At 37.6% G+C, this 57,671-nt stretch carries 53 protein-coding genes, 1 riboswitch and 3 other annotated features (1 of these 57 only partly in view); of the genes, 38 read left to right on the forward strand and 15 right to left on the reverse strand.

Annotated elements, in window-relative coordinates; translation table 11 throughout:
• The first annotated feature begins 18 nt into the window (after window positions 1-18).
• From IGM13_RS03325 to IGM13_RS03350, 6 genes are all read left to right on the forward strand, one after another.
• The gene (locus IGM13_RS03325) at window positions 19-1,896 is read left to right on the forward strand and encodes an acyltransferase family protein (RefSeq protein WP_002373449.1); all 1,878 of its coding nucleotides are present in this window, start codon (window positions 19-21) and stop codon (window positions 1,894-1,896) included.
• Between the two features lie 125 nt (window positions 1,897-2,021).
• Complete coding sequence (locus IGM13_RS03330; protein ID WP_002420078.1) at window positions 2,022-2,717, forward strand: ABC transporter ATP-binding protein; 696 nt, start codon at window positions 2,022-2,024, stop codon at window positions 2,715-2,717.
• Complete coding sequence (locus IGM13_RS03335) at window positions 2,710-3,402, forward strand: hypothetical protein (RefSeq protein WP_002420079.1); 693 nt, start codon at window positions 2,710-2,712, stop codon at window positions 3,400-3,402. Before IGM13_RS03330 ends, IGM13_RS03335 begins: the two co-directional genes overlap by 8 nt.
• A gap of 75 nt (window positions 3,403-3,477) precedes the next feature.
• A riboswitch (SMK box riboswitch) is annotated at window positions 3,478-3,573 on the forward strand.
• Complete coding sequence (gene metK / locus IGM13_RS03340; protein ID WP_002355656.1) at window positions 3,571-4,755, forward strand: methionine adenosyltransferase; 1,185 nt, start codon at window positions 3,571-3,573, stop codon at window positions 4,753-4,755. (Overlaps the previous riboswitch by 3 nt.)
• Window positions 4,756-4,922: 167 nt before the next feature.
• Window positions 4,923-6,389, forward strand: a complete 1,467-nt coding sequence (locus tag IGM13_RS03345) for an MDR family MFS transporter (protein ID WP_002420080.1) — start codon at window positions 4,923-4,925, stop codon at window positions 6,387-6,389.
• Window positions 6,390-6,427: 38 nt separating this feature from the next.
• The gene (locus tag IGM13_RS03350) at window positions 6,428-7,219 is read left to right on the forward strand and encodes an alpha/beta hydrolase (RefSeq protein WP_002420081.1); all 792 of its coding nucleotides are present in this window, start codon (window positions 6,428-6,430) and stop codon (window positions 7,217-7,219) included.
• 80 nt (window positions 7,220-7,299) lie between these two features.
• Here IGM13_RS03350 and IGM13_RS03355 read toward each other — a convergent pair whose 3' ends face one another.
• On the reverse strand, window positions 7,300-7,962 hold the full coding sequence (locus tag IGM13_RS03355; protein ID WP_002383043.1) for a TetR/AcrR family transcriptional regulator: 663 nt from the start codon (window positions 7,960-7,962) through the stop codon (window positions 7,300-7,302).
• Between the two features lie 253 nt (window positions 7,963-8,215).
• Between IGM13_RS03355 and erfC the strand changes: the two genes are divergently transcribed.
• From erfC to IGM13_RS03380, 5 genes are all read left to right on the forward strand, one after another.
• Window positions 8,216-9,931 (forward strand): multidrug ABC transporter ATP-binding protein/permease ErfC, encoded by a 1,716-nt coding sequence (erfC, locus tag IGM13_RS03360; RefSeq protein WP_002355662.1) that lies wholly within the window; start codon window positions 8,216-8,218, stop codon window positions 9,929-9,931.
• Window positions 9,931-11,700 (forward strand): multidrug ABC transporter ATP-binding protein/permease ErfD, encoded by a 1,770-nt coding sequence (gene erfD, locus IGM13_RS03365; protein WP_002358756.1) that lies wholly within the window; start codon window positions 9,931-9,933, stop codon window positions 11,698-11,700. Before erfC ends, erfD begins: the two co-directional genes overlap by 1 nt.
• 545 nt (window positions 11,701-12,245) lie before the next feature.
• A complete protein-coding gene (locus IGM13_RS03370; protein WP_002355664.1) occupies window positions 12,246-12,851 on the forward strand; it encodes a TetR/AcrR family transcriptional regulator in 606 nt (201 codons plus the stop codon).
• Window positions 12,852-12,989: 138 nt separating this feature from the next.
• Window positions 12,990-14,069 (forward strand): ABC transporter permease, encoded by a 1,080-nt coding sequence (locus tag IGM13_RS03375; RefSeq protein WP_002355665.1) that lies wholly within the window; start codon window positions 12,990-12,992, stop codon window positions 14,067-14,069.
• Window positions 14,070-14,073: 4 nt separating this feature from the next.
• Window positions 14,074-14,742: an ABC transporter ATP-binding protein gene (locus tag IGM13_RS03380; RefSeq protein WP_002363221.1), complete on the forward strand. Its 669-nt coding sequence runs from the start codon at window positions 14,074-14,076 to the stop codon at window positions 14,740-14,742.
• A gap of 57 nt (window positions 14,743-14,799) precedes the next feature.
• On the opposite strand, the gene IGM13_RS03385 is transcribed toward IGM13_RS03380, so the two are convergent.
• The 5 genes from IGM13_RS03385 to IGM13_RS03405 form a co-directional block, all read right to left on the reverse strand.
• On the reverse strand, window positions 14,800-15,363 hold the full coding sequence (locus tag IGM13_RS03385; RefSeq protein ID WP_002368069.1) for a class I SAM-dependent methyltransferase: 564 nt from the start codon (window positions 15,361-15,363) through the stop codon (window positions 14,800-14,802).
• Window positions 15,363-16,331 carry a TIGR01212 family radical SAM protein gene (locus IGM13_RS03390; protein ID WP_002355668.1) on the reverse strand — a complete coding sequence of 323 codons (969 nt, stop codon included), beginning with the start codon at window positions 16,329-16,331 and terminating at the stop codon, window positions 15,363-15,365. Before IGM13_RS03390 ends, IGM13_RS03385 begins: the two co-directional genes overlap by 1 nt.
• 15 nt (window positions 16,332-16,346) lie before the next feature.
• Entirely contained in the window at window positions 16,347-16,997 is a 651-nt protein-coding gene (locus IGM13_RS03395; RefSeq protein WP_002394236.1) for a phosphatase PAP2 family protein, read from the reverse strand.
• Between the two features lie 167 nt (window positions 16,998-17,164).
• The gene (locus IGM13_RS03400; protein WP_002420084.1) at window positions 17,165-18,190 is read right to left on the reverse strand and encodes a DUF4097 family beta strand repeat-containing protein; all 1,026 of its coding nucleotides are present in this window, start codon (window positions 18,188-18,190) and stop codon (window positions 17,165-17,167) included.
• Entirely contained in the window at window positions 18,190-18,849 is a 660-nt protein-coding gene (locus tag IGM13_RS03405) for a DUF1700 domain-containing protein (protein WP_080005018.1), read from the reverse strand. The genes IGM13_RS03400 and IGM13_RS03405 overlap by 1 nt, the downstream gene beginning before the upstream one ends.
• A gap of 315 nt (window positions 18,850-19,164) precedes the next feature.
• Here IGM13_RS03405 and IGM13_RS03410 point away from each other — a divergent pair, with 315 nt between their 5' ends.
• On the forward strand, window positions 19,165-21,378 hold the full coding sequence (locus IGM13_RS03410; RefSeq protein WP_002416814.1) for an autolysin: 2,214 nt from the start codon (window positions 19,165-19,167) through the stop codon (window positions 21,376-21,378).
• Between the two features lie 50 nt (window positions 21,379-21,428).
• Window positions 21,429-21,661 (forward strand) — a binding site (T-box leader).
• Between the two features lie 121 nt (window positions 21,662-21,782).
• Entirely contained in the window at window positions 21,783-24,197 is a 2,415-nt protein-coding gene (gene leuS, locus IGM13_RS03415) for a leucine--tRNA ligase (RefSeq protein WP_010713856.1), read from the forward strand.
• Between the two features lie 55 nt (window positions 24,198-24,252).
• Here the strand turns inward: leuS and IGM13_RS03420 are convergent, their stop codons facing one another.
• The 5 genes from IGM13_RS03420 to IGM13_RS03440 form a co-directional block, all read right to left on the reverse strand.
• Window positions 24,253-24,477 (reverse strand): DUF3955 domain-containing protein, encoded by a 225-nt coding sequence (locus IGM13_RS03420; RefSeq protein WP_002383054.1) that lies wholly within the window; start codon window positions 24,475-24,477, stop codon window positions 24,253-24,255.
• Between the two features lie 96 nt (window positions 24,478-24,573).
• Complete coding sequence (locus IGM13_RS03425; protein WP_002355676.1) at window positions 24,574-25,017, reverse strand: hypothetical protein; 444 nt, start codon at window positions 25,015-25,017, stop codon at window positions 24,574-24,576.
• Between the two features lie 176 nt (window positions 25,018-25,193).
• Window positions 25,194-26,027 carry an amino acid ABC transporter substrate-binding protein gene (locus tag IGM13_RS03430; protein ID WP_002383056.1) on the reverse strand — a complete coding sequence of 278 codons (834 nt, stop codon included), beginning with the start codon at window positions 26,025-26,027 and terminating at the stop codon, window positions 25,194-25,196.
• Window positions 26,028-26,037: 10 nt separating this feature from the next.
• The gene (locus IGM13_RS03435) at window positions 26,038-26,673 is read right to left on the reverse strand and encodes an amino acid ABC transporter ATP-binding protein (RefSeq protein WP_002355681.1); all 636 of its coding nucleotides are present in this window, start codon (window positions 26,671-26,673) and stop codon (window positions 26,038-26,040) included.
• 12 nt (window positions 26,674-26,685) lie between these two features.
• Window positions 26,686-27,330: an amino acid ABC transporter permease gene (locus IGM13_RS03440; RefSeq protein WP_002420086.1), complete on the reverse strand. Its 645-nt coding sequence runs from the start codon at window positions 27,328-27,330 to the stop codon at window positions 26,686-26,688.
• Window positions 27,331-27,383: 53 nt separating this feature from the next.
• Window positions 27,384-27,626: a binding site (T-box leader), on the reverse strand.
• 154 nt (window positions 27,627-27,780) lie between these two features.
• Window positions 27,781-28,013: a binding site (T-box leader), on the reverse strand.
• A gap of 147 nt (window positions 28,014-28,160) precedes the next feature.
• On the opposite strand from IGM13_RS03440, the gene IGM13_RS03445 reads away from it, so the two are divergent.
• The 6 genes from IGM13_RS03445 (at window position 28,161) to IGM13_RS03470 (ending at window position 36,320) form a co-directional block, all read left to right on the forward strand.
• Entirely contained in the window at window positions 28,161-29,792 is a 1,632-nt protein-coding gene (locus tag IGM13_RS03445; RefSeq protein WP_002420087.1) for a peptide ABC transporter substrate-binding protein, read from the forward strand.
• Window positions 29,793-29,898: 106 nt separating this feature from the next.
• On the forward strand, window positions 29,899-30,147 hold the full coding sequence (locus tag IGM13_RS03450; protein ID WP_002355684.1) for a GlsB/YeaQ/YmgE family stress response membrane protein: 249 nt from the start codon (window positions 29,899-29,901) through the stop codon (window positions 30,145-30,147).
• 376 nt (window positions 30,148-30,523) lie between these two features.
• Window positions 30,524-32,263, forward strand: a complete 1,740-nt coding sequence (locus tag IGM13_RS03455; RefSeq protein ID WP_002420088.1) for a DUF2264 domain-containing protein — start codon at window positions 30,524-30,526, stop codon at window positions 32,261-32,263.
• A gap of 3 nt (window positions 32,264-32,266) precedes the next feature.
• Entirely contained in the window at window positions 32,267-33,094 is an 828-nt protein-coding gene (locus IGM13_RS03460; protein WP_002391333.1) for a hypothetical protein, read from the forward strand.
• 271 nt (window positions 33,095-33,365) lie between these two features.
• A complete protein-coding gene (locus IGM13_RS03465) occupies window positions 33,366-34,529 on the forward strand; it encodes a glycoside hydrolase family 88 protein (protein ID WP_002420090.1) in 1,164 nt (387 codons plus the stop codon).
• Between the two features lie 12 nt (window positions 34,530-34,541).
• Window positions 34,542-36,320, forward strand: a complete 1,779-nt coding sequence (locus IGM13_RS03470; protein ID WP_033591657.1) for a glycoside hydrolase family 35 protein — start codon at window positions 34,542-34,544, stop codon at window positions 36,318-36,320.
• A 24-nt stretch (window positions 36,321-36,344) separates the two neighbouring features.
• Here IGM13_RS03470 and IGM13_RS03475 read toward each other — a convergent pair whose 3' ends face one another.
• Window positions 36,345-37,052 carry a GntR family transcriptional regulator gene (locus IGM13_RS03475; RefSeq protein ID WP_002366233.1) on the reverse strand — a complete coding sequence of 236 codons (708 nt, stop codon included), beginning with the start codon at window positions 37,050-37,052 and terminating at the stop codon, window positions 36,345-36,347.
• A 260-nt stretch (window positions 37,053-37,312) separates the two neighbouring features.
• On the opposite strand from IGM13_RS03475, the gene IGM13_RS03480 reads away from it, so the two are divergent.
• From IGM13_RS03480 to IGM13_RS03495, 4 genes are all read left to right on the forward strand, one after another.
• Entirely contained in the window at window positions 37,313-38,206 is an 894-nt protein-coding gene (locus IGM13_RS03480) for a PTS mannose/fructose/sorbose transporter subunit IIAB (RefSeq protein ID WP_002383065.1), read from the forward strand.
• A 48-nt stretch (window positions 38,207-38,254) separates the two neighbouring features.
• Window positions 38,255-39,046 carry a PTS mannose/fructose/sorbose/N-acetylgalactosamine transporter subunit IIC gene (locus IGM13_RS03485; protein ID WP_002358771.1) on the forward strand — a complete coding sequence of 264 codons (792 nt, stop codon included), beginning with the start codon at window positions 38,255-38,257 and terminating at the stop codon, window positions 39,044-39,046.
• Window positions 39,039-39,839 carry a PTS system mannose/fructose/sorbose family transporter subunit IID gene (locus tag IGM13_RS03490; RefSeq protein ID WP_002383066.1) on the forward strand — a complete coding sequence of 267 codons (801 nt, stop codon included), beginning with the start codon at window positions 39,039-39,041 and terminating at the stop codon, window positions 39,837-39,839. The genes IGM13_RS03485 and IGM13_RS03490 overlap by 8 nt, the downstream gene beginning before the upstream one ends.
• 114 nt (window positions 39,840-39,953) lie before the next feature.
• Window positions 39,954-42,968, forward strand: a complete 3,015-nt coding sequence (locus IGM13_RS03495; RefSeq protein ID WP_048945244.1) for a polysaccharide lyase 8 family protein — start codon at window positions 39,954-39,956, stop codon at window positions 42,966-42,968.
• Between the two features lie 68 nt (window positions 42,969-43,036).
• Here the strand turns inward: IGM13_RS03495 and IGM13_RS03500 are convergent, their stop codons facing one another.
• Both IGM13_RS03500 and IGM13_RS03505 read right to left on the reverse strand, forming a co-directional pair.
• Window positions 43,037-43,360 carry a DUF960 domain-containing protein gene (locus tag IGM13_RS03500; RefSeq protein WP_002355697.1) on the reverse strand — a complete coding sequence of 108 codons (324 nt, stop codon included), beginning with the start codon at window positions 43,358-43,360 and terminating at the stop codon, window positions 43,037-43,039.
• Between the two features lie 251 nt (window positions 43,361-43,611).
• Entirely contained in the window at window positions 43,612-44,217 is a 606-nt protein-coding gene (locus tag IGM13_RS03505; protein WP_002420095.1) for a 50S ribosomal protein L25/general stress protein Ctc, read from the reverse strand.
• Window positions 44,218-44,547: 330 nt separating this feature from the next.
• On the opposite strand from IGM13_RS03505, the gene IGM13_RS03510 reads away from it, so the two are divergent.
• Both IGM13_RS03510 and IGM13_RS03515 read left to right on the forward strand, forming a co-directional pair.
• Window positions 44,548-45,330: a 16S rRNA pseudouridine(516) synthase gene (locus tag IGM13_RS03510; RefSeq protein WP_002358774.1), complete on the forward strand. Its 783-nt coding sequence runs from the start codon at window positions 44,548-44,550 to the stop codon at window positions 45,328-45,330.
• A complete protein-coding gene (locus IGM13_RS03515) occupies window positions 45,327-46,007 on the forward strand; it encodes a YjjG family noncanonical pyrimidine nucleotidase (RefSeq protein ID WP_002378056.1) in 681 nt (226 codons plus the stop codon). The genes IGM13_RS03510 and IGM13_RS03515 overlap by 4 nt, the downstream gene beginning before the upstream one ends.
• 34 nt (window positions 46,008-46,041) lie before the next feature.
• Here IGM13_RS03515 and IGM13_RS03520 read toward each other — a convergent pair whose 3' ends face one another.
• Window positions 46,042-46,497, reverse strand: a complete 456-nt coding sequence (locus tag IGM13_RS03520; protein ID WP_002383069.1) for a GNAT family N-acetyltransferase — start codon at window positions 46,495-46,497, stop codon at window positions 46,042-46,044.
• Between the two features lie 174 nt (window positions 46,498-46,671).
• On the opposite strand from IGM13_RS03520, the gene udk reads away from it, so the two are divergent.
• The 13 genes from udk to IGM13_RS03585 all read left to right on the forward strand — a co-directional run.
• Window positions 46,672-47,301, forward strand: coding sequence for a uridine kinase (gene udk, locus IGM13_RS03525; RefSeq protein WP_002355702.1), 630 nt, complete (start codon window positions 46,672-46,674; stop codon window positions 47,299-47,301).
• Window positions 47,302-47,469: 168 nt separating this feature from the next.
• The gene (locus IGM13_RS03530; protein ID WP_002355703.1) at window positions 47,470-47,811 is read left to right on the forward strand and encodes a type II toxin-antitoxin system PemK/MazF family toxin; all 342 of its coding nucleotides are present in this window, start codon (window positions 47,470-47,472) and stop codon (window positions 47,809-47,811) included.
• Between the two features lie 102 nt (window positions 47,812-47,913).
• Window positions 47,914-48,879, forward strand: coding sequence for a Gfo/Idh/MocA family protein (locus tag IGM13_RS03535; RefSeq protein ID WP_010816352.1), 966 nt, complete (start codon window positions 47,914-47,916; stop codon window positions 48,877-48,879).
• 369 nt (window positions 48,880-49,248) lie between these two features.
• Window positions 49,249-51,168 (forward strand): BglG family transcription antiterminator, encoded by a 1,920-nt coding sequence (locus IGM13_RS03540; protein WP_002420097.1) that lies wholly within the window; start codon window positions 49,249-49,251, stop codon window positions 51,166-51,168.
• Window positions 51,134-51,457, forward strand: coding sequence for a PRD domain-containing protein (locus tag IGM13_RS03545; protein ID WP_002393661.1), 324 nt, complete (start codon window positions 51,134-51,136; stop codon window positions 51,455-51,457). Before IGM13_RS03540 ends, IGM13_RS03545 begins: the two co-directional genes overlap by 35 nt.
• 14 nt (window positions 51,458-51,471) lie before the next feature.
• Window positions 51,472-51,828 (forward strand): glycine-rich SFCGS family protein, encoded by a 357-nt coding sequence (locus IGM13_RS03550; protein ID WP_002355707.1) that lies wholly within the window; start codon window positions 51,472-51,474, stop codon window positions 51,826-51,828.
• A 30-nt stretch (window positions 51,829-51,858) separates the two neighbouring features.
• The gene (locus IGM13_RS03555; RefSeq protein ID WP_002383076.1) at window positions 51,859-52,215 is read left to right on the forward strand and encodes a DUF4312 family protein; all 357 of its coding nucleotides are present in this window, start codon (window positions 51,859-51,861) and stop codon (window positions 52,213-52,215) included.
• Window positions 52,216-52,230: 15 nt separating this feature from the next.
• Complete coding sequence (locus IGM13_RS03560; RefSeq protein WP_002355709.1) at window positions 52,231-53,010, forward strand: DUF4311 domain-containing protein; 780 nt, start codon at window positions 52,231-52,233, stop codon at window positions 53,008-53,010.
• A 19-nt stretch (window positions 53,011-53,029) separates the two neighbouring features.
• Window positions 53,030-53,725 carry a DUF4310 family protein gene (locus IGM13_RS03565; RefSeq protein ID WP_002361314.1) on the forward strand — a complete coding sequence of 232 codons (696 nt, stop codon included), beginning with the start codon at window positions 53,030-53,032 and terminating at the stop codon, window positions 53,723-53,725.
• A gap of 130 nt (window positions 53,726-53,855) precedes the next feature.
• Entirely contained in the window at window positions 53,856-55,169 is a 1,314-nt protein-coding gene (locus IGM13_RS03570; RefSeq protein WP_002383077.1) for a PTS sugar transporter subunit IIC, read from the forward strand.
• A 25-nt stretch (window positions 55,170-55,194) separates the two neighbouring features.
• Complete coding sequence (locus tag IGM13_RS03575; protein ID WP_002383078.1) at window positions 55,195-55,494, forward strand: hypothetical protein; 300 nt, start codon at window positions 55,195-55,197, stop codon at window positions 55,492-55,494.
• Between the two features lie 8 nt (window positions 55,495-55,502).
• The gene (locus tag IGM13_RS03580; RefSeq protein WP_002420098.1) at window positions 55,503-56,591 is read left to right on the forward strand and encodes a DUF871 domain-containing protein; all 1,089 of its coding nucleotides are present in this window, start codon (window positions 55,503-55,505) and stop codon (window positions 56,589-56,591) included.
• A gap of 8 nt (window positions 56,592-56,599) precedes the next feature.
• Window positions 56,600-57,671 carry the 5' portion of an amidohydrolase/deacetylase family metallohydrolase gene (locus tag IGM13_RS03585; RefSeq protein ID WP_002420099.1) on the forward strand. The gene runs 38 nt beyond the window's last position, so 1,072 of the gene's 1,110 nt are visible here — the first part of the coding sequence; it begins with the start codon at window positions 56,600-56,602; the stop codon falls past the right edge of the window.

Below are 57,671 nucleotides of genomic sequence, written 5' to 3' on the forward strand. Positions count from 1 at the left end.
AAAAGTTGGAAAGCACAAATGAATCAGACAGCAAATAGCAAGAAAAAACGCTATATTACAGGTTTTGATGGCATTCGGACGATCGCTGTAATTGGCGTGATTTTGTATCACCTTTTTCCCCAAGTCATGCGAGGTGGCTACTTAGGTGTTCCGATTTTCTTTGTTGTTTCAGGTTATCTTATTAACGACTTGTTGCGGCAAGAATGGGCAGAAAATCAGACCATTGATTTAAAAGGATTTTATGTGCGAAGGATGAAACGGCTGTATCCAGCATTAATTGTGATGCTTTTAAGTGCAGTTAGTTATATTACACTCTTTCAGCAGGATTTATTAAACAATATTCGCAGCGTTGTCGCTAGTAGTGTTTTTTATTACAACAACTGGTGGCAAATTTTTAAAGGGTTTTCTTATTTTGATGGATTTGCGACACAATCGCCATTTGTACATATTTGGTCATTGGCAGTTGAAGCGCAAAATTATTTAATTTGGCCATTACTTTTTATTCTTCTGGAACGCTTTGTTCGTAAGCGCGGTCGAATTTTCAGTTTAGTTTTAATCGGCGCCTTAATTTCGGTGACGCTGATGGCCGTTTTATATGTTCCTGGCGCAGATCCTACACGTGTCTATTATGGAACAGACACACGTGTTTTTTCTATTTTACTAGGTAGTGCATTGGCGTATGTTTGGCCAAGCACACGTTTGAAAGAAGAAATTCCAGAAGCCTCTAAAAAAATCTTAAATGGCGCTGGGTTAAGTGCCTTAGTTCTTTTAGTATTAGCCTTTTTAACATTATCAGATCATACAAATTTTGTTTATTATGGCGGCATGTTTTTAATTAGTTTGGCAGCCACTGTCTTAGTGGCCGTCACTGCACATCCAGGGGCAGATATGAATCGTTGGTTAACGAATCCAGTCTTTACGTGGATAGGTAAACGGAGTTATGGCATTTACTTGTATCAATTCCCCATCATGATTTTTTATGAGGCCAAAATTAAGACCTTATCGGACCATGTTTTTCTACATTCATTGGTTGAAATAGCATTAATTTTAGTCGTGAGCGAATTGTCTTATCGTTTTATCGAACATCCACTGACACGATTGTCTTATAAGGATGTCTGGACTCAATTCACTGAGTTCTTACGGAAACCGTGGGACCTTCGTGAAAAAGGGACAATGGCCTTTATGACAGTGATTAGCGTGATTGCAGTATTCGGTTTAATTGTGGCCCCAGCAAACGCTAAAAGTGCGCAACAAGAGCAACTAGAAAAAAATATTGCGAAAAATCAGCAAAAAATTGAAGAACGTAAAAAAGAAGTCCAAGAAAGTGGCACGAAAAATAGTAGCACGTCCACAGAAAGTAGTACAAAACCGAGTGAAAGCCAAGATGTTCTACCCACACAACTCACACCAGAGCAAGTAAAAAAAGCGCAGAATTTAGAAATCACAACTATTGGTGATTCTGTTATTCTAGATGGTGCTAGCGGGTTACAAGATATTTTTCCTAAAATGATTATCGATGGGGAAGTGGGCCGTCAATTGTATAGTAGCATTTCACTAATTGGTGAACTAGACAAAAAGAAAATGCTCAAAGATACTGTTTTAGTGAGTTTAGGTACGAATGGTCCTTTTACAGAGGCACAATTTGATGAATTTATGAAAGCGTTAGGTAATCGAAAAGTTTATTGGATTAATGTTCGCGTTCCAACTAGAAGATGGCAAAATCAAGTGAATAGTTTACTTAGTCAAATGGACAAAAAATACGATAACTTAACGGTCATTGACTGGTTTAATTATAGTAACGCCCATGATGATTGGTTTTATGATGACCGAGTTCATCCAAATGTGGCAGGTGGCGAGCAATATACACACTTTATCGCGGAGAAAATTTTACAGTAGCAAGAAACTTCCAGCTCAGATGAAAGGGGCTGGGAGTTTTTTGTTGCAGATAAAGAAATCGTTTACAAAATATGGTGTTTACGTTACGATAAATAAATAATAATCTTTTTTATAGGAGGTAGATAATGAGAGAAAATCGGAGTGAGAACAGCGAAATTTATGCTGAAGATATTAGTTTTTTCTACAAAAAAAATTATTTTGTTTTGGAAGATATTAATTGGAAAATCGAAAAAGGACAATGTTGGGGGATTCTCGGACACAACGGTGCGGGAAAAACAACACTAAGTTATTTGGTTTTAGGTTTGCTGAAGCCGAGCAAAGGTGTAGTACATAATTATATAAAAAAAGTAGAATATCTTCCGGAAATGGGTGGTTTCTATGAACGACTGACAGTCAGAGAAAATATACTTTTTAAATTGGAGCTGTCGGGGGAAAAACAAAAGTCAAAAAAATTGACACAAGTGTTAAAAGAATTTGGATTAATAGACTATCAGTTTAAACGTGTAGATAAATTGTCACAGGGATTAAAAAAAAGAGTTGCTTTGGCAATGCTTTTTTTAAGAGAGAGTGAAGCTTATTATTTTGACGAACCTACGAATGCTTTAGATCCAGAAATGAAAAAGAAGTTACGACAATTAATTATTCATTTAAAAGAAGCAGGGAAAATCATTTTAATTAATAGTCATGATTTAGCTTTCGTTGAAGAAATATGTACTAATTTTTTAATATTAAATAATGGAAAAGTCTGCTTCAATGAGCCAAATATAGGAGTCAATTTAGAAGAAATCTATTTGGAAAAAGTAGGTGAACACCATGAATAAAGAATTTTTTTATGAAATTCAAGTAGTGATTAAACGTGAGTTTCTGGAATTAAAAAGTCATCTTTGGAAATATTTCGGTTTAATGCTTTATTTGATTTTTTTTACAGTTTTCATTAGTAAAAGCGGCGGTTCAGAAGGAATTGTTTTGCCAAATGAAGCTAACTTATTTTCCAGCTTTACTTTGGCCGGTAGCTTTGCTGCTATGTTTATCATGAGTACAATGCTTCAAGAAAAAAAGCAAATGACTTTACCTTTATTACTTCTGTCTTCTGTCAGTATAACTAGGGTAGTTATTGGAAAAATAGTGGTTGCTGTAATGATTAGTGTACCTTTTCAAGTGTTTCAACTACTTATTAGTTTTGTTATTTTAAATAACCAACAGAGTCCATATCTTTATCTATTGGCACCACAGAACGTAGTTACTTTACCTTTTATTACTTACCTGTTAGGAAGTTTAGTTCTATTGCTTTCGGTAATTATCAAAGATAAAAAGGTGGCAGAGTATCTTTCTGTTTTTTGTTCGCTGACTTTAGGTGGCATTCTCGCAAGTGCCTATATTTTATTCAATGTACAGTTTTCTTTAGTGAAGATTTTACTTTATTTTCTTTTTTTAATAAGTTGTAGTATTTTGCTGACTATGGCAACAAGTAAGATAGTTAAAAATTCGCTATTCTTTATTGAATAGTGTGATAGAAATTTATAATAGGTTAATGATTTTCTTGAAAACCTAAGCTTTTTTTTTAGATATCTGGTATACTGTTTTTGTTACAAGTTCCCGAAAGGATTTAGCAAGTAATTGTCGTTACTTACTAAAGATGCCTTGTAACCGAAACTATTTAGGGGGAATAACATTATGACAGAAAGACATTTATTTACATCAGAATCCGTTTCAGAAGGACATCCAGATAAGGTAGCTGACCAAGTCAGTGATGCAATTTTAGATGCGATTTTGGAAAAAGATCCGATGGCCCGCGTGGCATGTGAAACATCCGTAACAACTGGTTTAGTCCTAGTATTTGGAGAAATTTCTACAACAGCTTATGTAGATATCCAAAAAATTGTTCGTCAAACTGTGAAAGATATTGGTTATACACGAGCAAAATATGGATTTGATGGAGAGACTGTCGCAGTTCTTGTAGCAATCGATGAGCAATCACCTGATATCGCTCAAGGGGTTGACGCAGCCTTAGAAGTGCGTGATCAAGATGAAAAAGACGATATTGGCGCTGGTGACCAAGGCTTAATGTTTGGTTTTGCCGTTGACGAAACACCAGAATTAATGCCATTACCGATCGCGTTAAGCCATCGTTTGGTTCGCCGTTTAGCAGAATTGCGGAAGGAAAAAGTCTTACCTTACTTACGTCCTGATGCAAAATCTCAAGTAACAGTGGAATATGATGATCAAGGTCAACCACAACGTGTGGATACGATTGTCATCAGTACACAACATGATGATGAAACAACCTTAGAACAAATCGAAAAAGACATTAAAGAACAAGTAATCAATGAGGTGATCCCTCATGAACTTTTAGATGATGAAACAAAATACTTTATCAACCCAACTGGTCGCTTTGTAATCGGTGGCCCTCAAGGAGATGCCGGCTTAACTGGTCGTAAAATTATCGTTGATACTTATGGCGGTTATGCTCGTCATGGCGGCGGCGCTTTTTCTGGAAAAGATGCAACCAAAGTTGACCGCTCTGCTAGTTATGCTGCGCGTTATATCGCGAAAAACATTGTTGCTGCTGGTTTGGCGAAAAAAGTAGAAGTCCAATTAGCTTATGCAATTGGTGTGGCGCAACCAGTGTCTATTTCTATTAATACGTTTGGTACGAGTGATCTTCCAGAAAGTAAATTAATCGAAGCAGTTCGTAAAAACTTTGATTTACGTCCAGCAGGTATTATTGAAATGCTAGATTTACGTCGCCCAATTTATAAACAAACTGCGGCTTATGGTCATTTTGGTCGAACAGATATTGATTTACCTTGGGAACAAACAGATAAAGTTGAAGCGTTAAAAGCTAGTTTAGCTGAATAATTAAATAAAAAAACAAGAAGTCAGCCAATACTTGGCTGACTTCTTGTTTTTTTACAATAATTTTTTTATGAAAAAGCATTTTTTTAAGACATTTTGTTCTTTTTTGTATAGAATAGCTATGGAGCAATTTAGAAAATTGACAATTGAATAGAAAAGGATGTGAACAAATGGCAAAAGAAACAAATGTTAAGTTAGTCACGGTGAGTGTTTTTGTGGCAACATTTATGACAGCCATTGAAGGGACCATTGTGTCTACTGCGATGCCAACGATTGTCGGCTCGTTACATGGCATGGAAATTATGAACTGGGTATTTTCAATTTATTTATTAACGAATGCGATGTTAACACCGATTTATGGGAAACTTGCGGATAAAATTGGTCGTAAACCTGTCTTCATGATTGGCATTATCATTTTTATTTTGGGCTCCTCGTTGTGTGGCTTTGCTCAAGATATGTTGACCTTAATTATTGCCCGCGCAATTCAAGGTGTGGGGGCAGGCGCAATTTTACCAGTTGCGTTAACGATTATTGCCGATATGTATTCATTGGACAAGCGAGCGAAAATTTTAGGTTTAAACAGTGCCGCCTGGGGAATTGCTAGTATTTTTGGTCCGTTAGCAGGTGGTTTTATTGTAGATACAGTCGGTTGGCATTGGATTTTCTTCATTAATGTTCCTATTGGACTTGTTTTATTGGGCTTGATTAGTATTTTCTTAGTTGAACCAAAGCGGGAACGGACCAAGATGCCAATGGATATTTTGGGCAGCGTTACTTTGATGGCCGTGTTGCTAACGTTATTGCTAGGTTTTCAAATGATTAGCGATAATGGTTTTACATTAGTAACATTTGGTTGTTTGAGTTTGAGTGTGCTCTTTTTTGTAGCGTTTGTGATGATAGAAAAACGCGCGCAAGACCCAGTGATTGATTTGCATTTATTTAATCAACCAACGTTTGTTTTAGTAAATCTTATTGCGGCGCTTATTAGCGGTTTCTTAATGGGGATTGATGTCTACATTCCGATGTGGATGCAAGGTGTCTTAGGAAAAAGTGCAGGAATTGGTGGCTTAGTTTTAGCGCCTATGTCGTTACTTTGGATGGCTGGATCATTTATAGCAAGTAGCTTTATGGAAAAATATGCTATGAAAAAAGTCTTAACGATTGGGTTATCGATTCTATTAGTCGGGGCCATCTTTTTAGTGGTAATGCCAATGGCCGTTCCGTTTTGGCTTTTCTTTGTAGTTTCTTCTGTCTTAGGAGTTGGTTTTGGGATTACTATCACAACGACTACGGTGACCGCACAAAGTACAGTGGAGCCTGAAAAAATGGGGGTTGCAACATCGTTTAATACGTTGGTGCGTACAATTGGGCAGACTGTGATGGTGTCAATTTTTGGTGTGATTTTAAATGCAGGAATGTTTGCAAAATTGGAAGCGAGCGCGTTAAACGTCGATGCAGATGTCATGAATCAATTAGTGAATCCACATACTGCAAATTTAATTCCAGCTACGTTGTTAAAACCATTACGCGGTATCCTCTATGCAGGTCTGCATAATGTTTACTTAGTCGGTGCGGGCTTAGTTGTTGTCGCTCTTTTGTTAAATATTTTCGCAAAAGCGCAACGAGCGAAGGTTTAGTGGTACACTAATAGAAAGAGTATTGGAGGGAAAAGTAGATGGCCTTTTTACAAGCAAATATTTATTCAAATGTATTGGAAATGGAAGTGAATGTGAACGTAATTTTACCACAAGAAACGGTAAAAAAAGTGGGCACAAGTACCCAAGCAGCATTGACAGATATTCCCGTGTTGTATTTATTACATGGGATGGGAGGAAATCACAGCGTCTGGGCTCGCAGAACCTCTATTGAGCGGTATGTCGCTGATTTGGGGATTGCTGTCATTATGCCGTCCACGGATTTAGCTTGGTATACGGACACGCAATACGATATGAACTATTGGACGTTTATCTCAGAAGAATTACCGAGAATTTGTCATCAACTCTTTCCACAGTTAAGTACAAAACGAGAAAAAACCTTTGCTGCTGGTTTGTCAATGGGTGGTTATGGCGCCTTGAAATTAGGCTTAGCGAAACCAGAATCTTTTGCAGCCGTTGCTTCTTTGTCTGGGGCAGTTAGTTTATCATCCACTAGTTTTGGGGAATTATTAAAAGTCCGTAAGCGAAGCTATTGGGAAGGTATTTTTGGCCCGTTAGATCAAATTGAAGGTTCCATTCACGATCCGCTGTATTTATTACAACAATTAGTAGAAAGCCAAATAGAAATGCCCCAATTTTATCTTTGTTGTGGGGAGCAAGATATGTTACTTTCTGCTAATCAACAGATGGCTCAAGCGTTGGAACAGGCACAGGCAAGTTACACTTTTGAAACTGGACCAGGAGAACATGACTGGGTGTTCTGGGATGAATGGATTCAAAAAGCCTTGGCTTGGCTACCAATACCAAAATAGAGAAAGTAGTTTTCGCTATTTATTTTAAAAGTTAACCCTTGGTCCGTCAGTCATTTCGACTGACGGACCAAGGGCTTTTTTTATTTAGATGAAGAGGTGTTGTCTGCTTGCAACCCATCTAAGTAGGTTTTAACAGCTTGAATAAAGGCGGATTTTTGGTGAATGGAGCGCCGAAATTGAATGCTTTCCTCCATGTATGTTAACCCATTGTCGGAGACATATTGTTTCATGTGCAGCACTTGTTCTTTTAGATAGTCATCTCCGTTCAACACTTGCGAAACGAGCTGTTTTTCCTCCGTTGCGTCCATAATCATCCCAAACAAAAGATGTTGTAAAGACGTTACTGCTAAATGAGTCATTTCTGGTGAAAAACCTGCTTCTCTTAAAATGCCCATCATTTGATTCAAATGGCGTAATCGTTGGGGATAGGCAGGAACGGTTTGGATTTCGATGGCTACGGCACAGGGAAATTGTTGATAGAGATCATAATAGTTTTCCATGAAGGCCAGTAAGTCAGAATACCATTCACCACATAATACAGGTTCTTGAAAGTGCTCTTCAATCGCTTCAGCCATACTTTGAAGTAAGGCTTGCTTATTTTTAAAATACCAATAAATTGCGGGCGCCTGTACACCAAGCTGTTTGGCGACTTTACGCATAGAAAGTTGTTCTAAAGTGGGACTTTTTTCTAACAAAGAAAATGCGGCTGCAATAATCGTGTCTTTTGATAATTTCGGTTCCATGATTTTAGCTCCTATTAAACGTTATCTTCGTAAGTTTATCAAAAAGAAGGTACACTTTATGATAGGAAAAACTTGTGAAAAATTAACTTGTTCGCTTGTATTTTACCACTAAAAATGGTAAATTATGAATCGGCCTTATTTTACAGTGTTAAATTGGTGAAGTCAATGAGCAAATTGATTTTTTTGTAATGGGGAAGAATTCGCAGACCAACACTGAAGAAGCAGGGAACTATTTTAAGAAAGTAGGGATAAGATGGACCTTATTATTCAACACGCCAAAAAATACAAAGGCTCGGTAGTTATTGCCTTGTTGGCGGTGATCGTAATGGTTGTCTCAGCACTTTGGCAACCAAAATTGTTACAACAAGTGTTGGAAGCAATTATGAATGATGATAGCGACAAAATGAAAAACTTAGGGATTCAATTAATTGCCATTGCAGGATTAGGACTCGTTGCAGGGGTTATTAATACAATTTTTTCTGCCAAAGTTGCCCAAGGTGTCAGTGCTGACATTCGTGAAGCAACTTTCCGCAAAATCCAAACCTTTTCATTTGGCAATATCGAAAAATTTTCAGCAGGTAACTTAGTTGTTCGTTTAACAAATGACGTTACTCAAATTCAAAATGTCATTATGATTGCGTTGCAGACACTATTTAGAATTCCTTTTTTATTTATCGGGAGTTTTATTTTAGCGATGCTAACCTTACCGCAACTATGGTGGGTGATTGTTGCACTTGTCATCGCAGTTATTTTGATTTCTATGCTGTCCTTTTCGCAAATGGGCAAGCATTTCATGATTATTCAAAACTTGATTGATAAGATTAATGGCATCGCAAAAGAAAATTTGTTAGGCATTCGTGTCGTCAAATCATTTGTTCAAGAAAAAAATCAATTGTCACGTTTTACAAAAGTGAGTGAAGAATTAACCACCCATAACTTAATCGTAGGTAGCTTATTTGCTGTGATGATTCCAGCGTTTATGTTGGTGGCGAACTTAGCCGTTGTAGGCTCGATTTTCTTTGTGAGTAACTTAGTCAAGGACGATCCAACTTTAATCGGTGGTGTCGCTTCCTTTATGAACTATTTAATGCAAATCATGATGGCGATTATTATCGGCGGAATGATGATGATGATGACTTCTCGTGCCGCTGTTTCCATTAAGCGGATTAAAGAAGTGATGGAAACAGAACCAGATGTTACTTACAAAAAAGTCCCAGAACAAGAGTTAATTGGTAGTGTTGAGTTTGATCACGTATCTTTCCGTTATCCTGGGGATGAAGAAGATACCTTGAAAGACATCTCTTTCTCTATTCAGCCAGGTGAAATGATTGGGATTGTGGGCGCAACTGGCGCTGGTAAATCTACATTGGCACAATTAATTCCACGTTTGTTTGATCCAACAGAAGGAAAGATTGAAGTTGGTGGTGTCGATTTACGAGAAGTGAACGAACACAGTCTACGAAAAACAGTTTCCTTTGTGTTGCAAAAAGCAATCCTGTTCTCTGGGACGATTGCACAAAATCTACGCCATGGTAAACGTGACGCTTCTGAAGCGGACATGGAACGGGCTTCAGGCATCGCCCAAGCCAAGGAATTTATTGAAAAATTAGCAGAAGGTTATGATGCACCCGTCGAAGAACGGAGTAATAACTTCTCTGGTGGCCAAAAACAACGGTTATCAATTACTAGAGGTGTGATTGGTGAACCTAAAATTTTGATTTTAGATGATAGCACCAGCGCGTTGGATGCTCGTTCGGAGCGGTTAGTCCGAGAAGCGTTGGATAAAGAGTTAAAAGAGACTACCACGATCGTTATTGCCCAAAAAATTTCTTCTGTTGTCCATGCAGATCGTATTTTAGTATTGGATAATGGACGTTTAGTCGGGGAAGGCACGCATGAAGAATTAGCAGCTACGAACCCCGTGTATCAAGAAATTTATGAAACTCAAAAAGGAAAGGAGGAAGCTTAATGACTGATTTAATAAAAGCTAGTAAATTTTTCTATCATTATTTAAAACGTTACAAAGTTTCTTTCCTCTTTATTTTCTTAGCAATTTTCGCAGCGACTTATTTACAAGTCAAAGCGCCGCAATTCGTTGGGGAAGCTATTCAGGAATTAGCGAAATATGCGGTTAATGTGATGCAAGGAAAAGACGATAAAAGTGCGTTCGTTTCTGTCATTTGGAAACTACTCATTTTTTATGTCTTAACTAGTGCCGCTAGTTTCATTTATAGTATTCTCTTTACACAAGTCGTGGGGAAATCGACGAACCGCATGCGGATTGGTTTGTTTAACAAACTAGAAAAATTGACGATTCGTTTCTTTGATTCTCATCAAGATGGTGAAATTTTAAGTCGTTTTACTAGTGACTTAGACAACATCCAAAACAGCTTAAACCAAGCGTTGCTACAAGTATTAACCAATATTGCCTTATTGGTTGGTGTCTTAATCATGATGTTCCGTCAAAATGTGGAACTGGCATGGGCTACAATTGCTTCTACGCCGATTGCGATTTTAATTGCGGTCTTTGTGATTAGCAAGGCGCGCAAATATGTCGATTTACAACAAGATGAAGTGGGGAAATTAAATGGCTATATGGATGAAAAAATTAGTGGGCAACGTGTGATTATCACTAATGGCTTACAAGAAGAAACCATTGACGGCTTTTTAGAGCAAAATGAAAAAGTTCGTGCAGCTACGTATAAAGGTCAAGTGTATTCAGGATTACTTTTCCCAATGATGCAAGGAATGTCATTAGTCAATACGGCAATTGTTATTTTCTTTGGTGGTTGGTTAGCAATCAATGGCTCTGTTGATCGTGCCGCTGCGTTAGGTTTAGTCGTTATGTTTGTCCAATATTCTCAACAATATTATCAACCATTAATGCAAATTTCTTCAGGTTATAGCATGATTCAATTAGCTGTTACAGGCGCTCGTCGTTTAAATGAGATGTTTGATGAACCAGATGAAATTCGTCCCGAAAATGGCGAAAAATTAGAAGAGATTAACAAAGCTGTAGCTTTAAATCATGTTGTTTTTGGCTATAATCCAGAAACGCCTGTGTTGAAAGATGTTTCTATTCATGTGGATAAAGGTGAAATGGTCGCTTTAGTCGGACCGACAGGCTCAGGAAAAACAACGATTATGAATTTAATGAATCGCTTTTATGATGTGAATGAAGGCGCCGTGACGTTTGATGGTGTGGACATTCGTGAAATGGATTTAGATAGCTTGCGTTCACATGTAGGCATTGTTTTGCAAGAGTCCGTTCTATTTTCAGGAACAATTCGTGAGAATATTGCTTTTGGTAAGCCAGAGGCCACGGATGAAGAAATTGTTCAAGCGGCGAAACAAGCGAATATCCATGAATTTATTGTAAATCTTGAGCAAGGTTACGATACTGAGATTACGGAAGAGAATAATCTTTTCAGTACGGGGCAAAAGCAATTAGTAAGTATTGCACGAACGATTATTACCAATCCAGAATTATTAATTTTGGATGAAGCAACAAGTAATGTTGATACAGTAACAGAAGCCAAAATCCAAAAAGCGATGGACGAAGCAATTAAAGGGCGCACCAGTTTTGTGATTGCCCATCGTTTGAAAACGATTCTAAATGCGGATCGGATTATTGTTTTACGAGACGGTGAAGTCATTGAAGAAGGTAACCACCATGAACTAGTTGAACAAGATGGATTTTATGCGGAACTTTATAAAAATCAATTTGTTTTTGAATAAGTTGAAAGAGGTCGGGACAGAAGTGTTTAACTCCGAGAAATAAGAAGGAATTTCCGAAAATTGTTCTATAATTTTTGGAGAATTTCGGCTTATTTCCGAAGGAGTTGCTTCTGTTCCCGCCGTTTATCAATTTTTAAGCCTGGAACAAAAATTCAAAGTGATTTTTGGCCCAGGCTATTTTTTCTATGCTAAATAGAAAAAGAAGATATATCAATGGGGAAAATGAGGAATGCACGGCAATTACGGCGCACGTTTTTGGTGCTAAATACTTTATTTGTACTGAGTGTATTCAGAGAGAATCAATGGACAAAATCGGCACTACTTTTTTGGTTTTTGGCTAATAGTTTTTTATATGGACTGCAGTGGTTGATTTATCTTGGGGGCGAAAAAGGCTGGCTGACACATCTGCAGCGGTGTTATTATTGCGCGGTTCTTCTCCAAATAGCAGGCACATTGATTGTATATTTTTCGTTTTTTGTATAAAGGTCTCTCGTTTCTTGCCGGAGAATATGCTAAAATAAAAAGCAGCAGGGGGCGAGAAAACCATGGAAAAGCCAAATAAACGCAAAGCTGATTTAGAACGTACACGGCAAATTATTTTGTCTGTCGCTTCTGAATTATTCATGACAAAGGGGTTCAAAAATACCTCCACTCGTGAAATTGCTTTAAAAGCGAACATTACCCAACCGAATCTCTATCACCATTTTAAAAATAAAAAAGAACTGTATTTAGCTGTGATTGAAGAATTAACGTCCCGTGTTCAGGAAGAATTAGTCCCAATTGTTTCTGGAAATGCATCAGTAGAAGAAAAACTTTATCAATTAATCAAAGTTTTGTTAGATGAACATCCGACCAATCTTTTCTTAATGTTGAACGACATGTTTCAAGAAATGGGCCCTGATTACAATCGTACGCTGTATCAAATTTTCAAAAAAACCTATATCAATAATATTGCGGCTATTTTTGAAAGTGAACCTGAAACCAATTGCTTACAAGAGGGCATCAGTGTAGATGATGCAACTCGGTTTATTTTATATAACGTTAGTGCATTATTAAGTATTGAAAAAACGTACCAGCGAAAAACAGTGGATGACGATGTCAAAAAATTCATTCAATTTATGCTACATGGCGTTCTGAAAAGTCACAAATAAAAAATAGAGAAGCCCTGTTGAAAAACAGACTTCTCTATTTTTTTGTAAAATTCACTTATCAATCGATAAATAATTATTGATTTATCGATTGATAAGTGATATAGTTTATTTCGAAAAGAAGAAAGAGGTGAACCATTCATGTTTTTAGGATTTAATGAAATGAAGTATTCAAAAGGACGGTACGTCCTTGTAGTCTTAGTAATGGTCTTGATTGCTTGGTTAATTTTTATTTTGTCAGGTTTAGCGAACGGTTTAGCTCAAGGAAATCGTTTAGCGGTAGATCAATGGCAAGCGAATCAAGTGGTTTTATCAAAAGAGGCCAATAGTAATTTAAATGTATCAGTGTTAGATGAAAACGTGAAAGAAACGATTTCAGGAGGCAAAATTGCACCGATTGGTCAACAGTCGTTAGCTATCCGCCCAGCAGATGACAAAAAGGCTGAATTAACGAATGTTAGCTTATTTGGGATTGAAAAAGAAAGTTTTTTAATGCCAAAAGTGATTGAAGGAAACGCATTTACTGATAAAAATCAAGTGATTGCTTCAGAAACATTGAAAAATCAAGGATTTAAAATTGGCGACAAATTAACTGCAGGGAAATATGATGAGCAATTAGAAATTGTCGGCTTTATTTCTAAAAGTAGCTATAACATTGTGCCAGTTATTTACACTTCTCTGGATACTTGGCGGTCAATTAAATATGGTGACAATCCAGCAATGGCCAAAATGGTTAATGGTTTCATTGTTCGCAGCAAGGACAACGCGGAAGTTAAAACGACTAATAAAGACAGCCAAGTTCTTTCAATTTCAGATTTTATTGAAAAACTGCCAGGATACAGCGCTCAAAACTTGACCTTGGATGGCATGATTTATTTCTTGATTGTGATTGCAGCGTTCATTATCGGTATTTTTATCTTTGTGATGACTTTACAGAAAACAGCAATGTTCGGTGTCTTAAAAGTTCAAGGGGTGCCGACTAGTTTCTTAGCAAAGGCAGTCATGCTACAAACCGCTTTATTGGCTGTTCTAGGAGTGGCGATTGGTCTTGCTTTAACGGGAATTACCGTGCTCTTTTTACCAGAAGCGATGCCTTATGCAACTAATGGACCACGCATGATTTTGTTTAGTGTACTATTGATTTTATCTGCATTAATTGGCGGGGCGTTTTCAATTCGAACGATTGCTAAAATTGATCCGTTAATCGCGATTGGAGGTTAGAGACATGGCAAATGTTTTAGAAATGAAAAATATTTATAAAAAATATGGTGAAAAACATACAGAAGTGATCGCGTTAAAAGAATTATCTTTTGCGGTTCAACCAGGTGAATTTGTCGCAGTAATTGGTCCTTCTGGTTCTGGTAAAAGTACCTTTTTAACGATTGCAGCTGGCTTACAGGCACCGACAAGTGGCGAAGTCATTGTTGGCGGGCAATCACTAAATAAGTTAACGAAGAAGCAACGTTTGGCGCAACGTTTTCAAAAAATCGGCTTTATTTTACAAAGCTCTAATTTGGTGCCATTTTTAACAGTGGAAGATCAATTTCACTTAATTGAAAAAGTTGATAAGTCACGTAAAAATAGTGAATTAAAAGAGCAATTGTTAGAGACGTTGGGTTTAAAAGAATTACGAAATAGTTATCCTCGTGATCTCTCTGGTGGGGAAAGACAACGGGTAGCCATTGCGTGTGCATTGTATCATGAGCCAGACGTAATTTTGGCAGATGAACCAACGGCTAGTTTAGATACAGAAAAGGCGTTTGATGTTGTCCAATTACTAGCGAAAGAGGCCAAAGAGAAAGATAAAGGGATTATCATGGTGACACATGATGAGCGTTTGTTGAAATACTGTGATCGAGTGGTTCGTATTCGTGATGGTGAATTGACAGAGTAACAAAACAAATAAAAGAGAACATGATCGGATTGCTGGAGACAATCCGATCATGTTCTCTTATTTCTTTTCAATACAGAAAAGAACAGGTGGCTGATTTTTTTGATTGATAAACTCATAACGTAAGACACTGTAAACATCTTGTGGTAAGGCTTGCGTGTAATTCGTGACCAAATCAAGTTCCTCTGAACCACCTTCGTGGCCATAATAAACGACTAAAATAATGCGACTTCCTTTTACCAAATGAGGCAGTAACCCATCTAACGCCTGTTTAGTCGTAGTGGGTTTTGTAATAATTTCCTTATTACTTTTAGGTAAATAGCCTAAGTTAAAAATAGCGGCAGTGATTTCTGTTTCTTCATCTAGGACAGCATGAAGATGTTCATGTCCTAATGGAAATAACGTAGTTTGTGGGAGTAAATTAAGTTCTGTTAACTTTTGTTCTGTATTGATCAACGCTTCTTTTTGGATATCAAAGGCGAAAACTTCACCAGAAGGGCCAACCAGCTCTGCTAAGAATGCTGTATCATGACCATTTCCCATTGTTGCATCAATGACGAAGTCGCCAGGTTCCACCACTTCTTTTAAAAGTTGGTGACTAAAATGTAGGGCTGTTTGTAGCATTAATTGAAAACTTCCTTTCCTGAAATGACAGTATATTTTCCTTGATAACTGTTGCGGCGTTTCATTTCCGCATCAATCGCATTGAGGACTTCCCATTTTTTCAAGCTCCACATCGGTCCGATAATTGTTTCAAAGGGGGCATCGCCTGTTAAGCGATGAATAACAATTTCGGGTGGAATCATTTCTAACTGATCACAAATCACTGAAACATAGGCTTCTTTGCTCATCAATTGTAAGCGTCCTTCATTATAATCTCGCATCATTTTGGTATTTGTCATTAAATGAAGTAAATGCAGTTTAATCCCTTGGATATCTGAATCCTGAATAGTTCGCCGCACATTTTCGCGCATCATGGCAGGTGTTTCACCAGGTAGCCCGTTAATTAAATGTGTACAGACCCGAATCCCGTGTTTCCGTAATTTAGCCACGCCATCTAGATATGTTTGATAATCATGAGCGCGATTAATGGCAGCGCTAGTTTCCTCAAATGTGGTTTGCAAACCCAACTCTACCCATAAATAAAAGCGTTCATTTAATTCGGCTAAATAGTTCACTACCTCATCAGGCAAACAATCAGGACGGGTACCAATGGATAAACCAACGACGCCTTTTTCATTGACTACTTGTTCAAACCGATGACGAATAACGTCAACGGGTGCATGTGTATTGGTGAAATTTTGGAAGTAAACAATGTATTGATCGACAGTTGGCCATTTTTGATGCATCAATTGGATTTCTTTTTGAAATTGAAGCGGCAGGGGATCGCTAGGTGCAACAATCATGTCGCCTGATCCAGAAACACTACAGAACGTACAACCACCTTTGGCAACCGTCCCATCACGATTGGGGCAATCAAAGCCACCATCAATTGGCACTTTAAAAATCTTTTCACCAAACTGTTGACGAAGTGCATAGTTCCAAGTGTGATAGCGTTTATTTGGATCATCTGAATAAGGAAAAATTTGCATAATCAAGACTTCTTTCTAGCGTTGTTTGCTTTGAAATCGCCAAACAAAGCGTTTTTCTAAATAAATAGGGTAACTTAATAACAACCAAGCTAAACCAAGACAAAAACCACCTAAGATATCGCTAGGGAAATGGACACCTAAATAGATTCGACTAACCCCAATCATGAAAATCCCAATACCTAGTAAAATTTGCACACAAAGGCGGACCGTTTTATTTTTAATGAAAATTGGCAGAATCAATAAAATAGTGCCGTAGAACAAGGTACTTCCTACAGCATGTCCGCTAGGAAAACTATACGTATGTTCAGTTACTAAATGCTCCAAAGTAGGCCGTTGGCGCATAAAGAATAATTTTAATAAAGAATTACCTACGCCAGCAATTAAGGCAGTATTAATAAAGAGCCATAATGCTTCAGCATAATATTTCCAAACAATAAATAGAGCAATGACAACGATCGCTAAGATGATAATCGTCAATGAATTGGCAAATTTGGTGTACCAAATAAAAAAGTTATTTAGCTGTGGAAAAGGACGACGAACAAAAGAAGTAATCGTTTGATCAAAGCCTCTGAGCCAGGTTGGATAAAAACGAACAACATAGCCTAAAAACATAAATACTAAAAGAAAACAACTACCTGCAAATTGATAATAAAGTTTGTTTTTCATAAAAAATCCTTTCAAAATTTAATCGCAACAATCCGTATTATACCATCAAAAGGGTAAAAAATTAAAAGATAATTTCATTGCCTGATTAGAGGGGATACAGATATTAAAAAAGTTCTGGCACCACAATCTCTCATTGTGGTGCCAGAACTTTTTTAAATGGCACATGTTTATTGATTATCATCATCAGGAGTATCAACGGTAATATCGCCGAATTCGCTAGAAAGGTTAAACTCTGTATCCGCACGACCATTCTTATAAGATGTTCGCTCTTTGTTTAAAAGTTGAACATCGCCTAATTTTGATTCACCTTTGATTGAAATGTTACGCAAAATTTCTCCAGAATTTACATAAATGTCTCCATGGACAAGAGCGACAGTTAATTTTTTAGGCACAGCAGGCATGTCTAAAGAAAAATCACCATTTTCACTTGAAAAGTTAGCTTCTCCTTTGAAATCATAGACGCTAATATCGCCATCTGTCGTTGTTGCTTGGATGTTTCCACGAGCATTTTGCACTCGAATATCACCAGAAGTAGTCGTATTTTTTATTTCATCGAAATAGGCTGAATCCAACGTTATATCGCCGTCAGTGGTTTCAACTGTTGCTGTTTTAGCGGAAGTATCCGCTGAAAGGTAGATACCATCTGAAGAGTTAAGCGTCATTTTTTTGGCTTTAACGCCCGATAGACTAACATAAGAATTTGGTAGATTAGTTGTTAATTCGTCTACGTTAAAAGCATTCAATGAAACTTGTGAATGGGTTGAGCCATCAATCACTAACTTTTTCACATTATTAGGAATCTGGACACTCACGTTCGGTGTGAGGTCATTAAAAATGCCAATATTAAAAAATGACAACTCGGGTTGGTTTTGTGTACGAGTGGTATTGATGGTTGCTGTTATTTTATTTTTTTCTTCTTTGACATCTAAGGTGCCTTCAGCTTTTGAATAAAAGGCATTATTCGGTGATCGTAATCCCATGTTGTTACTATCAGTTTTATAAATGGTATAAGGGCCTTTGCCTTTTAAGGATAAGTGGAGTTCTTCGCCTGCTTGTTTATTTTTTAGTGTATAACTTTCTTTTAGCGGCGTGACTGATTTTTCCGCTTGCTTGTAATAATAGACGGCGCCAGATCCACCAATTAGCATCGCTAAGACAGCAATGGATAAGAGAATCCCTGTTGTTTTTTTCATTAGATATCACCTCGTAAAACAGCAATGTTCCATTGGAAATAACGCTTAAAGACATGTGCTGAAAATTTTAAAATTGGTAGAAACAGTAACCAACCAATGATTGATGCACCAAATAAAAAGAGACTCATAGATAATTGGAAAAAGGAAGCGGCATTTGCTTGGGTAATAACACTATAAATACCATAAATTGGTGAAAATAAAGTTGCAGCTCCGGCAATGCCACAACCGACGTACATTAAGGCAATCCCTAAAATAACCCAAAACATGAAGAAAAAATTTAAACAGAAAATACCAAACACTTGGAAAAATCGGGTTAGCGGCCGATGCTGTGGTCGTTGATAGTATGGAGAATCATTATCATAGTAAAATTCAGATTCTTCTTCATAGGGATGATCATAAGCAGGTGTAGCCGCTGGAATTTCTTGCCAGCCATTATTTTCAATTTTTCGTTCCGTCAATTCGATGCCTTGTTCTTTTAAAATTTCTTCTGCGATAACCCGTGGTTTCCCCAATGATTTTGCCACTTGTTCTTCTGTTTCGCCTTCCGCAACACGAGCATCAAATAACGCCTTGTATTTCGCAAGAATAATAGCTTGATCTTTTGGATTTAATGCTTTTAAATAAATTTTCAGCTCAATAATAAAATGTTCTTTATTCATTCCGCTCCCTCTTTCTACACGATTCATTTCTCATCTTAAACTATAATTTCTTTTTGGGCGAATAACAAGAGGAATTAAAAAAATCAGACTAAGGTAAAGAAGCGTCTACAACTAAAGTCGCAGTTTTTTCCGAGTAGTAACAAGAGAGTAAATCTATGTTAAAAAACATTACTTCTTTACAATCTAGTTACAGTAATATGAAATTTTGTTGAAGTGTTTTTAATTCGTCAGAAAAAAAGGTATACTTGTTATAATAACAAAACTAAAAAATTACATTTACATATAAGTTAAAAAAGGAAAGTTGGGGACGTATCAATGAAGAAAGAATCAATGTCACGTATCGAAAGAAGGAAAGCACAACAAAGAAAGAAAACGCCAGTACAATGGAAGAAAAGCACTACTTTATTCAGCTCGGCGTTAATTGTTTCATCTGTAGGAACGCCCGTTGCGTTACTACCAGTGACTGCTGAGGCAACAGAAGAGCAGCCAACAAATGCAGAAGTTGCCCAAGCACCTACTACGGAAACTGGCTTAGTAGAGACACCAACAACAGAAACTACGCCAGGAACTACGGAACAACCGACAACGGATTCGGCAACAACGACTGAATCGACAACTGAATCATCAAAAGAAACACCAACAACACCAAGCACTGAGCAACCAACAGTTGATTCAACTACACCTGTGGAATCAGGAACGACTGATTCTTCAGTAGCAGAAATCACGCCAGTAGCTCCTTCAACAACCGAGTCTGAAGCAGCGCCTGCGGTTACACCCGATGATGAAGTAAAAGTACCAGAAGCTAGAGTAGCTTCTGCGCAAACTTTTTCAGCGTTATCACCGACGCAAAGTCCTTCAGAATTTATTGCCGAGTTAGCACGTTGTGCACAACCTATTGCGCAAGCCAATGATTTATATGCATCAGTGATGATGGCTCAAGCAATCGTTGAAAGTGGTTGGGGAGCAAGTACGCTATCTAAGGCACCAAACTATAACTTATTTGGGATTAAAGGCAGCTACAATGGACAATCTGTCTATATGGATACATGGGAATATTTAAACGGCAAATGGTTAGTGAAAAAAGAACCTTTCCGTAAATATCCTTCTTACATGGAATCATTCCAAGATAATGCGCACGTGCTAAAAACAACTTCTTTCCAAGCGGGCGTTTACTATTATGCTGGGGCTTGGAAAAGCAATACAAGCTCGTACCGCGATGCAACTGCTTGGTTAACAGGTCGTTATGCGACAGATCCTAGCTACAATGCTAAATTAAATAATGTCATTACCGCATATAACTTAACTCAATATGATACACCATCTTCTGGTGGGAATACTGGGGGCGGAACAGTTAATCCAGGAACAGGCGGTTCTAACAATCAATCAGGAACGAACACGTACTATACTGTAAAATCAGGAGATACCTTGAATAAAATTGCCGCGCAATATGGTGTGAGCGTTGCTAATTTACGCTCATGGAACGGCATCTCGGGTGATTTAATTTTTGTTGGTCAAAAACTTATCGTGAAAAAAGGTGCTTCAGGTAACACTGGTGGCTCAGGCAGCGGTGGTTCTAACAATAATCAATCAGGAACGAACACGTACTATACTGTAAAATCAGGGGATACCTTGAATAAAATTGCCGCGCAATATGGCGTGAGCGTTGCTAATTTACGCTCATGGAATGGCATCTCTGGCGATTTAATTTTCGTTGGTCAAAAACTCATCGTGAAAAAAGGTGCTTCAGGTAACACTGGTGGCTCAGGCAGCGGTGGTTCTAACAATAATCAATCAGGAACGAATACGTATTACACAATTAAATCAGGCGATACCTTGAACAAAATTGCCGCGCAATATGGTGTGAGCGTTGCTAATTTACGTTCATGGAACGGCATCTCTGGCGATTTAATCTTCGCTGGTCAAAAAATTATTGTGAAAAAAGGTACTTCAGGTAACACCGGCGGCTCAAGCAATGGTGGTTCTAACAATAATCAATCAGGAACGAATACGTACTACACGATTAAATCAGGGGATACCTTGAACAAAATTTCTGCACAATTCGGTGTTAGTGTGGCTAACTTACAAGCCTGGAATAACATCAGCGGTAGTTTGATTTTTGCTGGTCAAAAGATTATCGTGAAAAAAGGCGCTAACTCAGGTTCAACGAATACGAACAAGCCTACGAATAATGGTGGCGGTGCGACAACATCTTACACGATTAAATCAGGCGATACATTGAATAAAATTTCTGCACAGTTTGGCGTGAGTGTTGCTAATCTACGTTCATGGAACGGGATCAAAGGCGATTTAATTTTTGCTGGTCAAACAATCATCGTGAAAAAAGGCGCTTCTGCAGGTGGCAATGCTTCTTCAACAAATAGTGCATCAGGCAAACGCCATACAGTTAAAAGCGGTGATTCACTTTGGGGCTTATCAATGCAATACGGAATCAGCATCCAAAAAATCAAACAATTAAATGGCTTAAGCGGGGATACAATTTATATTGGTCAAACTTTAAAAGTTGGTTAATTTAAGATTGAAAAAAATAGCTATCTTTGGTAACATGAGTCTTATAATAGAAAAAAACAATGAGAAGGAATAGTAGAAAGAACCATGTGATAGAGAGCGTATGGCTGGTGGAAATACGTACAGAAGCTTTTGAACTCGCCTTTAAGTTACTTTTTTGAACAAACCAAGTAGAAAAAGTCGGTGACGATCGTTAAGACGTTTGAGGTTAAGGTGACGGTGACTGACCGTTTCTTTGACGAATTTAGGTGGTACCACGTTGCATTTGTATGTTCACGTCCTATAGGAATTTTTCCTATAGGACTTTTTTTTATCACTAAGTGGCTAGTTTAAGTCAGAATAGTGAAAATGGCTGCAGGTGGCAAATTTTAAGAATGAAAAATTTTATATTAATTAGGAGGAATAACATGAGCTACAATCACAAAGAGATTGAGAAGAAATGGCAAAAATATTGGGCTAAGAACAATTGTTTCAATACATTGGATGACCCAAATAAAGAAAAATTTTATGCACTAGATATGTTTCCCTATCCATCTGGACAAGGCTTACACGTAGGTCACCCGGAAGGCTATACAGCAACCGATATTCTTTCACGTATGAAACGTGCGCAAGGCTATAATGTGTTGCATCCAATGGGCTGGGATGCGTTTGGTTTGCCAGCAGAGCAATATGCGTTAGATACAGGAAATGACCCAGCTGAATTTACTAAGAAAAATATCGAAACATTCCGTCGCCAAATTAATTCACTAGGATTCAGCTATGATTGGAATCGTGAAATTAATACCACTGATCCTGAATATTACAAATGGACACAATGGATATTTACAAAATTATATGAAAAAGGGTTAGCTTATGAAGCAGAAGTTGCGGTTAACTGGGTACCTGAACTAGGAACTGTTATTTCAAATGAAGAAGTCATTGATGGAAAAAGTGAACGTGGCGGTTATGATGTGGTTCGCCGACCAATGCGTCAATGGATGTTGAAAATTACTGCTTATGCAGATCGCTTATTAGAAGATTTAGAGCTTGTTGATTGGCCAGAAAGTATTAAAGATATGCAACGAAATTGGATTGGACGTTCTGAAGGAGCCAATGTGACCTTTAAAGTCGCTGGCACAGAAGAAAGTTTCACGGTGTTTACAACCCGTCCGGATACCTTGTTTGGTGCAACCTATACTGTTCTAGCTCCTGAACTAGAACTAGTGAAAAAAATTACGACACCTGAACAAACAGCAGCTGTAGAAGCATATATTGAAGAAACCTCAAAAAAATCTGATTTAAATAGAACGGATTTAGCAAAAGAAAAAACAGGTGTTTTCACAGGTGCGTATGCGATAAATCCAGTCAATGGCCAAGAAATTCCAATTTGGATTGGCGATTATGTTTTAGCAAGCTATGGTACAGGCGCAATCATGGCGGTCCCAGCGCATGATGAACGGGATTACGAATTTGCGAAAACATTTGGCATTGATATCCTACCAGTAATCGCAGGTGGCGACATTACAACAGAAGCCTATACAGGGGATGGACCGCATATCAATTCTGATTTCTTAAATGGATTAAACAAAGCAGAAGCCATCGCTAAAATGAATGAGTGGCTAGAAGAAAATCACGTAGGGAAAAAAGAAGTATCCTATCGTTTACGTGACTGGTTATTCTCTCGTCAACGCTACTGGGGTGAACCAATTCCTGTGATCCATTGGGAAGATGGAACAACCACAACGGTTCCTGAATCTGAGTTACCTCTACGTTTACCAGTAACATCGGATATTCGCCCAAGTGGAACTGGGGAATCGCCATTAGCAAACATTGATGAATGGGTCAATGTCGTCGACCCTGAAACTGGCATGAAGGGAAAACGTGAAACGAATACTATGCCACAATGGGCTGGAAGCTCTTGGTATTACTTACGATTCATTGATCCTCATAATAAAAATGAAATTGCTGATTTTGAAAAATTAAAACGTTGGTTACCAGTTGATATCTATATTGGTGGTGCCGAACATGCGGTGCTGCATTTACTTTATGCTCGTTTTTGGCATAAATTCTTATATGATATTGGCGTGGTTCCTACCAAAGAACCTTTCCAAAAATTATACAACCAAGGTATGATTTTAGGAGAAAACAACGAAAAAATGTCTAAATCACGTGGCAATGTTGTAAATCCCGATGATGTGGTGGCTAAATATGGTGCGGATACGTTACGTCTTTATGAAATGTTCATGGGCCCATTAGATGCTTCCATTGCTTGGAATGAAAATGGATTAGAAGGAAGTCGTAAATTCTTAGATCGCGTTTGGCGTCTGATTGTTGATGAAGAAGGCAAAATGCGTGACCGAATTACCACAATTAATGATGGCCGTTTAACGAAAATTTATCATCAAACGGTTAAAAAAGTGACAGAAGATATGGCAAACTTGCACTTTAATACAGCGATTTCTCAATTAATGGTTTTTGTGAATGAAGCCAATAAAGTGGATGCCTTACCTTATGAATATGTGGAAGGATTTGTCCAATTACTTGCACCAATCGCGCCACATATTGGTGAAGAACTATGGCAAATTTTAGGTAACGAGGAAAGTTTAACTTATGTCCCTTGGCCAACCTATGATGAAGCGGCCTTAGTAGAAGATGAAGTGGAAGTAGTTTTCCAAGTGAACGGAAAATTACGTGGCAAACAAAATGTCGCTCGTGGGTTAAGTAAAGAAGAATTAGAACAAATTGCAATGAACCATGAAGCTGTTAAAGAATTTATTGAAGGAAAAACAGTGCGCAAAGTGATTGCTGTTCCAGATAAATTAGTAAATATTGTTGCAAATTAAGTTTACATGTTTTTATTAAAAAAAGAGCCGGACGTATCAAAACGTCCGGCTCTTTTTAAGGTTGTTTTGTTTTACCTTTTTGATTCATATGTTCTTTACATGTGATTGTTATAACTGAAAGCAAGGCAATGAAGAGAAAAAAGTAACCGAGCGGCGTACAGAAAAAGGCGGGTTCTTTTAAAAGTCCATCGCTAGATAATGTTGATCCAACTAAAATAGAGATCATAAATAATAAAAGACTAATCAAGCCAAGAAATAAGCTAATACGATATTTTTTCAACTTCAGTTCCTCCTTTAATGAACTATCACTAAGATAAATCAAAAAGGTTAACTTTTTTTTAGGCAACTGTTAAAACTTAGATAAGAAATCTATTTTCTAAGTTTGTCGTTGTTGGTAATTGGTTAAGATCATACGTGAAAAGGGACCGACAATCAGCAATTGATAAGGAAGCGCAACAATAAAGTTCAGGCCCCAAGCTTGGAAATACGCACTTAGTGACAACGTCTGGCCTTCCATTAATAAGCCAAATAAAGACATACAAGTCACCATGCCGATAATCATGAGACTCGAAATGGTCAGAATAAGTAATAGCCGTTTTTCTTTATTAAAGGGTAAAGAAAAAGCGATTTTCTTAGCTAAGACACCAACGATGAAAACGTCTAAAATAAAAGCAACGATAAATCCAGGAAGCAAACCTTTTGATAAGGCGTACAATGAAAATTCTCCATGCAATAATAAATTATAGGTGCTCATTCCGAAAACCATCAGAAAGCACATTAACGTAGTAAAAAGCATTCCTTCTTTTTTATTAGTAGGCATTTTTTTCTCCTTTCATTTATTGAGAGTAATGATTGTTCTAGGCAGAAAAAGGACAAATTCTCTCGACTTTTACTAGTGTAGCAAAAATAAAAGTTCTTCATAAGTTAGAATTTGCTAAGAATTTGATTCAAATAAAAAGGTGTACTAAGTCAGCAGTACACCTTTTTATTCGTTATTTAGTTTATTTTTGTGTTATTTGTAACGTCCTCTCCAAACCATTTTTGAGAAATTTTACTAAGGGTGCCATCTTTTCGTAACGTTTCAAAGGCAGTATTGATTTTTTTGACTAATTGATTGTCTGATTTGCGGACGCCCACAGCAAAATCTTCATTGTCATAGCCGACATGAGAAATAGTATAGTTTTTTAAATTATCTTCGTGGGAAAGATAGTAGTTGGCGTAGACGCGATCAATTAGGAGCCCATCAATTCGGCCAGATTTTAAATCTAAGAAAGCTTCATTAAACCCGTCATATAAAATAGGCGTTTGGTCTTTAACAAATTTTTTCAAAACGTCAGGCTGACTTTCGAAGCCATCATAGCCAGAAGAGCCATTTTGAACCCCTAAAATTTTGCCTTGCATGTCGCTCGCTGTTGCAATGTTTTTTTCTTTTAAAGAAACAAGTACTTGGTCGTTCGTCATGTAGGGTTGTGTGAATTGAACTTTTTCAGCCCGCTCGCTCGTTTTAGTGTAGCCGTTCCAAATAAGATCAATGGTTTGATTTTGTAATTCTGTTTCTTTCATAGACCAATCAATCGGTTGGAAGTCAACGGAAATGCCATAAAGTTTAAAAACCGCTTTGGCTAAGTCGACATCAAAGCCGACAATGTTGCCTGATTTATCTTGAAAACCCATGGGCACAAAGGAGTCATCTAAGCCAATAATAATCCGTTTTTCTTCGTTAATCCGTGTCCATTGATCTTCGTTGCTTTTTCTTTTACCACAACCTGCAAATAGGAGTAAACTACAACAGATAACCAGCAAGGCTAAAGAATATTTCTTTTTCATCATAAACTCCTTTCTATTGGACGGGGGCAACCGTCAAAAGATTGTCTGCAATTTTTTCAGCGAAAGCCATATCGTGGGTCACGACAATCTGTGTCATGCCTTGTTTCCGTAAATCTAAAATAACTTCTTCCACTTGTTGGCGTAAAGCTGGATCTAGCGCGCTCGTTGGTTCATCGTACCCAAGAACTTTTGGCTTCATTGCTAAGGCACGAGCAAGTGCAACTCGTTGTTTTTGTCCACCGGAAAGTTGGTACGGATAGAGTTTTTCTTTACCAGCCAAGCCCAATTTTTCCAGTAATTCTAAAGCTTCTTGCTGACTTTTTGCTTTTTCTTCTTTTAGTACTAATGTAGGTGCTAAGGTAATGTTTTCTAAAACTGATAAGTGAGGGAAAAGTTGGAAATCCTGGAAAACGACCCCAACCACTTGATCGGCATTGTCCATTTCAGCAGGATTGAAAGGAACACCATCCAACAAAAGCTCACCAGAATCAATGGTTTCTAAACCAGCTAAACAACGAAGTAAAGTGGTTTTTCCGCCGCCTGAAGGACCAACAATCGTTAAAATTTTACCCTCTGGAATTTCTAAATTTAAGTGATCAATGATGGTCCGGTTATCAAAATGTTTGGTTAAATTTTTAATAGTTAACATGGTAAAGTCCTCCTATTTATAATATTGATAGAATTTTTCAATTTTCTTAGAAGCAACAGTCAAAATTGCCGTAAAGAGTAAATAAATCACTCCCACTAAAGCTAATGGCACTAATGTAACATCGCGGCTCATCGCAATTTTACCAGCACGTAAAAGATCGCCTAAGCCAAGAACATAAATAAGAGAAGTATCCTTGACCAAATTGATAATTTCATTTCCTGCGGAAGGCAGCACGATTTTAACAACTTGTGGCAAAATAATCCGGGTGACTGTTTGAAAACGTGTTAAACGTAAAACCTTAGCAGCTTCATATTGACCTTGGGGAATTGCTTGAATCCCCCCGCGGAAAATTTCAGCAAAGTACGCAGCATAATTTAAAATAAATGCGAATAAGGCCGCATCGTAACGTTCAAAGACAATACCAATTAATGGTAAGCCGTAAAAAACAAAAATTAATTGTAACAATAGCGGAGTGCCGCGCATTAACCAAATGTAGAGGTTAATTAAGTAACGTAAAGGTTTAAACGAACTTTGTAAAATAAAGGCAATGATAATCCCCAGTGGAATCGAGCCAAGGAGCGTAAAGAAAAAGACTTTCAGCGTCATGCCAGCTCCGCTAACTAAAGCAGGTAAAATTTCTAAAATATAATCCATCATTTTTTCCTCCAACAATTTTTATTAAAAAACAAAAAAGCCTCTTGGCTGTGAGCCAAGAGGACGAATCGCATTCGTGGTGCCACCTCAATTTACTTATCTTTCACAAGATAAGCCTTATGTAGTTGCGTTGACAACTACTCTCTGTTAACGATAGAGTCACCGGTTTTTCTTACTAAAGGATTCAGAAAAACATCTTTTAGGTGTGAGTAAAGAAGAATCCATCTTTTTCTTTCAGCCAATGAAAAAGTCTCTGTAAAGGAAGAGCTAAATTACTATGTCCTAAGCCTTGATTGTAAGTATGAAATTGTTCGAACGGAACAGAAAACCTGTTGCTTTTCTAGCTTATCCCATTAAGGATATGGAAAAGAGGACAACAGACTTGAGCAGTTGAGGCACTCTCTCAGGTTGAAAAGCGCATCTAAAAAACAAAAAAGTCCTTTGACTGACTAGCCAAAGGACGAATAATCAATTATCGTGGTTCCACCTTAGTTTATTCGTGTTTCGCAACACGAACCTTATGAAGTTCATAACTTCGCCTGCTAACGAGTGGTCCCGGACTTTCCTACTAAGGGTTCAAAAAGTCAACTCCCAGATGTGGTTCGCTGTTTCTTTACGTCTTTTTCCACCAACCAAAGACTCTCTTCACTAAAGGAAACAGTTACTCTTCTGTTCTCTGTTTTTCAATACTGTACCACCAGAAAAAATATCTGTCAACTCTTATTCTTAAAAAAATATTTTTCTTTCAAAAAGTAAGTGCTGAAAAAGGACAAATGTATGGAAAATCATGTAAAATGTAAGTAAGTTGTTTGAACAGAAGGAGGAGTTTTGGTATGAAACAGAAAAAGTGGTTAATCGGACTTGTTGCACTGGGCTTGGTTTTAGCAGCATGTGGAAGTGGCGGTTCGAAAACGACCTCGAATGAACCAGCTACACAGAAAATTAACGTCGCATCTGGTGGTGAACTCTCGACATTAGACAGCGCTCATTATACAGATGTCTATAGTTCCGATATGATTGGTCAAGTAGTTGAAGGCTTGTATCGACAAGATAAAAACGGAGATCCTGAGCTAGCTATGGCGAAAGCAGAGCCACAAGTTAGTGAAGACGGGTTAGTCTATACATTCAAGTTACGAGAGGCAAAATGGACAAACGGGGATCCAGTTAAAGCAGGGGATTTTGTAGTTGCGTTTAGAAACGTGGTCGATCCAGCGTATGGTTCAAGTAGCAGTAATCAAATGGATATTTTTAAAAATGGGCGTGCGGTGCGGGAAGGACAAGCCACGATGGAAGAATTTGGTGTCAAAGCAATCGATGACCAGACACTAGAACTAACATTGGAAAATCCAATTCCTTATTTAGCCCAAGTCTTAGTTGGAACACCTTTTATGCCTAAAAATGAAGCCTTTGCCAAAGAAAAAGGTACTGCCTATGGGACTTCTGCAGATAATTTTGTTGGCAATGGACCGTTTGTAATTTCAGGCTGGGATGGCAATTCCGAAACTTGGAAATTGAAGAAGAATAATCATTATTGGGATAAAGAACACGTAAAATTGAATGAAATTGATGTTCAAGTAGTGAAAGAAATTGGCACAGGAGCCAATCTTTTTGATAATGGCGATTTAGATTACACTGTTTTAGCAGATACTTATGCACTTCAGTATAAAGAGTCAAAACAAGCGCATTTTGTACCTAAAGCCATGGTGGGTTATTTAAGCCCAAATCATCGCCGTGAAATTACCGGCAACGAACATGTTCGAAAAGCTTTTTTACAAGCGATTGATAAAGAAACTTTTGCAAAAGAAATTTTAGGAGATGGCTCGACAGCTTTAAATGGATTTGTACCAGCTAATTTTGCAAAAAATCCAGATACAGGTGAAGATTTCCGCAAAGAAAATGGTGATTTATTGCCATATAATATTAAAGAAGCCCAAGCTAACTGGACCAAAGCGAAAGAAGAGTTGGGCAAAGATAAAATTGGATTGGAACTAATCTCAGCGGACTCAGCGATTGCCAAGAAAACCATTGAATTTGTTCAAGGGCAATTGCAACAAAATTTACCAGGTTTAACAATCAAATTAAAATCATTGCCTTTGCAAAATCGTTTGGATTTACAAACAGCAGGTAATTACGATTTAGCCTTTGGAACATGGACGCCTGATTATGCTGACCCCATTAACTTTTTAGAATTTTATGACTCAAAAAGTGGCTTAAATACTTCTGGTTATAACGATTCAGCGTATGATGCGGGTCTCCAAAAAGTTAGAAAAGATTACGCCAATGAACCTGAAAAACGCTGGAATGAATTACTAAGTTTAGAAAAAACATTAATTGAAAAAGATGCCGGTGTTTTACCCTTATTCCAAGGAGCCATTGGTTACTTGAAATCAGATCGCTTACAAGGTTTGCAAGTATTTTCTTTTGGTCGCACAGTATCCTATCGTTTAGCTTATGTAGAAGAATAAATTGACTTCTGAAAAGTCCTATCTTTTGAAAAAGTCTGCTTTCTGTTTTATCCTTAAAGTAGGAAAATTAACTAAAAAAATCAACTATGAAAGGTAGGTTTTTCAAATGTTTAGCTTTCTATGGGCATTAATTGTCGGAGGAATTATTGGCGCAATTGCTGGCGCAATTTTAGGAAAAGACGTGCCAGGTGGCATTATTGGAAATATTATCGTGGGCTTTTTAGGAAGTTGGGTAGCATCACTCTTGTTGCCTTCTTTAGGACCAGTCATCGGCGGTTTTCCAATTATCTCAGCGTTGCTAGGAGCGATTATCTGTATCGCTATTTACTCTTTTATTGTAAACCGCAAGGCGTAAAATTGTATCAAAATGATATCTTGAAAAGCATCATAAAACTTGTGAAGGTTGATCAAACCATTACTTTTGATGTCTTTTCTCTCATATTTTAAGTCTATGACAAAAATTTCTTTGGATTTTTGTCATAGACTCTTTTTTTAAAATATTTATTATGAGAATTTCCTGCGTTAGACTGCTTATTTTTCATTTATTATTCATTTTTGATAAAGGAAGTTTTGTTGGATAAAGTGAATAGCTCAAGGCTCAACAAAAATAAAGAAAAAATTAATATGTTAAGTTTAGGAAAGGGGAAATTCTGCTCTCATAATACGCCGTTTTATTCATTAAACGATAGTTGAAAAAAATATGTGCCCTTGTTATTCTTTGAATTAAACTAATGGGGGCGAAAAGCATGGAATCGTTAAAAAGTAATCTTTTTTTGACTAGAGAAGCATATTTGGAAGCTTTTGAAACAATCATGACACCTTTAAAAACGGCTATTTTAACATCAGAAAAACCTGGCGTGAATTTTGGGTCCAGTGGTGCTGTCTATGATCAGCAACATGCTGAAATGGAAGCGCTCATTCGACCATTATGGGGAATTGGACCGTATTGGGTTGCTTGTAAAGATGATGTTTTAAGAGATGCTTATGTGGAAAAATTAATCGCAGGAACTGATCCGTCATCCCCAGATTATTGGGGCGATATTGTTGATTATGATCAATATATTGTGGAAGCAGCAGCATTATCTTTAACTTTATTGCTTCATAAGACATATTTTTGGTCCTGTTTTTCTGAGAAACAGCAAGAAAATATCATGGTTTGGTTAAATAAGGCACTTGGTTGTAAAATTCCTAAAAATAATTGGACGTTTTTCAAAGTGCTCATTCGTTTGGCACTCGAGGGATGTGGACAAGTGATTAACCAAGCGGAACTAGAGGAAGAATTGGCGTTGATTGAACGCATGTATTTAGGTGATGGTTGGTATATGGATGGTAAAACTACGCAAAGAGATTATTATATTTCGTTTGCTTTTCATTATTATAGTTTGATTTATGTCAAATTTATGCGAGAAAGAGATCCTATTCGTGCGAAACGTTTTACAGAACGAGCCGTTATGTTCGCGCAAGACTATCTGTACTATTTTGATGAGGAGGGCGAAGCGTTACCTTACGGACGTAGTCAAACGTATCGATTTGCTCAAGGAGCGTTTTTCGCAGCTTTGATATTTGCAGAAGTAGAGGCGTTACCTTGGGGACAAATAAAAACGTTGTTAGCAAAACATTTACACTGTTGGATGCAACAGGCTATTTTCACTTATGATGGTCGGTTGTCCATTGGCTATCATTACGAAAATTTAGTAATGGCAGAAGGTTATAACGCACCAGGCTCTCCGTATTGGGCCTTTAAAACATTTTTGTTGCTCGCTGTGGATCAAGACCATCCGTTTTGGCGTGCTGAACCGTTGGCGATAAAACGAGAAGAAAAGCGTTTGATAGAAAAGGGAAACATGTTATTAATCCATCCTAAAATGAAAACGCATGTCCTCGGCTATCCTGCAGGACTATGGCTTGAAAATCAAGCGCATGCCGCGGCTAAATATAGTAAATTTGTCTATTCTAGCCGCTTTGGTTTTAGCGTTCCCAAAGCTGGTGCGCGTTATGAGGAGGGGGCTTTTGATAACGTATTGGCTGTTTCTCGTGATGGTGAATATTTTCGTGTTAAAGGGAAAGTTCATGATTTTTATTTAACAGAGGAGCAAGTTTATTATAAATGGCTACCTTTTCAAGAAGTAGAAATTGAAACAACCATTTATCCTTTTGGAGAATGGCATGTTAGAGTACATGAAATAGTGACATCGGTTCCATTAAAAGTGCGCGAAGGAGGATTCAGTCTACCGTTACTTGGAAAATTTTCAGAAAAAGAACTTGGTAAAGAGTGGGCTAGAGTCGATTCAGGAGAATTGTGTTCGCAAATAGTTGCAATTGAAGGATATGACCACGCAGGTATTCTTCAACCTGAACCCAATACATCGTTGTTTTTCCCAAGAACAAGTTTACCTTATTTGCAAAAAGAGCTACCAATAGGAACGCATCGCCTGATTTGTTTGGTAGGTGGTGTGACAAGGGAGGAATAAAAAATGATAAAAATCGAATTGAAAAATAAAGACAATCAGATTATTACTGGCCGAATCGATCACGAGAAGCCAGAAGCGCCATTCATGGCGGAGGGAGACACGTTAGCGGTATTAGCAATTAAACAGTACCTTTATCAAGTAGGCGATAAAATTGTAGTGACTTATACAGGGGCTACCCCTTATTTGATGGTTCAATTAGATGAAACTTTGGCTCCTTCATTGATTTATTTGAAAGAAAAAGTTTGGGAATATCAAATTCCATTAGAAGAATCTGCTCGAAAAGCTTTTGTTGATACGGCCTTTCATTCAGCAAGGCACCAAATAATGGTTCGACAAGCGCACACGTTTGAAAAAGACAATTATCAAAATCTTTCTATGAATACACATGACCAAAAAGAATATTCAGGAGCCTATCCTCATGCGTATGCAAACGTTGAAACGAGAGACGATGCTGTTTTCTTTGCGAAAAATGCTATTGATTCTAAGTTTGGTAACCTTTCTCATGGCTCGTATCCGTTTGCTTCTTGGGGAATTAACCAACAAAAGGAGGCACAGTTAACGATTGACTTTGGCAGGCCTGTAGAAACGGACTGGATCCGCTTGCTATTTCGGGCGGATTACCCACATGATAGCTATTGGGAGGAAGTCACTTTAGCCTTTTCAGATGGAGAGGAACGAGTAGTTGCCACAACGAATACCGCCTGTTTTCAAGAAATAAAGTTCCCAATGAAAACAACACAAACTTTGACATTAAAATGCTTACGAAAAGCGCTGGACTCTTCTCCATTTCCAGCGTTGACCCAAATTGAAGTATTCGGTCGGAATAAATAACAAGAGGTCGGGACAGAACCGTTTAGCTCCGAGAAATAAGAAGAAATTTCCGAAAATTGATCTTTGATTTTTGGAGAATTTCAGCTTATTTCCGAAGGAGTTGGTTCTGTTCCCGCCGTTTATCAGTTTTTGAGCGTGGAACAAAAATCCAAAGTGATTTTTGTCCCACGCTCTTGTTTTTAAGAGAAATAATTAAGAAAGGTCGCTTTTTATTTTCTTTTACGTTATAATACAATAAGTTAATATGTTAACAAGTTAAGGAGTGGTGGAGATGTGTAGTCAAGAAAATAAACAAAGACTGATCTCTCTAGGAGAAAATGTCACAGATGAATGGATTCAAACGCAATTAAATGAATGCGTTTCAAAAATTGCTAAAAATATGCAGCGTTTCGGAACACAGTTTCCTTCAGCTTGTGCTACGAATGGTCGATATCGTCTCAAAGCTAACGATGATTGGACCAATGGCTTTTGGACAGGCATGCTTTGGCTAGCATATGAGTGGTCTCACCAAGAAAAATTTCGTTTACTAGCAATGGAAAATATTGACAGCTTTCAACAACGATTAGAGGAGCATTTTGTTTTGGACCACCATGACATTGGTTTTTTATATAGTCTATCAGCGGGTGCTGGGTATAAAATTACCAGTGATGAGCGCTGTAAACAAGAAGTGCTAGCTGCCGCTGAAGTATTGTCAGCACGATTCCAAGAAAATGGCTCCTTCATTCAAGCGTGGGGCCATTATGGTGATCCCAAAGAATATCGATTAATTATCGACTCATTAATGAATTTACCGCTTTTATTTGAAGCAACTAAATTATCTGGAAATAGGATTTATGAGGAAATTGCCTCACGTCACTATCATACGTTAATGAAAACGGTGATTAAATCCGATGCGACAACTTATCATACCTATTATTTTGATCCAGAAACAGGCAGACCAAAACATGGAGCTACGCATCAAGGACATAGTGATACTTCCATTTGGGCACGAGGCCAAAGTTGGGCAATTTTAGGGATTCCCCTAAACGAAACATTTCTCCATTCCCAACCATTTCCAGAAATTTATCCACAAATAGTGGAGGTTTTTCTAGCTCATTTGCCAGCAGATTTAATTCCCTATTGGGATTTTGATTTTAATGACCAAATGCCATCTGACAAAGATAGCTCGGCACTGGCAATTGCGGCATGTGGTTTATTGGAAGCAGACAAACTACAGGCATTTCCTCAAGCGAAAGAGCTTGCCAAAGGAATGATTTATCAATTAGGAAAATATTATCGTACGCAAAATGATTCCGAAAATGAAGGACTGCTACTCCATGGTGTTTACGCACATGCAGAAGGAAAAGGGATTGATGAACCCAATTTATGGGGCGATTATTTTTACATGGAAGCCTTAATGCGTTTAGCAAAACCATCATGGCAAAGATACTGGTAAAGGGGAAAAATGATGCAAACGTTTGAGATTAAAGAAGACTTTTTATTAAATGGACAACCAATAAAAATTATTAGCGGGGCGATTCATTACTTTCGAATGACACCTAGACAATGGGAAGATAGCCTCTATAATCTGAAAGCTTTAGGAGCTAATACAGTAGAAACCTACATTCCTTGGAATATTCATGAACCAGAAGAAGGCGTATACGATTTTGAAGGAATGAAAAACATTGAAGCATTTGTCCGCTTGGCAGAAAAATTGAATTTACTAGTTATTCTGCGTCCTTCGGCTTATATTTGTGCAGAATGGGAGTTTGGTGGCTTACCAGCATGGCTTTTGAAAGAAAAAGGTGTGCGATTACGTTCGACAGATCCTATTTTTATGACTAAAGTTCGTAACTATTTTCAAGTATTATTGCCTAAACTAGCACCGCTGCAGATAACACAAGGTGGACCAGTGATCATGATGCAGGTTGAAAATGAATATGGGTCCTATGGCATGGAGAAAGCGTACTTGCGACAAACCAAGCAGATAATGGAAGAACTGGGGATTGAGGTTCCTCTTTTTACATCTGATGGCGCTTGGGAAGAGGTTTTGGATGCGGGGACGTTAATTGAAGAGGATGTTTTTGTGACAGGAAATTTTGGTAGTCATTCGAAAGAAAATGCTGCCGTTTTGAAAAAATTTATGACTCGTCATGGTAAAAAATGGCCGTTGATGTGCATGGAATACTGGGATGGGTGGTTCAATCGTTGGGGCGAACCAGTGATTCAGCGAGAAGGTACCGACTTGGCGAAGGAAGTAAAAGATATGCTGACAGTGGGTTCTTTAAATCTCTATATGTTTCATGGAGGAACAAATTTCGGCTTTTATAACGGGTGTTCGGCGCGAGGTGCAAAAGATTTACCTCAAGTCACTAGCTATGATTATGATGCTTTATTAACAGAAGCAGGAGAACCAACAGAAAAATATTATGCCGTTCAAAAAGCAATTAAAGAAGTATGTCCAGAAGTTTGGCAAGCACAACCACGCACGAAAAAACTGGGGAATTTAGGAAGCTTTTCAGTAACTGCTAGCGTATCTTTATTCGCAGTAAAAGATCAAATGATGACACCGAAGACCACCGCGTATCCATTAAGTATGGAAGAAGCTGGCTCAGGCTATGGCTACTTGCTTTATTCGTTTGATTTAAAAAATTATCATCATGAAAATAAACTAAAAGTGGTTGAGGCCAGTGATCGTTTACACATTTATGTAGATGGAGATTTAGCTGCTACCCAATATCAAGAGACAGTGGGAGAAGAGCTACTGATTTCAGGGCAAACTGAAAAAGACACACTTGCGTTAGATATCTTAGTGGAAAATTTAGGTCGCGTTAATTATGGCTTTAAATTAAATAATCCGACACAAAGTAAAGGAATTCGAGGTGGAGTGATGCAAGACATTCATTTTCATCAAGGCTATCAACACTATCCCTTAACTTTTTCACAAGAGCAATTAGCCAAGATTGATTACACAGCTGGAAAAAATCCATTGCAGCCTTCGTTTTATCAAGTAACATTTGAATTAGAACAGCTAGCAGACACGTATATTGACTGTCGAGGCTACGGCAAAGGATTCGTTGTGGTCAATGGTCATCATCTAGGTCGTTATTGGGAAATAGGACCCATTCATTCGCTGTATTGTCCCAAAGAATTTTTACAGCAAGGACAAAATGAAGTAGTAATTTTTGAAACAGAGGGAATTGAAATTGAGTACTTGAAATTTACGAATCAAGTAATCATAGACTAAAAAACTAGAAGTAGAAGCTGAAATTTATTCGGCTTCTACTTCTATTTTGGTTTTGAAATATTTCCAATGTTTATAACTAATAATATATTCAGCAACACTACCATCTGCGAGATAGGAATGTTTAACTTGTTTAACAGCGGGTTCACGAAAACTTAATTGAAGTAAATTCAATAACTCAGCATCTTCGGGAAAGACAATTTCATTTGTTTCTACAGAAGCCAACGAGAAGAGGTCTACTGAAAAATCTTTACGGACTCGTTCATACACACTTGCATAAGCTGTGAGGTCCTTTGAGAGCGGCTCTTTAACAAGCTTTTTGGGAAGATGTGTGATATGTACGAGAAAGGGTGTATCTTCAGAATAGCGTACACGCTTGATTCTATAATAAGAAGCGTTAGCTGGTAAGCCTAATTCCTTTAAAATTTCGGCTTGATTTTCTTCTTCAATTGAAAGGACTTTAACTTTTTCAGAGTCTAAAGAATGCAACTCGATATCAGAAAATTTTACATTTTGAGAAACTTTTGATTTCGAAACAAAGGTCCCTTTTCCTTGGATACGATACAAGTAACCTGCACTGGTCAGCTCATTCAGTGCTTTGACAGCTGTGATAGAGCTAACAGCATATTTTCGTTTAATATCGGCTTCAGAATAAAATTTATCACCAGGAATAAAGGTATGATTTTTTATTTCACGTAAAAGGTCTTGTTTAATTTGTTCATATTTAGGTAACATGCGATTGCCTCCATTCTAGTAATCGAATGAATTAAGCATAACATGTTAACTAGCCTTTAGCAAACACTTTGAAAAAGAGGAAAGACAATTTTTATTTAAAGAATTCAAAAAAATAAATTCAATATATTAAGATATTAGGTTTACGGATAACTTAGTATGTGTTATAGTAAGTTCGTAGAGAACATAACATGTTAAGTAGGATCGCCTACATCTAGGGAGGGAAATTCGTGGAAAACATTGTACTAATTAGTCATGGTAGCATGGCTGAAGGCGTCAAAGTTAGCTTAGAAATGATCGTTGGTCGGCAAGAACACGTGCATACAGTCTCATTACGACCAGATAGCGACAATCTTCAATTTGAGAAAGAGCTAAATGAAAAAATGAAAGCCCTTAACGGTACGACACTGATTATTGCTGATTTACTAGGAGGAACGCCATGTAACGTGGCAACTAAGAATTATTTGAACGTTGACGGAGTGGAAATTATTGCAGGGATGACGCTCTCTGTTGTGATTGAAGCAGTGGTTAATCAACAGGCTTCGATTAAAGAATTAGTTTGTTTAGCACAAGAAAATATTGTTGATGTAAAGGCTGGAATGAATCAAGCAGAACAAGAGATTTCAGAAGCCAGCAAAGAAAAAGAATTAAGTAACTATAGTCAATATGCTGGAAAAGAAAATATTGTAAACACACGGATCGATGAACGGTTAATTCATGGACAAGTAGCGGGAATTTGGTCGACAAGTCTTAGTACACAGCGAATAATTGTAGCCAATGATGAGGCGGCTACAGATCCTTTACAAAAATCATCTTTGAGAATGGCAGCGCCTTCTTCGATGCGTTTATCTGTTCTTGGAGTAGAGGCTGCCGCTAAAAATATTCAATCAGGAAAATATGGTAAACAGCGTTTATTTTTATTATTTAAAAATCCGAAAGATGTGCTCCGCTTTATCGAAGCGCAAGGACCTATCAAAACTGTAAATGTTGGGAATATGAGTTACAAAGAAGGAGCACGCGAAGTAACAAAAAGTATTCAAGTTTTACCAGAAGAAGAACAAATTTTTGAAACAATCGCTTCAAAAGGCGTCACTGTGACAGCCCAATTAGTTCCAAACGATCCAGTCGTTGATTTTATGAAAAAATTACGCGGCTAAAACTGTCAGACTAAGAAAGAATATTTTTAAATTTAGGAGGAAATTTCAATGCATTTAGCAGCGTATCAAATTATTTTAATTACTATTTATGCGTTTATTGCTATTAATGACTCACTTATTTCAAATACGTTGACGCAACCAGCTATTGCTGGAATGATTTCTGGAATGATTATGGGAGATTTAAAAACTGGTTTAATGGTTGGCGGCACTCTTCAATTAATGCGTTTAGGAATTGCTGCTTTTGGTGGAGCATCGGTACCTGATTATTTCACAGGGGCTGTTTTAGGAACCGCTTTCGCTGTAATCTCTGGAAAAGGAGCGGAGTATGGTATTGGCTTAGCTGTTCCTGTTTCTCTGTTGATGTTGCAACTAGATGTAGTGGCCCGTTTTTGTAATGTCTTTTTACTTCATAGTGTCGATAAAGCGATTGATAAGATGCAAGTAAAACGGATTCCACGCTTAGTTTTATCTGGTTCTGTTCTATGGGGACTGTCTCGTGCCATTCCGATTTTATTAATGTTATTAGCGGGGGATGCTGTAGTAACAACGATTACCGATAACATGCCAGAATGGCTAATGACGGGCTTAAAAACAGCTGGAGGAGTATTACCTGTTGTCGGTGTAGGGATTTTATTACGTTACTTGCCAACGAAGCAATATATCCCCTATTTACTATTAGGCTTTTTCTTAGCGGCTTATTTAAAAGTTCCAATGTTAGGTGTTTCGATAGTTGGGATGGTAGCAGCGATGCTTGTATTTAAACGTGATGGGGCAAAAAGCACGACACAAGCAACAACAGGAAATGGTGATTTTGAAGGAGGATATGACGGCGATGAGTAAGCATAAACTGACAAAAAAAGAATTAAATGCAATTAGCTGGCGTTATATTTTAGGAAGCCAATTAAACTGGAACTATGAACGTATGATGAGTTCAGGATATTTATACGGCATCTTACCTGTTTTAAAAAAATTCTATGGTCATGATGAAGCACAATTTCAAGATATGATGCGCACACACAATCAATTTTTTAACACCAATGCTATTTTTGGGAATTTAATTATGGGGATTGATGTGGCGATTGAAGAGCAAGATGGTTATAAAGCGAAAGAAACAATTATTGCGTTAAAAACAGCTCTGATGGGTTCTTTGGCAGGCGTTGGGGACTCTTTATTCCACGTTATTTGGGGGACGATTTTCGGCTCTGTTGCAGGGACACTGGCTCAAAATGGTTCGGTGGTTGGCTGTGTTATTTGGATTATTGCAAATATTGCACTATTGTTTGGTCGGGCCGCGCTCTTACCACTTGGTTATAAGCAAGGGGTCAAACTAGTGACGACCTTAAAAGACAAGTTATCTGCCTTTACGAATGCAGCAACTGTTCTTGGTGTGACTGTGATTGGTGCCTTAATTCCTTCAGTTATCAAGGCGACAGTTCCTTTTGTTTATAAAAAGAACGGGGTCGAATTAGTTATTCAAGATACGTTAGATGCAATTTTACCTTCCTTAGTTCCAATCTTACTTGTTCTTTTAACTTATTGGATGTTAGGTCAAAAGAAATTAAATTCCACACGAGTGATTTGGATTATTTTAATTTTATCGATTGTTTTGAGTGCCTTTGGTATTTTGGCGTAAAAAGTATATTAAGTGATTTTCAGAGAGTCGGAGAGTGTAGAAAGTATTTTTCTTCACTCTTTTTCTCTAATTCGGATGTAAGCGTTTTACGATAATTTTTTAGGAGGAGAAAGAATGAAAAACAGGAAAATATGGGTAATGCTGGTCGGACTGTTTACTGCTTTGACGAGTGGATTTATGGGAACCACCCTTACTTTTGCAGAAGAAAACGAAGCGAGCCAAACGATTGAGCAACCCTCTTACATTTCAGATTTCCCCAATCAAGTTGGGCATTGGCAAGATTTGGTGGGAACAGCAGAAAAAAAGAATGATTCTACTGGTTTATGGATCGCAAACACGAAGCAAGGGACAAACCTCGAATCTGTCTCTATCAATCTTGATGCACGCGAACAATCTTCAGGAGATCTTGAACTAACCTTTTTATATGAAGGACAAAGTAACTTCGGATTGGTTTTCCGCGGAGATAAACAAAAGACGAGTCAATGGCAATCTTTTGCTTATAATCGTGACGGCCGCTGGCAATTAGGACAACCAGGCGGTAAATGGCTAACTAATATTCCGGGGCCAACATTACTAAGTGGCCAACAATATAAACTGCTGGTTCGCTATGACGGAAAAAAAATTCAGACATTCCTGAATGATCAATTATTTTATGAAAATGAAGAGGTTCATTATCCTGATGGTACGTCCATTAATGATGACTGGACGGGCGCTGTAGGAATTAGACTATTTGGTAATCTATCAAAGCTGAATATCATTTCTATGAAAAGTGGCTCCGTTGGTAGCATTCCTGTTATCGATTCATCTGCAGAATACCGAGGATTAAAAGAAAAATGGCGAAATCAGCTTGTTTCCAAAGAATATGATTCAACTAACCAAGCGCTTGTAGACTACGTCCAAAAAATCTCCAATGAAGCAACAGAACTCGATCAAACGATGAATAAAGAGCCGAACCGCAGCTATTTATGGCCACTAGAGCCTGGCAATACGCCATCTGCTGATTTAACGACTCAATTTACCAAATTGCAAAAATTAGCGTTAGCCTATGGAACGAAGGAGAGTACGCTTTACCAAGATGACAAATTGGCAGCAACCATTATTGATGGCTTAGATTTTATGGTAACGCAAAAAGGATATGATGGGAAAAAGTACCATGGAAATTGGTGGGACTGGCAAATTGGTGTGCCACAGAAGTTTCTTAATATTCTAATGATTTTAGAGGATAAAGTTTCTCCGGAAAAGCAACAAATCTATACAAATGCGCTGAGCAGTTATGTCCCAGATCCATTTAAACAGTTGTATACAAAACCACAAGGAACGTTTGTGGATTTAGCTTTTATCCCAAATTTTGTGACATCAGGAGCGAACCGAACGGACTTAGCTTTAACTGTTTTGGGGTTAGGAATTTTACAAAAGGATAGCGGGAAAATTAACCAAGCATCCAGTAGTATCGTCGATGTATTTAAATTAGTAACAAAAGGTGATGGTTTTTACCAAGATGGTTCTTTTATCCAGCACAATAACATTCCTTATACAGGTTCGTATGGAAATGTTTTGGTGAAAGGGGTTGGACAAATTTTGGCCATTACAGCAGATTCATCTTTTCAAATGGATGCAACTCTTGTGACAGAATTTGTTGAAAATGTTGATCGGGCCTTTCTTCCTTTGATTTATAAAGGTGAAATGCTACCAACTGTGAATGGCCGTTCCATCTCAAGAGCCCCAGCAGTTGGAAAAACAGGCTATGGCTCAACTACCATGTATAATTTATTAATTGTGGCTAAATTTGCCCCTAATAATTATCAAAAGAAATTTCAAGAAGCCGTTAAATATTGGATGAAGGAGAACCCAGATTATTATTTGACCAATGCTCGTGATTTTAATGATTTACAGATGACTATGCAACTTTTAACTAATCCAGAAATTACGGGAGGGCAACTTCCTTTTACAGGCACGAAACTTTATGCTTCGATGGATCGATTTGTCCAACGAACACCTAGTTATATGTTTGGGCTAGGCTTGTATTCAAAGCGCACTGCATCTTTTGAAGCAGGGAATAAAGAAAATAAACGTGGCTGGCACACTGGTGACGGAATGATGTACGTATATAATGATGACGAGGTTCAATTTAATTCCAGCTATTGGCCAACTGTAGATCCCTATCGACTACCAGGAACAACGGTAGATACCATTTCTTTGGCAGATGAAGTTTCAGCATTTACAACAATCACATCGAAAGAGCAATGGGTTGGTGGAGTAACGTCAGACAATCAGGCAGTAGTAGGGATGGCTCTTAATAAAGACGGGACCAAAAATAATGGGAAACTTTTACCTATGAACCTACAAGCTAAAAAATCTTGGTTTGTATTAAATGGGCAAATTATCGCATTAGGCGCAGGAATTAAAGGCGATACAGAAGCTTCGATTGAGACAGTTGTTGATAATCGTTTGTTAAATGATGCGTATCAGTATCAAGTGTTATCAAATATTGGGGAGATTCATGAGAAAAATGAAACGAGTAAAAAACAATGGTTATTACTAAAGTCGGATCATTCCAATGCTAATATGGGTTATTATTTTCCAGAAGAAACAACGGTAAATGTTAAAAGTGAAACTAGAAAAGGAACCTATAAAGCAATTAATGAAGCATTTCCAAGTGATAAAGAATATGTAGGTGATTATCGAACATTTACGATTCAACATGGTCAACACCCAACGAACGAGCATTATGCTTATGTAGTTTTACCAGGAATCGATGAAACTGATTTAAAAACATATGCTGCCAAAAAAACAGTAGAAGTTCTCTCAAATACAGAAGAAATTCAAGCAGTTAAGCAAGAAGAAGAAGGCTATCTTGGGGTTAACATTTGGTCAGAAACTGGCGGTACAATAGCAGGGATTACCTCAAATAAAGCTATTTCTTTAATAAGAAAGACACAACAACACCAAAAAACGTATACTTTCTCTGATCCCACACAAACAACTAAGACACTGACTTTAAAAATACCAAAAGATTACAGCACAGTAATTAGTCAAAGTGACGGAATCACTTATGATGATGCAACAGAAACCTTTACTATTAATTTTGAAAATGCTGCAGGAAGTAGTAAACAAATTATTGTAGAATAACTAAAAGAAATCAAAGTAGCCTCAAATTCCAGTTTAATCGGAATTTGAGGCTACTTTGTTGAAATTATTTAAGATTCTAACATTTCTGCGGGTAATAATATCGTTTCACGATGGCCATCATCAAAAGCAAAAATTCGCGACGGATATGCCGTAGAATAACTAAATGGTAAGTCGATGGCCATTTCTACTGAACTATTTTCTTGAGAAAAATGGACAGTCACTTTTCCATTATTGTTCAACAAATCAAAGTGAAGTAAGTCGTTTAAAGGGATAACCCCTTTTAGATTTAAGTCAATAATCAACCAAATACTATCAATTAAGCCACTAGGTAAGCTAGAAACAACACCTAATGAAGCATAGCGGCTACGGTCACTATCAAAACGTTCAAACATATGGATGACCTCCTTTTTGTTTACTTACTTTTAGTATACTGCAAATTTTAAAAAAAGAAATTGTTTCGTTTGAAAATATTGCGTAGATTAGCAAAAATTTAATATTCCTCTGTAGCTTCCTAGCTTTGCAGGTGTCATCATTTATATAAAGAAATCAAGACATGCAGTAAAAAGAAAATGGGACGTACGTTGTTTCAACGCACGTCCCATTTCTAAAACTTAAGAGAATCAGCTGAACAAAAGTGTTTTCTTTATTCGGCTAATTCTGGTTCAGTCGTTTCAGCAGCTGTTCCTTCTTCTTCAGGAGCAGTTTGTGCTTCAACAATAGCAACTAGTTGTTCTTCTGGATCAGTTAAAATTTCATAGTCTTTGTGTTCAGGTAAATCAGCGATTGTAAGAGCATCACCAATTTCTAAGTTTGTAATATCTACTTCAATTGATTCTGGCAATTTATCTGGTGTGGCTGCCACTAAAACAGTGTACAAGTTTTGAGCTAAGGTACCCCCAGCTTTCACACCTGCAGATTCACCAATTAATTGAACTTCTGCTTCGACTTCTGTTGTTTCTTTCATATTTACAGATAAGAATTCAACATGAAGCATTTGACCAGTAAAGGTATCTAATTGTGCTTTCGACATTAATGTGTTGATGTTTTTGCCATCAACTGTCATTTTAATAACGGTGTTAGCACCATGTTCGCGTAAAATTTTTGATAAGTCTTTTTCTTCAAAATAGATTGGTGTACTTTCAATTTGGTAACCGTAAACAATGGCAGGTACTTTCCCTTCGTGACGTAGCTGATTTCTTAGTGAACGTGGACGGATAGCTCTTTCTTTAACTTCTAATTGTACTGACATAACCTAATTCCTCCTTGAAATAATGAGTGATTTGGTTAAACTCAGAAACAAAACATAATGGAAAAAAGAAACTCTTTTTTCAGTTGTTCTTGTCTAGAAAAATGCTAACAATAATCAAAAAATCCCCACAAATATTGCCAGGCAACACTCATGGGAATGGTTCATTGTTATCGTTGTTCTCTCCCAGGTCATTACGCTGTTTTTGAGAAACCTTTATTTACTTTACTTATTAACCGTAACACTTATATTTTTATACGTCAAGGAATTACCTTTTTCTACTTTTCATCTTTAACGGATTCCACTATACTAATACCAGAATGGAGCGGAACAATGCGATTAGATAAATTACTAGAAGAACTTCAGTTTGGATCACGCAAAACGGTGAAACGAATAATCAGAGGCAAGCAGGTCACTGTGGATGGCATCGTGACATTAAATGAAAGCCAAAACGTCGATGCGCAATTACAAATGATTAAAGTAAAAGGACAATTAATTTCGCATAAGACACATGTGTACTATATGTTGAATAAGCCAAAAGGTGTGGTTAGCGCTGTTTCAGATGCATCTAAAAAAACAGTCATTGATTTGATTGCGCCACAAGACAGACGCCCTGGTCTTTATCCAGTGGGAAGACTCGATGGCGATACGGAAGGGTTACTTCTATTAACAGATAATGGACAATTAGGGTATCAATTAATTCGGCCAAATAAAGAAGTAGCGAAATGTTATGAAGTGAAAGTCAATGGTTTGGTCTCTGCAGAAGATTGTGCTAAATTTAAAGATGGGATTGTTTTGCAAGGAGGCATTCAATGTAAGCCAGCAAAAATAACTGTTCTTGCAGCGACTGAAACGGAGAGTCATGTTTTCCTGACTATTCAAGAAGGAAAATTTCACCAAGTGAAAAAAATGTTTTTATCTGTGGGGAAAAAAGTGACTGCTTTAAAACGCCAAACTATGGGGCCGTTGCGGCTAGATCCGCAATTACCTTTAGGTGCTTATCGTTCATTAACAAGAGAAGAGTTACAATTGCTATTGCCTTATTTTTTTATTGAAAAACAACAAACAAGCAAAGCGTTACCGAGTAATTTGAAAAGAGAAGAGGAACGGAAATGAAAACATTGCTTTTTGATGTTGATGATACATTGTTAGATTTTAAATTGGCTGAAAAGAAGGCGCTCCATGCCTTATTTGAAGAAGAAAATGTACCATTTACATCTGAAGTCGAGTCAACATACCACCGAATTAATCAAGGATTATGGCGTTCATTTGAAGAAGGAAAAATAACAAAAGATGTTCTCCTTGATACACGGTTTGGTTTATTGTTTGACGCGTTTAATCGAGAAGTTGATAGCGTTAGAATGGGAGAAAACTACCGAGAATATTTAAGTCAAGGACATGACTTGCTTGGCAATAGTCAACGTATTTTGGAAAAATTAGCACCCCATTATGATTTATATATTGTGACAAACGGAGTGGCAAAAACACAGTATCGTCGGTTGGAAGATTCGAAATTAATGCCTTATTTTAAAGATATTTTTGTTTCAGAAGAAGTGGGTTATCAAAAACCGATGAAAGAGTATTTTGATTTTGTTTTTGAACGGATTCCTAATTTTAGTCGAGAAAAAACAATGATTATTGGCGATTCTTTGCATTCAGATATTCAAGGAGGTCAACAAGCGAAAATTCAAACTGTTTGGCTCAATCCGACCTCCGCTCCAGCAACACCAACCATTCAACCCAATTATACGATTCAACAGCTAGATGAGTTGTTACCAATTCTTGGGCATTAAAAAACAACATTTCCTGTACAGGAAATGTTGTTTTTTAACTTAAATGTAACCGTAAGCGAACCATATCCTTTAAAGGCAAGCCGTTTTCTATAATAGGCTCATCATAATGATGGATAAAAAAATCTGGTTCAATATGTGTCATTCGAAAGCCGACTTTTTGGTAGAGATATAGCTGTTGAAAGCCTGTGCTCCCAGTCCCAATCTCCAAGGAATCATACTTTTCTTTTTTGGCAAAATCAATGGCAAAATGTAATAATTCTTGCCCGATGCCCCGCCCTCGGCTTTCTTCTGAGACAGCGATGTTTACGATTTCCAATGTCCGTGGGTGAGTCGGCAACAGGACTAAAATTCCTTGAAGTTCTTCAGTCTGATAGTCAAAGCAAATGCCGCGGGTAATATAATCTGCCACCATTTTTTTTGCTGGATCTGCCTCATAAAGAAGAGCGTAATGCGCCGTTGTAAGTGTTTCTTTTTTGACTTTTTTAATCATAGGTAGGATTCTCCTTTTATTGATAAGTATACTGTAATTGAAAGAAGTGTGGGCAGATTTTTCATAAGAAGATAAAAATCACATGAAAAGTCTTGGAAAAGGTCTGGCATTCTTCAGAGTTTTCATTATAATAGTAAAAGACAATGAAGTTTTTGAAAAGAAAGAGGTTTATACATGAAAGATAGTCAGCCAATTATCATTGGTGTTACTGGCGGATCAGGAAGCGGAAAAACCAGTGTTAGCCGTGCGATTTTTAATAATTTTCCCGATCATTCAATTATGATGTTAGAACAGGATTCTTATTATAAAGATCAGAGCCATTTGAGTTTTGAAGAACGTTTAAATACCAATTATGATCATCCTTTTGCGTTTGATACAGATTTATTGATTCAACATGTTGAACAACTGTTAAATTATCAAGCCATTGAAAAGCCAGTTTATGACTACGTTGCGCATACAAGAAGTACAGAAACGGTGATCCAAGAACCGAAAGAAGTAATTATTCTTGAAGGGATTTTAATTTTAGAAGATCGCCGCTTAAGGGATTTAATGGATATTAAAGTGTATGTGGATACAGATGATGACATCCGTATTATTCGTCGAATCAAGCGTGATATGGAAGAACGTGGCCGTACGTTGGATTCTGTGATTGAACAATATTTGACAGTCGTCAAGCCCATGTATCACCAATTTATTGAACCTACGAAACGTTATGCAGATATCATTGTGCCAGAAGGTGGCGAAAACCACGTTGCTATCGATTTAATTAATACAAAAGTGGATAGTATTTTAACAAAAATGTAATAGTCAGCTTAAATAGCCGTCTCTATATCAGAGTCGACTGTTTAAGCTTTTTTTGACTTTTAAAGGGTTGTTTTATCAAATATTTTAAGGGATAGCTAAAAAGTTGAAAATATTGAAAGAAACAATATGCTATAATTTTTTAAAGGAAAAGGAGGGAAGGGAATCTGAATGATAAAAAGAGGTGAGGTTTTTTATGCGAATCTCTCACCAGTTGTTGGTTCTGAACAAGGTGGGATTCGACCTGTCCTGATTATTCAAAATAACAAAGGTAACTTATTTAGTCCAACGTTGATTGTTGCACCGATTACCCGTAACGTAAGCAAGCGGCTGCAACCAACGCAAGTCCTCATCGAAATTCCCCATAACGAATGCAGGACGCCATCACTTATTTTGTTAGAACAAATTCGAACATTGGATAAAGAACGAATGCTACACAAGGTTTGTCAACTTTCTCGTGAAGAGATGGAACAGGTCAATCAAGCTTTAAAAGTTAGCGTTGGTATCCGTTAATTTACATATAAAGAAATCGTTTTGGGGAAACGGTTTCTTTTTTTTGTTGAAATGGTTTCCAAATATTCGTTTTTCTCGTATAGTGAAAGAGGAGGCGATCACATGGATAAAATTCGTTATGGAATTATGAGTACTGCCCAAATTGTCCCAAGATTTGTAGCAGGGCTTCGAGAAAGCGCGCAAGCTGAGGTGCGCGGGATTGCATCAAGGCGTTTAGAGAATGCTCAAAAAATGGCTAAAGAATTAGCGATTCCGGTAGCTTATGGCAGTTATGAAGAGTTATGTAAGGATGAAACAATTGATATTATTTATATTCCCACCTACAATCAAGGACATTACTCAGCAGCTAAGCTTGCGTTATCACAAGGAAAACCCGTCCTACTGGAAAAACCATTTACATTAAATGCTGCTGAAGCAGAAGAACTCTTCGCAATCGCACAGGAGCAAGGGGTTTTTCTAATGGAAGCTCAGAAATCTGTCTTTTTACCAATTACCCAAAAAGTAAAGGCGACGATTCAAGAAGGGGGATTGGGAGAAATTTTATGGGTTCAGTCAGTTACTGCCTATCCCAATGTGGATCATATTCCCTGGTTTTACTCGAGAGAAGCGGGTGGTGGAGCGCTTCATGGCTCAGGAAGTTATCCATTACAATACTTACAATACGTATTAGGGAAAGAAATTCAAGCGGTTACGGGAACCGCAACGTATCAGCAAGGGGCGACGGATAGTCAATGTAATTTAGCTTTAAAATTTGCTGAAGGGACACTGGGCAATATTTTTATTAATGTTGGTTTAAAGATACCTAGTGAAATGACCATCTGTGGGACAAAAGGGCAAATCGTTATTCCTAATTTCTGGAAAACAGATTGTGCTTATTATACAGATGCTCAAGGCAACACTGTCAAATGGTCTGAACAATTCACTAGTGAATTTACGTATGAAATCAATCATGTGAATCAATGTTTACAAGACAAAAAGTTAACTAGCCCCGTAATGACGAAAGAATTAACGATAGCAACCGTCAAAATTGTTGAAGGTTTTTATCAAGAATGGTTTGATAGCGAATAATTACCACCACTTGCTATCCATACTATTCTGTGTTAAAGTGTGTTTTATGCGACGAGTTGACTCAATCAGATAGCTTCGGCTATTCCGTTTTGACGGCTAGTGATTGTCAAACACAACGACACCAGATAGTACGGCTATCAGTTACCGGATTTGTAACGTGTCGGACAGAATACTTTTGTGGAGAAGGTCTCTGTCTATTTATGCAAATAAATAGTGTGGTATCCCTTAACAGTTACTACTGTTAAGGGATTTTTTTGTATGAAAAGAGAAGTGTTGCACTTTTATAAGTGCAACTTTTTTGTGTTGTGGAACAGATAAAATAACGCTATAGTTTTAAGTGTAAAGGGAAAAGAAAAGAGGTGACAAGGCATGGCCGTGTTGTTGTCCAAAAGAGCGATAAATATTTTATTGATGCTTTTGGATTTGGAAGGGAGCATTACCACGCAAGAATTAGCTGAGAACTTTACTGTCAGCGTTCGAACAATTAAGTATGATTTAGAAGATATTCGTGCTTGGTTTGAACAGCACGATGAGACACTTTATTCAAAACGAAATAAGGGAATCTGGCTAGATTTACCTGACTCTAAACGCTTACTGTTAAAAAATGAAATTATCGATGTCGATCGATTTGAAACCTATCCTGATCAAAAAAGACGAGTCAATGTATTGATTTTTCAGTTATTGTCAGTCAAAGGGTACTTAACGGCACAGCAGCTAGCAGATGAATTATTAGTGAGTCGAAACACAATTGTCAGTGATTTGGAACAGGTTGAACGGTTGCTGCAAGCATATGATTTAACCTTAATTCGCCAAGCACGGCAAGGGTTTACAATTAGTGGTGAAGAAAGCAATGTACGATTACTGATGGAATTTATCACTCAAAAAGAACTTACAGAATACGATATTTACCAAATTATGAACTATGTGACAAAGACAAAAGGGGCTGAAAAAATCCCTAAAATTAAATTTGGGTCAGGGACATTGTTTCAAGGTTGTTATCGTAGTGCATTGAAAAAAATGCGAAATTTAATTAATCCACTCGATCAAAATCAATTTGATTATGCCGAAATATTATCTATTACGTTGAGAGTGGCAATTGCCGCAGCACGTATGCAGATGGCACATACAATTGGAACTTACCGAGTGTTATCGCAAAAAACACGCTTTGAACAACGGAACGAAGTACCACTTTTACTTTTACAAGAGGTGTTTGAACGGTATGACTTGCCTTTATTAGCGGATGAATATTTTTATATTTATAGTGATTTATTCGGAACCCATCAACGGCAAGATATGGTTCAATTAACAAAGCAAGTGATTGAAAGCGTTTCAAAAGAGCTGAATTATCCTTTTGTAAATGATCGCCAATTATTTACGAACTTGTTTGCACACCTGTCCTTACGTTTTACAAAGAAACATTTATTTATTAATGAATACAATCCGTTTTCTGAAGAAATCAAAGGAAAACACCCAGCGTTATTTTTAGCTATTCAAAGTGCCTGTAAACAATTAATTCAACGTTCTGTTTTGCTAGTCAACGATTCTTTCTGCGCATATATTGCGCTGCATTTTTTGGCAGCTCAGGAACGACAACAGCAGGAAGCTAAAGTTGTTAGGATTGTGTATGTTTGCTCGACGGGCTTAGGTGTGACCAGTTTAATTGAACAAAAAATTTTAGAGGAAGTACCAAACGTTGAACTCGCGGGATTTGCTTCTGTTTTAAATGCAACTGAAGTGATTCAAGCAGAAAAGCCTGATTTGGTATTGAGTATTTTCCCAATTGAAGAAATGACATACCCATTTATTAAAGTTAGTCCATTGTTGACGGACACAGACTTAAGTTTGATTCGGGAAGAGGTCGATAAAATTTTATTAGGGAAACGTCAAGGAAAAGGTACCGCTCGCTCCACGAAATCTGATGTAATTGAAAAAAATGAACGGATACAAAGCCAAGATTTGTTAGTAAAAGCGTATATTATTTATGAAGAGTTAAAACGAATGTTTCAAACAAAGTTACTGAGCGAATATCAAGAAGCCTTTTTACTGCACGTTTTATTAATGACACATCGGATTACGTTTAATAAGCAATACGAAGAGATTCCTTGTAATGGAGAAGTATCGCGTGAAAGACAAGAAGAAATTCGGCAAATTGAATGTTTATTTGCTAAAAATGAGTTACCTGTCAATCATGCTGAAATTTCAGCATTACTTAATTATTTAGAACAACCAAAGGAGGAAGAGGATGGAACTAGCAATGGAAGCACAGGAGATCATTCGACAAAGTGCTGAACCAGAAAAGCTACAATCGATTATCAAACAAACCAGTGCGCGATTAGCAGAAGCACAAATTGAACCAACGGAATTACAGTGGACGATTTTGATCAACCATCTCAATGAGATGCTGAATCGTTCAAGAGAAGGAACGACATTATCTGGTGTTGATCGGACGTTATTTACGGAACTAACACCAGAAACGTTGAAAATTGCACAAGAAACAACAGAAGCAATTGGTCAGTTATCAGAAGATGAATGGTATGTTTTAGCTGTTCATTTTGAAGTTGCTAAACAAAACAATTAATAGGAGGAAAAGTTATGATTACAGTAGTTATCGCAGATCGTTTAGGAAAGGGACAAAATGTTGCAAAAGGAGTGGAGCAAGCCGGTGGTCGTGCGGTTGTTGTTCCAGGAATGGGCGCTGATATGCGTTTAGGAGATGTGATGCAACAAGAAAAGGCAGATTTAGGCATTTCTTTCTGTGGCAGTGGTGGTGCAGGGGCGTTAACGGCTGCTACTAAATACGGGTATCCCGAAAGACATGGCATGCGATCAATCGAAGAAGGGGTAACAGCAATTAACGATGGGAAAACTGTTCTTGGATTTGGTTTTATGGATCAGGAAGAACTTGGTAAACGAGTAACTGAAGCATTTATTAAGAAACACGGAGCATAGAAAGTAGTAACTTAGAAAGGAGCGGTAATTATGGATGCCACAAAACGGTCAACACAAACCGTGATTGTTTCTGGAAAAGGTAATAAGAAGAATGAAGCTTTTGCAAGTGCATTGAATGATGTTTCAAAAAAAGTATTAAAAGAAACAACAGAGGTTCTCATCCGGATTGAACCGAAAAAAGTAACTATTCGTCAGGCAAAAGAACAAGTTTATACAGAAAAATTTCTGTTCTTCTTCTTTCCTAGAAAGAGAGTGATTTATCATGTCGAACTAGCTGTAGAAGTGGAAATCCAAGCCATTGCAGTCGAAGAAGTTGATTTTTTAACGGAAACAATTAAAGAACCGAACGCAGTAGTAGTTCCGTTTCTTTCAAAAAGAGGCGTATAAAGGGAGGAAGAAGGAATGGAATTTGTAATCATTTTGCTGAAGTCATTGCTTATTGGTGGTTTACTAGGTTTTGCAGCTGGCGCAGGCGCTGCTCGGATGTTTCATGCACCACAAACGCAAGGGTTAGGGGCATTTAGAACATTAGGAGAAATGAACGCGGCACAAGGAGATCCGGCATCACACTTTTCTTTTGGTTTAGGTTTTTTCTTTAATGCTTGGGCTTCGGCCGTCGGAGCAGGGGCCTTTACACAAGATGTGACCCACCGGATTGTGCCTAACTGGGCTGCAGCAATTTTATTGGTAAAGGATAAAGATGTCACTAAAACGATGCATAATCCCAAAAAAATGGGGATTGTCGGGGCCTTTGTAGGAATGGCGACTGTGGCTTTCTTAAATAGTACAGCTGCAGCAATTCCAGAATCGCTACAAGTAACAGCAGTTGCGGTGTTGGTACCTGCAGCAACGATTTTAATCAATACTGTGATGCCCGTTTTATTCTGGCTAGCGGCTTTAGATGCAGGAAAACGGACGGGTTTTTGGGGAACATTATTTGGCGGATTATCTCAATTAGTCATGGGCAATGCTGTCCCAGGAGTTGTATTAGGGATCTTAATCGGTAAAGGTGTCGATGATTTAGGGTGGACCCGAATGACACGCGGCATGCTTGGTGCCATTATCTTATTATTTATTTTAAGTGGCTTCTTCCGAGGGTTCGACTTAGAAATGATCGAAAGTTTCCGCTTGTCTATTCCTCAATGGTTAAATAATTTACACAATGTTTTCACCGTTAAATAGAAAAAAGGAGGTCTCATAGATGGAACAGCAAGAAAAAAATGAATGGGCACAACAAGAACAAGAAATTCAAGAAGGTTTAAAAGGCAAAAGTTTTTGGTATGCTGATTGGGGCTTTCCCATTTTAGTCGGGATTATGTCAGCGGCAATTTTTGCAGGAACACATATGTATGTAGTTTATGGTGTGGGCGCCTTTAATGAAGTTTCAATTGTTGCGATGCTAAAAGCTGGTTTAGATGGTGGTTCTTATGGCGCTGCCGCAGCATTTGGTGCAAGTTTCCTGTTTGCACGAATTTTAGAAGGTTCCTTAGTCGGGATTTTAGATTTAGGTGGCTCAATTTTAACGGGGATCGGGATTGGCGTACCTGCAATTTTCCTCAGCATGGGTATTAAAGCACCTGTAGAAAACTTTGGCTTAGCACTTTTAACAGGTGCGCTACTAGGGCTAGCAGTTGGTGGCGTAATTGTGTTGATTCGGAAATTTACTATCAATCAAGGAAATTCCACTTTTGGTGCGGATGTGATGATGGGGGCTGGTAATGCCTCAGGACGTTTCTTAGGTCCGTTAATTATTTTGAGTGCGGCGGGTGCTTCGATTCCTATTGGGATTGGTGCCACATTAGGAGCTTTAGGCTTTTACATTTGGAAAAAACCAATCGCTGGGGGCGCAATTTTAGGCGCAATGATTTTTGGTGCAATATTCCCGGTTTCTTTATAATCAGAAAAAGCCTTTTGTTTTGCACTTTCTCTGTCACGAATAAGAATAAGCGTTTACATTATAATGTTACTATGTTATTATAAATGCGAAATAATTATTATTTTTATTAGTTGAACGGAGGAATTAACAAATGAATGGTTTTGTACAGTGGATGGAAGTTAAGTTAATGCCGATTGCGAATAAATTTGGTTCGCAACGCCATATGACAGCGATTAGAAAAGGATTAATTGCAACGATGCCTTTAACAATTGTGGGCTCATTCTTTACAATTTTTCAAAATATTCCAATTGAGGCATACACAAAATTGATTGAACCTTATCAAGCAATTTTAGATATTCCTTCCCGCTATACGATGGGGTTACTTGCACTTTATGCAACATTTGGGATTGCTTCATCATTGGCCAAAAGTTATAAGCTTGACTCTTTGACGTGCGGAATTTTAGCATTAATGGCCTTTTTAGTAACAGCGGCACCACCAACACGTGTCTTTGAAGATGTTGACAACGTCATTACAGCAGGGCGCTATATTAATTTAGCAAATTTAGGTTCAGCTTCTTTATTTGGTGCGATTGTAACAGCGCTGTTATCTGTTGAAATTTATCGCTTCTTTATTGAAAAAGATATTATGATTAAGATGCCAGATGGCGTACCGCCTGAAGTGTCAAATTCATTTATTGCGTTAATTCCAGGAGCAGTTATTCTTTTATTATTCTGGGTTATTCGCCACGTAATTGGTTTTGATTTGAATGGTTTCTTGAGTACGTTATTAATGCCACTTAAAGGTATCCTTGCTGGTAACAGTTTATTTGGCGGCTTACTAACAGTCTTCTTAATCTGTTTCTTCTGGGTTTTAGGGATTCATGGTCCAGCGATTATGGGCCCAGTTATTCGTCCTTTCTGGGATATGTCGATTGCAGAAAACCTTGAAGCTTTTACCAATGGCGCAAACGTTCATCAGTTACCTAATATTTTTACAGAACAGTTTTTACAATGGTTTATCTGGATTGGTGGCGCTGGAACTACGCTTTCTTTAGTTGTTTTAATGATGTTTTCTAAATCAACGTATCTGAAAAGTCTTGGCCGTTTATCGTTCTTACCAGGCTTGTTTAATATTAATGAACCAGTTATTTTCGGAACGCCTATCGTAATGAATCCTATTTTAGGTATTCCGTTTATCGTGGCACCGTTAATTACCACAACGTTATCTTATTTCTTAACAGTCGCTAATATAATTCCGATGATGGCTGCACGCTTAGCATTTGCAATTCCAGCACCAATTGCTGCTTGGATGAGTACCAATTGGAGTTTTTCGGCCGCAGTATTAGTGATTGTTAACTTCTTAATTACAATAGCTATCTACTATCCATTTTTCAAAGTTTATGAAAAACAACAATTGGATAAAGAAGCAGAAGAATTAGCAGCTGAACAAGCAGCGAAAAATTAAAAAATGTTAGGGCGGGTGTTCTGATATGAATATCCTGCCCCTTCTAAGTCAGAGAAGAAGGTCAGGAGCGTATAAGATGATTATTTGGTTCATTTTCTTTTTTATCGTTAGTCAAATTATTATAGAAAAAGGGCAGTTGCCTACTGTTGTTTATCAACTTGGTTTAGTAAAGACGTTGGTTTTTACGGCAGTTTGTATTACTCTTTCCATGATAATTGGCGGATTTCTAAATCAACCAGTATTGCTCGTTGGCTCTACAACAATCCTGTGTAGCTCGGTGATTGCTTGGAAATTTCGAAATAAATTTGAAAATAGCGGAGTGTGAGAACGAAGATGAAAAGAGCATTAGGTGTATCAGTTTATCCAGATCATAGTGATATCAATCAAGATAAAGCGTATTTAAAAAAAGCCAGCGAATGTGGGTTTACTCGAATTTTTATGAGTATGTTAGAAGTGACCGATGGCAAAGAAGCGGCTCAGAAAAAATTTAAAGAATTAATTAGTTATGCGAAAAATTTAGGATTTGAAACAATTTTAGATGTCGTTCCAAGTATCTTTGATGAATTGGAAATTTCATATGATGATTTGACTTTTTTCAGCGAATTAGGAGCTGACGGGATTCGGTTGGATACAGGTTTTGATGGAAATAAAGAAGCCATGTTGACGTTTAATCCATTTGGCGTGGCTATTGAGCTGAATATGAGTAATGATGTTGCTTATCTTGATAACATTTTGACGTATGAAGCGAATCGACCTTTCTTATATGGTTGTCATAACTTTTATCCACAAGCGGGAACTGCATTGCCGTATGATTTCTTTGAAAAATGTAGCATCCGTTTTAAAAAGGAAGGTATTCGGACAGCTGCTTTTATTTCATCACAGGTAGGTGAAATTGGTCCTTGGGATGTGAATGATGGGCTACCTACTTTAGAAATGCATAGACAGTTGCCAGTCACTGTTCAAGCTAAACATTTATTTGCAACAAATTTAATTGATGATGTTGTTATTGGAAATGCTTATGCTTCCAACGAAGAATTAGAAGCATTGGGTCAGTTGAATCGTTATCAAACAGAATTGACCATTGTTTTTGAAGAAACGACTTCTGAAATTGAAAAAGAAATCGTAAAAAAAAATCAACATTTTCGCCGTGGAGATATCACTCAGCAGATGATTCGTTCCACAGAAGTGCGTAAAAAATATAAAAATGAAGCTAATCCCCCACATGATAATCAAGCAATGCTACAACCTGGAGATGTTGTTGTGGGAAATGATGCATTTGGAAAATACAAAAATGAATTACAAGTCGTTTTAGAACCACATCAAGACTCACGCAAAAACCGAGTAGGGCGTATTATAGAAGAAGAACTTGTATTATTAGAATTCATTAATCCTTGGACAAAATTTAGATTTATAGAAAAGTAGGGAAGAATATGGACTACGATTTACTTATAAAAAATGGACAGACAGTAGATGGTATGCCTGTTGAAATTGCAATTAAAGAGAAAAAAATAACTGCTGTTGCAGCAACTATTTCAGGTTCTGCAAAAGAAACTATCCACTTAGAACCAGGTACTTATGTATCCGCAGGCTGGATAGATGATCACGTTCATTGTTTTGAAAAAATGGCTCTTTATTATGATTATCCAGATGAAATTGGGGTCAAAAAGGGTGTTACGACAGTGATTGATGCTGGGACAACAGGTGCTGAAAACATTCATGAATTTTATGACTTAGCGCAGCAAGCAAAAACAAATGTTTTTGGATTAGTCAATATTTCTAAATGGGGCATCGTTGCTCAGGACGAACTCGCAGATTTAAGTAAAGTACAAGCGAGTTTGGTCAAAAAAGCGATTCAAGAATTACCAGATTTTGTTGTAGGGATTAAAGCCCGTATGAGTAGGACCGTTATTGGCGATAACGGCATTACGCCTTTAGAATTGGCCAAACAGATTCAGCAAGAGAACCAAGAAATTCCCTTAATGGTTCACATTGGATCAGCACCACCTCATTTAGATGAAATTTTAGCCTTGATGGAAAAAGGGGATGTCCTAACCCATTGTTTTAATGGGAAAGAAAATGGCATTTTAGACCAAGCAACGGATAAAATAAAAGATTTCGCTTGGCAAGCGTACAACAAAGGGGTCGTATTTGATATCGGGCATGGTACGGATAGTTTCAATTTTCACGTAGCTGAAACAGCGTTGCGCGAGGGAATGAAAGCTGCATCAATTAGCACAGATATCTACATCCGTAACCGAGAAAATGGTCCTGTTTATGATTTAGCCACAACGATGGAAAAACTCCGTGTGGTCGGCTATGATTGGCCAGAAATTATTGAAAAGGTAACCAAGGCTCCTGCTGAGAATTTCCATTTAGCTCAAAAAGGCACGTTGGAAATAGGTAAAGATGCTGATTTAACGATTTTCACGATTCAAGCAGAAGAAAAAACATTGACTGATTCTAATGGATTGACACGAGTAGCCAAAGAGCAAATTCGCCCAA

The sequence above is a fragment of the Enterococcus sp. DIV0561 genome (assembly GCF_050539875.1).
Taxonomy (GTDB): Bacteria; Bacillota; Bacilli; order Lactobacillales; family Enterococcaceae; genus Enterococcus; species Enterococcus faecalis.

What these genes read in the sequence shown, in the direction of transcription:
- IGM13_RS03325 (WP_002373449.1), top strand. Translation starts at nt 19, where the DNA reads ATGAATCAGACAGCAAATAGCAAGAAAAAACGCTATATTACAGGTTTT.
- IGM13_RS03330 (WP_002420078.1), top strand. Translation starts at nt 2,022, where the DNA reads ATGAGAGAAAATCGGAGTGAGAACAGCGAAATTTATGCTGAAGATATT.
- IGM13_RS03335 (WP_002420079.1), top strand. Translation starts at nt 2,710, where the DNA reads ATGAATAAAGAATTTTTTTATGAAATTCAAGTAGTGATTAAACGTGAG.
- metK (WP_002355656.1), top strand. Translation starts at nt 3,571, where the DNA reads ATGACAGAAAGACATTTATTTACATCAGAATCCGTTTCAGAAGGACAT.
- IGM13_RS03345 (WP_002420080.1), top strand. Translation starts at nt 4,923, where the DNA reads ATGGCAAAAGAAACAAATGTTAAGTTAGTCACGGTGAGTGTTTTTGTG.
- IGM13_RS03350 (WP_002420081.1), top strand. Translation starts at nt 6,428, where the DNA reads ATGGCCTTTTTACAAGCAAATATTTATTCAAATGTATTGGAAATGGAA.
- IGM13_RS03355 (WP_002383043.1), bottom strand. Translation starts at nt 7,962, where the DNA reads ATGGAACCGAAATTATCAAAAGACACGATTATTGCAGCCGCATTTTCT.
- erfC (WP_002355662.1), top strand. Translation starts at nt 8,216, where the DNA reads ATGGACCTTATTATTCAACACGCCAAAAAATACAAAGGCTCGGTAGTT.
- erfD (WP_002358756.1), top strand. Translation starts at nt 9,931, where the DNA reads ATGACTGATTTAATAAAAGCTAGTAAATTTTTCTATCATTATTTAAAA.
- IGM13_RS03370 (WP_002355664.1), top strand. Translation starts at nt 12,246, where the DNA reads ATGGAAAAGCCAAATAAACGCAAAGCTGATTTAGAACGTACACGGCAA.
- IGM13_RS03375 (WP_002355665.1), top strand. Translation starts at nt 12,990, where the DNA reads ATGTTTTTAGGATTTAATGAAATGAAGTATTCAAAAGGACGGTACGTC.
- IGM13_RS03380 (WP_002363221.1), top strand. Translation starts at nt 14,074, where the DNA reads ATGGCAAATGTTTTAGAAATGAAAAATATTTATAAAAAATATGGTGAA.
- IGM13_RS03385 (WP_002368069.1), bottom strand. Translation starts at nt 15,363, where the DNA reads ATGCTACAAACAGCCCTACATTTTAGTCACCAACTTTTAAAAGAAGTG.
- IGM13_RS03390 (WP_002355668.1), bottom strand. Translation starts at nt 16,331, where the DNA reads ATGCAAATTTTTCCTTATTCAGATGATCCAAATAAACGCTATCACACT.
- IGM13_RS03395 (WP_002394236.1), bottom strand. Translation starts at nt 16,997, where the DNA reads ATGAAAAACAAACTTTATTATCAATTTGCAGGTAGTTGTTTTCTTTTA.
- IGM13_RS03400 (WP_002420084.1), bottom strand. Translation starts at nt 18,190, where the DNA reads ATGAAAAAAACAACAGGGATTCTCTTATCCATTGCTGTCTTAGCGATG.
- IGM13_RS03405 (WP_080005018.1), bottom strand. Translation starts at nt 18,849, where the DNA reads ATGAATAAAGAACATTTTATTATTGAGCTGAAAATTTATTTAAAAGCA.
- IGM13_RS03410 (WP_002416814.1), top strand. Translation starts at nt 19,165, where the DNA reads ATGAAGAAAGAATCAATGTCACGTATCGAAAGAAGGAAAGCACAACAA.
- leuS (WP_010713856.1), top strand. Translation starts at nt 21,783, where the DNA reads ATGAGCTACAATCACAAAGAGATTGAGAAGAAATGGCAAAAATATTGG.
- IGM13_RS03425 (WP_002355676.1), bottom strand. Translation starts at nt 25,017, where the DNA reads ATGCCTACTAATAAAAAAGAAGGAATGCTTTTTACTACGTTAATGTGC.
- IGM13_RS03430 (WP_002383056.1), bottom strand. Translation starts at nt 26,027, where the DNA reads ATGATGAAAAAGAAATATTCTTTAGCCTTGCTGGTTATCTGTTGTAGT.
- IGM13_RS03435 (WP_002355681.1), bottom strand. Translation starts at nt 26,673, where the DNA reads ATGTTAACTATTAAAAATTTAACCAAACATTTTGATAACCGGACCATC.
- IGM13_RS03440 (WP_002420086.1), bottom strand. Translation starts at nt 27,330, where the DNA reads ATGATGGATTATATTTTAGAAATTTTACCTGCTTTAGTTAGCGGAGCT.
- IGM13_RS03445 (WP_002420087.1), top strand. Translation starts at nt 28,161, where the DNA reads ATGAAACAGAAAAAGTGGTTAATCGGACTTGTTGCACTGGGCTTGGTT.
- IGM13_RS03450 (WP_002355684.1), top strand. Translation starts at nt 29,899, where the DNA reads ATGTTTAGCTTTCTATGGGCATTAATTGTCGGAGGAATTATTGGCGCA.
- IGM13_RS03455 (WP_002420088.1), top strand. Translation starts at nt 30,524, where the DNA reads ATGGGGGCGAAAAGCATGGAATCGTTAAAAAGTAATCTTTTTTTGACT.
- IGM13_RS03460 (WP_002391333.1), top strand. Translation starts at nt 32,267, where the DNA reads ATGATAAAAATCGAATTGAAAAATAAAGACAATCAGATTATTACTGGC.
- IGM13_RS03465 (WP_002420090.1), top strand. Translation starts at nt 33,366, where the DNA reads ATGTGTAGTCAAGAAAATAAACAAAGACTGATCTCTCTAGGAGAAAAT.
- IGM13_RS03470 (WP_033591657.1), top strand. Translation starts at nt 34,542, where the DNA reads ATGCAAACGTTTGAGATTAAAGAAGACTTTTTATTAAATGGACAACCA.
- IGM13_RS03475 (WP_002366233.1), bottom strand. Translation starts at nt 37,052, where the DNA reads ATGTTACCTAAATATGAACAAATTAAACAAGACCTTTTACGTGAAATA.
- IGM13_RS03480 (WP_002383065.1), top strand. Translation starts at nt 37,313, where the DNA reads ATGGCTGAAGGCGTCAAAGTTAGCTTAGAAATGATCGTTGGTCGGCAA.
- IGM13_RS03485 (WP_002358771.1), top strand. Translation starts at nt 38,255, where the DNA reads ATGCATTTAGCAGCGTATCAAATTATTTTAATTACTATTTATGCGTTT.
- IGM13_RS03490 (WP_002383066.1), top strand. Translation starts at nt 39,039, where the DNA reads ATGAGTAAGCATAAACTGACAAAAAAAGAATTAAATGCAATTAGCTGG.
- IGM13_RS03495 (WP_048945244.1), top strand. Translation starts at nt 39,954, where the DNA reads ATGAAAAACAGGAAAATATGGGTAATGCTGGTCGGACTGTTTACTGCT.
- IGM13_RS03500 (WP_002355697.1), bottom strand. Translation starts at nt 43,360, where the DNA reads ATGTTTGAACGTTTTGATAGTGACCGTAGCCGCTATGCTTCATTAGGT.
- IGM13_RS03505 (WP_002420095.1), bottom strand. Translation starts at nt 44,217, where the DNA reads ATGTCAGTACAATTAGAAGTTAAAGAAAGAGCTATCCGTCCACGTTCA.
- IGM13_RS03510 (WP_002358774.1), top strand. Translation starts at nt 44,548, where the DNA reads ATGCGATTAGATAAATTACTAGAAGAACTTCAGTTTGGATCACGCAAA.
- IGM13_RS03515 (WP_002378056.1), top strand. Translation starts at nt 45,327, where the DNA reads ATGAAAACATTGCTTTTTGATGTTGATGATACATTGTTAGATTTTAAA.
- IGM13_RS03520 (WP_002383069.1), bottom strand. Translation starts at nt 46,497, where the DNA reads ATGATTAAAAAAGTCAAAAAAGAAACACTTACAACGGCGCATTACGCT.
- udk (WP_002355702.1), top strand. Translation starts at nt 46,672, where the DNA reads ATGAAAGATAGTCAGCCAATTATCATTGGTGTTACTGGCGGATCAGGA.
- IGM13_RS03530 (WP_002355703.1), top strand. Translation starts at nt 47,470, where the DNA reads ATGATAAAAAGAGGTGAGGTTTTTTATGCGAATCTCTCACCAGTTGTT.
- IGM13_RS03535 (WP_010816352.1), top strand. Translation starts at nt 47,914, where the DNA reads ATGGATAAAATTCGTTATGGAATTATGAGTACTGCCCAAATTGTCCCA.
- IGM13_RS03540 (WP_002420097.1), top strand. Translation starts at nt 49,249, where the DNA reads ATGGCCGTGTTGTTGTCCAAAAGAGCGATAAATATTTTATTGATGCTT.
- IGM13_RS03545 (WP_002393661.1), top strand. Translation starts at nt 51,134, where the DNA reads ATGGAAGCACAGGAGATCATTCGACAAAGTGCTGAACCAGAAAAGCTA.
- IGM13_RS03550 (WP_002355707.1), top strand. Translation starts at nt 51,472, where the DNA reads ATGATTACAGTAGTTATCGCAGATCGTTTAGGAAAGGGACAAAATGTT.
- IGM13_RS03555 (WP_002383076.1), top strand. Translation starts at nt 51,859, where the DNA reads ATGGATGCCACAAAACGGTCAACACAAACCGTGATTGTTTCTGGAAAA.
- IGM13_RS03560 (WP_002355709.1), top strand. Translation starts at nt 52,231, where the DNA reads ATGGAATTTGTAATCATTTTGCTGAAGTCATTGCTTATTGGTGGTTTA.
- IGM13_RS03565 (WP_002361314.1), top strand. Translation starts at nt 53,030, where the DNA reads ATGGAACAGCAAGAAAAAAATGAATGGGCACAACAAGAACAAGAAATT.
- IGM13_RS03570 (WP_002383077.1), top strand. Translation starts at nt 53,856, where the DNA reads ATGAATGGTTTTGTACAGTGGATGGAAGTTAAGTTAATGCCGATTGCG.
- IGM13_RS03575 (WP_002383078.1), top strand. Translation starts at nt 55,195, where the DNA reads ATGAATATCCTGCCCCTTCTAAGTCAGAGAAGAAGGTCAGGAGCGTAT.
- IGM13_RS03580 (WP_002420098.1), top strand. Translation starts at nt 55,503, where the DNA reads ATGAAAAGAGCATTAGGTGTATCAGTTTATCCAGATCATAGTGATATC.